Genomic DNA, 54,247 nt, shown 5'->3' on the forward strand with positions numbered 1-54,247 from the left:
CTGGCAATGCGAACAACCAGCGCCTTGCGGCTGCAGGCCTAGCGACTAACCAGCAGCCCCGACCAGCATGCTTGAATGCAGCGGACCCGATAACCATGTGCCTGCGCCAGACCTTTACAACAGCCACTTCCCTCCCCGACGGGGTATACGCGTCACGTCCTGGGGAGAGCACTTTTGCCGGCGGTATCTACGTAAAAGGCAACGTGGCAGATCTTAAAGTTACTCGCAGCGACAACCTTCAGACCATCGCCATTACTCAGGGGACGACGACAACCATGTTCCGCCAGGTGAACGCCACCAAATGGGAGGTGTACCGCGGGTCAACCCTAGTGAGTACCCTGAACAACAGTTTTAACGGCATGCTGTTTGTTGACGGGCAGGTAGGTACCGCCAACCCGAAAGGCACTGGCGGCCTGCGGGGTGACGGCACATCCGCAGGGGACTTGGCCGGCCAGACACAGCTCACCGTGGCAGCCAGTAGCGACATTTTTATCAAGGACAACCTAACCTACGCTGATAGCCCTTCAAGTCCAGAGGCAAAAAACGTCCTGGGAGTATACTCAGAGGCTGGAAACATTAAGGTCAACGGACCGGAAAATCAGGACCTCATTGTGGACGCCACGTTAATGGCAGCCGCTCCTGGGAAGGGTTTCGGCACAGTGGATTTTCAGACCAGTAGAGGCTCGCCCCAACCGAAGGTCCGGATCATGGGCGGCATCATCGAAGAGCAGTCGCAGGGGGTCGGAACAACCAGCCGACTGGTACCCGTTTACCGTACTGAGCGGGTCTGCGTTCGCGAGAATGCAAATGGTAGCTGCCGGGAGTACCGTAACTATCAGGTTCTTGATCGATATGAAGAACAGGCCGGTGCAGGGTACAGCCGCGATTTCAGATGGGACGCGCGGTTTAACAACCGTGGATTTGCTCCCCCTTTCTTTCCCACTCAGCAGAACTATGAGATTAGCTCCAGTGAGGGCCTGGGCAAGGCGCTCGTTCGTCCTGGAGGGTTCAAGGCGGAGGCTAGCCCATGACACTTCGTCCACCCGCCCAGGGCTTCACGCTGCTGGAGGTTCTCTTCGTGCTTGCCATACTCGGCCTTATCTTTGTAATTGCGATGGGTGGCGTCATTAATTGGGTCCATTCCACGCAGCTTCGGGAGGCGGCAATACAAGTGGAGAGCGACCTGGAACGGGTCCGTTCCTCCAGCCTGCGCTTTAACCGCGACACTCAGTTCCGGGTAGTGACCTCAACCTCTTATCAGATGACCGTGAATGGACAGAGCAGCGTCATCAACTTGGCCAATGCCACGCTGGGACCTGTCGGCGCAACCATCTCATATAGTGCGCCTCACAGCCTCCTGAGCACCCCCCCTCTCTCCCTTCGTCTCGCTGTAGGCCGAAAGAGCAGGACCGTACGCACGATCGGCTTGACCGGCAAGGTGGTCATTGATGCCAGCAACTAGTGCCGAATCAAGCACCCCGCTATCCGCAGCGCCGATGTCACGGATTTCGGCGGGCGCCGGATTCACCATTGTAGAGATTCTTGTCAGCTTGCTGCTGTTCTCCGTGATCATCGTGGCGATTCTGCCACCCCTTACCACGCATTTCGGCATGTCCCGAGCGTCAGAGGACACCCTCAGCGACAGTGCCATCCTACAACGTGTCGCGGAAGGACTCCAGCGCCAATGGTCAGACCGGACAGACGCCAATCCTGCAGACACCTCTAAAGAAACCCGCGGGCAGTTCCGGCTCCGGCATGCCTGCATAGACACTACAGCCATGGTAATTCCAGACGGTGTAACCGTGACCCTAGTCGACCTTACCCCAGGCGCTACCGGGAGCTTCACTGCGTCGACTGCCTACTCGCTCGCGGCTACATGCGGCGCCGAGCGCCCTACTGGTACTGTCCGCCAAGTCACCCTGGCTTTTGATAATCCTAGTGAAAAGCCGTCCAGAATTACTTTGGAGTTCTTTTGAACTCTAACGCTTCTCGATCCCAGGGTGTCACATTGGTTGAATTGCTGGTCGGTCTCGGGTTAATCGGCGTAGTCTTAACAGCTTTGAACAGCCTGACGATATCCTCGATGCAGGCAAGCGGCCTGCTCACCGCGCGCTCACGCCTGCAGTCCGACGCCGTAATTGCCAATCAGCTTATTGCCGCACGGTTGAAAGAAAGCTGCGCCGTGTATCCGCAAAACGCCAGTTTAACGTACCCAGCCATCGCTGGAACGGTGCACGGAGGCTCTAGGACGTGGCAGGTCGGCGCGGACCCTTTCGTCGCCTTCGTAATTCCAGAGGATAGCGGCACGCGATTTATCGCCTACCACCTCCTTACTGCCGCCGAATATAATGCTCAAATGCCTGCTGAACAGCAACTCCCCGCTGTTGAAGAGAGCAACCGAGTGCTAATGGAGTACAGCGTGTCTCTTCCAACGGGAACGTGCGCTGCCCCGCCGGCTGGTCCCCCTTCCGGGGGAAATGCCGCCCTTGTGACTGATCACGTTCGCCAGCCCACCGCTACCGAGCCACTGTTCGTGGTGCAAGATGATCTTTCTGTCACTGTTCGGCTACGGTATGCAACGGGAAACGGCGCCCAGGTGGTTTTACCTGCACTGAGTCGCGGACCCTACCTCCTTGAGCTTATGGGCCGCAATTTACCTCTCAGTGATTGAAGGACGTTTGCGTAGTGTGCAACGCCGCGTTTCGTTTACCTGCGCCAGCTGCTGTTTGCCCGGGACTACTGAAAATACACACCTCGGGTCCGCCTTTCGGCGGATGTGCAGCTCCTGCTCCGTCAGGCACACTGAATTTACTTCGGGCAGGGCTTTCTCCAGGGAACGCATCGACAACCTGCCCAAAGCAGCGTACCCCCACCGCTCATTGCGGTGGGGGTACGTGTTGGCAGGGCTCAGCGTTTGCCGGTCAAGGTCCAGGCCGCCGGCAGCAACAGCGCAGCCAGTCCCAGCTTGAGCAGGTCGCCGATAATAAACGGAATCAGGCCAGCATTCAGCAGGGCCTTCCCACTCAGACCGGTAACCATGCCGAGCCAGGGCAGGCCCAGGGCGTAGATCACTACACTGCCCGCCAGCATGGCCAGGGCCGTGCCCAGGAAGCGACGGTCCAGAGCAAAACGCTCTACCAGAAAGCCCACCAGCGCGGCGGCCAGCGGATAGCTCAGCAGGTACCCGCCGCTGGGTCCCAGAATGCGCGCCAGGCTGCCGCTTCCTCCGGCAAAGACCGGCAATCCGGCAGCACCCGCAGCGAGGTACAGCGCCAGCGCAGCGAAAGCACGTTTCCAGCCCAGGGCGGCACCGACCAGCAGCACGCCCAGAGTCTGCAGTGTCAGGGGCACCGGCTTGAGAGGCACCTCGACCTGGGCCAGCAGGCTGACCAGAGCGGCGCCTCCGGCGATCAGCAGCAGGTCACGTGTGAGGTTGTTGGCGGGAACGAGGGTGCGGGCCAGTGTAGGGTGAGTGATCTGGGTCATAGCAGTCCTTTTTTCAAGAATTGGGCGGAGAAGACAGAGGCAGGGAGCCGATCAACTGAACGTCACCTGCGCTGATGGTGTGCACCTGACCGTCAGGGTCCTGCACCTGGAGATTGCCGTGCGTGTCGAGGTCAATGGCTGTTCCCTGTACGGTTCCCCGTGGAGTGTTCACGTGGACCGCCTGGCCAAGCGTCAGACTCGCCGCACGCCACGCCGAGAGCACGTCCTCTGCCGGCTGAACCAGCCAGTGCTCCAGCGCACCCAGCAGGCGGCCCAGCAGCTCGGCCCGTGTCAGGCCAGGCTGGGTTTCATGCAGGTGCGCAGCTCCAGGCGGCGCACTGCCCACGTTCACCCCGATGCCCAGGACTGCCCGGCGGGCTTCCTCACCGCGCAGGTCTGCTTCAAGCAGAATGCCGGCAAGTTTGCGTCCATCGAGCGTCAGCAGATCATTGGGCCATTTGAGTCCACCGGTTCTGCAAGCCTCGTGCACGGCGACCCCGGCAGCCAGCGGCATCAGGGCCAGGTCCGGCAGGGTCAGCGGAGCACACAACAGCACACTGAAGACCAGGGTGTCCTGGGGTGTGTCCCAGGCGCGCCCACGACGACCACGACCTGCAGTCTGGCGCTCTGCAACGACCACAGCCCCATGCGGCGCGGGACTCGTGGGGTGTTCGGCCCAGAGCCGGAGATCATCCTGGGTACTGGTCGTGGTGCCGGTATAGCGGAGCGCACGCCCAAAAACGCCGTGTACCGGTACAAGCCCGGGGGCCGGCGTACCGGGTTCCAGTGCATAGCCCTGGCGTGAAACGATGATGGGCACACCCTGATCGGCCAACCGGCGCGCCAGGGTATGAACAGTCACGCGCCCGACGCCAAGCTGTTCGCCCAGTGCGTCGCCCGTCTGGGGCAGGGCACTCAGCAGGGGCAGCAGACGGTCAGACACGTTCAGTGTTTTACGTGGTTTTCTGAACGAAAGCAAACGAAAGCAATGAACCCGGTGCAACAATGTGCGAGACACACGCTCCTGTCTGAGGTCAGGGCGGGGTCAGCTGGTTTGCTAGACTGCTCACATGACGATGGTGCGGCAGACGCGGCAGCGGGCAGCAGTGATCGAGGTGCTGCAGGCCTCGCGCGCCCATCCCGACGCCGCCTGGATTCATGCGCAGGTGCGGGCAAAGCTGCCCAGCGTCAGCCTGGGGACCGTCTACCGGACACTCGACGCCCTGGTCCGTGACGGTGTCGTGGTAACCATCGAACGTGCTGGACAGGCCACTCGGTATGACTACCGCCATGACGGGCAGGACCATCACCACGCTGTATGTCGCTCGTGTGGGACGATTTTCGACGTCAAGGCTGAGGCCAAACCCCTGATTCCAGCGGCAGCCCTGCCAGCTGGCTTCCAGGTGACCGACGTGCGGCTGGAATTTATGGGCCTGTGCACAGGGTGTCAGCAGCCCAGCGTCAAACACTGAGAACAGTCTGACGAGGTCCCAGGAAACCCGGCCCTGGGGTGCCTCAGGGCTTATAGGTCCATTTGCCTTTCGGGCACACGCTAGCCTGCACTTCATGAGCCTGCCCCCCTCTTCTTCTGCAGCCGCACTCCCGCCTCGTTCCGGTGCGGGAGCACTGCAGAGCTTTGTCCTGGGCTGGGCTGCCGGAGCCGCCCTGACCCTGCTGGTGCGGGCGCTGGGGGGCGCCCTGCTCAGCGGACCCTGTGAAGGCTATACCTTGCTGGCGCTTCTCCCTCCCCTGTTGCTGGGACCAGGTGGGCTGGGCTTCACCGCGACCCAATGGCGCAGTCCACGCCGCGCTGCTCTGGGCCTGGGGTTGGTCACAGCTTCCCTGGTTCCTGCGCTGTTTGTAGGGGTACAGGACATCGGGCGTCTCCGGGGGAACGGGTGTGCGGGAGGATACATCGTGTTTACCGGCCAGAGTGCGGCAGAAGCGCAACAGGCGGTTCGCCAGCAGAAATCCGTGTCGACGCTGAGCCTTGTGTCTGGCAGCACCCAGAACCTGACAGGCCGCCTCGGCGGATACAGGACGCAGGAGTATCCAGAGCCTTTTTTCCTGAGTGCCCGCAGCAGTGCCCCGGGTGTACGTGTCACCCTGCCGCGCACGAGGGTCCGCGCCGGCGAGACATTTCCGGTTCGGGTCCAGGCCGTCCCGGGAACCGGGGCCAATACATACACTGTCGCGATCACCGCGCGGGGCACTCAGGGAGAACGCGAGGTTACCGCAACCGGAAACCTGGACATCACCGTGCGCCGGGCCACCCCCTGAGCTCGCCAGCCAGGAAACGTCCAACCGCCCTTTCAACACCTCCTGTGGAAAGAAAAGCAGCGGGTTAAGGTCCGGTTCCTGTTCAAAACAGATCCATCTGCGGCTCGTCCGGTGCGGCTTGCCAACAAGACCTTCATACTTCAACAGTTCGTGGGCATCAGTTTAATGCCAGTACCCTGACTTCTGAAGCTCAAGGTCATCTTCCCAGGCAAGAGCAGGTTCACACTGAGGCATGGAAATTGTCCTGTTACTGGCCGCCATGACCCTCCTGGTCCTGATGCTGACCTTCCTGTCACTCACCGCCGATGACCGTGCGCTGGCCCAGGACTCTGAAGTCCTCTCGCCAGTGACGGTCTCAAGTGGCAATGAGCGCATGACCACGGGGCACGATTGAATCCTCCGCTTCTTTTCTCGCCGCCGGGGCGCCCTGTATAACGGGCGCCCCGGTTGCGTTTTCAGGGCAACAACGCCAGGTATGCGGTGTTAGGCTGACCGGGTGCCGGAGTGGAGCCAGTTCCTGACGACCATCAACAAGACCTTCCTGACGATGCTGGTTGTCATGGACCCTATTGGTCTGGCTCCTATTTTTATTGGTCTGGCCAGCAACCGTCCCCGCTTTGAACGGCAGCGGGTGGCATTCAAGGCAACCCTGGTAGCGGGGATCATTATCCTGATGTTCGGTCTTTTTGGCCGTGACCTGCTGAAGCACCTGGGAATCAGCCTGAGTGCCTTTCGCATTGCAGGTGGAGTGCTGCTTTTTATGATTGCGCTGGACATGGTGTTTGCACGTCCCAGTGGAAGTAAGGAAACGCCCGAAGAGGAACAGGAGGCCCATGAGCGCCAGGACATCAGCGTGTTTCCCCTGGCTATTCCCCTGATTGCCGGCCCCGGCACCCTGGCAAGCATCATGATCCTGGCGGGCGACGCCCACGGAGAACCGCTCCTGCTGGGCGGCGTGTTCTCAGTGACCTTCCTGGTGCTGCTGCTGTGCTACCTGGCACTACGCCTTTCAGGCCAGATCGCGCGGGTGATTGGCCTGACGGGAGTCCACGTGGTGACCCGGGTTCTGGGCGTGCTGCTGGGAGCCTTGGCCGTGCAGTACATCGCAGACGGCACTCTGGAGTTATTGCGCGGCGGCCTGAAAATTACGATGCTGCCCCTCGCGGTGGCCTGAGGACCGCCAGCCGCTCTCCCCGAGAAAGACGTCCTGCAAGCCATTTCACGTACTGACAGTAAAGGTTTTGGTAGGTGAGGCGGCGCAACATCGCTCTGACCTGCCCACTTTAGAATGCGCGCATGATTTCCAGAAAGGACATGCCGGGAGGGGAGGAAACGCGAATAGGCCGGGTCGCGGCCGATTTGAATGCGCCGCGGGTGCTGGTGCTGAACGCGTCATACGAGCCGCTGCACGTGACCAGCGCCAAGCGCGCCATCACGCTGGTGCAGTACGGTGTGGCCGAGATCCTGGAAGACAGTGACGATATCGTCCGCTCCCCCAGCATGTACATGCAGGTGCCCAGCGTGATTCGCCTGCGACGTTATGTCCGCCGTCCGAAAGTACATCCGGTTCCGTTCAACCGCCGGAATGTGCTGCGGCGTGACACCTTTGCCTGCCAGTACTGCGGCTCCCGCGATGAGCTGACCATGGACCACGTCATGCCCCGCTCGCGCGGAGGAAGGCATCATTGGGAAAATGTGGTCACGGCCTGCCGGAGCTGCAACCAGCGCAAGGGCAGCCAGACACCAGACGAGGCCGGGATGCCGCTGCGGACCCGGCCTCGCGCTCCCAGCTTCGGGGTGTATGCCCACGGGCAGTACGCCCACTGGCAGCCCGGCTGGGCGGCTTATCTGAACGGCCACTGACCACGGGCTGCAGCGCTCCGTCCTGGTTGTCCTGAGGTCTCCCCTCCGGACTCAGCCCGGCCTTACCACGCAGCGCAAGATCACCTGACCAGTACTTCCTCCTCGCCGCCGGGACGTCATTTTCCCGGCGGTCTGTGTTGGGCAGCTGCTCTAGACTCAGGTATGGACCGTGAACAGGCCTACGCCCTTATGCTGGAACACACTCCCAGCGAGTCACTTCGCCGGCACATGCTGAATGTGGAGGCCGCTATGCGCTGGTATGCCCGGCACTGGGGCGAGGACGAAGAACTGTACGCGGTCACCGGGCTGCTTCACGACTTTGACTACGAGGCGCATCCTGACGAACATCCAAGCTGGGGCGTAGCCTTCCTGCGCGAGCACACCGACACGCCGGATGTCGTCCTCAATGCCATCCTGGGACACGCTACGTTTACCGGTGTGGCGCGTGAAACGCGTCTGGCACGCACCCTATTCGCCGTGGACGAGCTGACCGGACTGGTGCAGGCTGCCGCTCTGATACGTCCTGACCGGGATGTGCGTCAGGTCGAATTGAGCAGCCTGAAAAAACGCTTTCGCAACAAGGCCTTTGCCGCGGGCGTAAACCGTGAGGAGGTACAACAGGGTGCTCAGGAACTGGGTGTTGACCTTGAGACACATATGGCCAACGTCCTGGAGGCTCTACAGACTGTTGGTCAGGTCCCGACCTCATGAGAGACGACATTTTCAGGAGCAGAGTCTATTCAACGACGGAAACCCACGCACTGAAGCTCACGTTGGTTCGGCAGTTGTCTGAGGAGCCTGACTGCGCCTCATAAAGGTCTCCTATGGAAGTTCTCAGCGTCCGGGATGAAACGCGCGTCACAATCACGATTGTTTATCCCCCATCCAGGCGGAACTCAATTCATTCCAGGAGAATTCACATGAACAAGACCCTGCTGACGCTGGCCCTGATATTTGCTGCCCCTGCTACCCTTGCTGTTGCTCCCTCATCCAGCTACGTTCAGGTTCAGGACACCGAAACCACGGAAACGACTGAAACCACGGAGACCACCGAGACCACCGAAGCGACGGACGGCGCCGCCGAAGAAACCGGCGAAGCGGTTGACAACGCTGCTGCCGAAACTGGCGAGGCGGTTGATGACGCCGCAGCTGCCACCGACGAAGCTGTGGACGATGCGGCCACAGCCACCGATCCTAACGGTGATGGCGTGGTCGACACCAACAACGATGGAACCGCCGACACCCGTCAGTTCCCCTGGGGTCTGCTGGGTCTGCTGGGTCTGGCCGGTCTGATGGGCCGCAACCGCCCCACTCCTGTCGTGCACTCCACCACCACGACCACGGGCACCCATTCCAACACCGGCCGCTAAAGCCGCGAGTAGTTCTTCTGATAGAGCCGCCGAAGTAATGTTCGGCGGCTCCATTTTCTGTGCTTTTGTCCTTGTGTTCCGTCCCAGCTGAATACCAGCTTTTGGCTGAGGATAACCAACTGTCTTGTTCTGCTGGCTCTGGCGTTCAGCGTTGAAGAAACACAACGGCAGAGGTTCAAAGAGATCCTCAGCCTAGCAATAGTTCTACGTTTGATGTCCAGAAATACAACGATCAAACCCATAATCAGCAGTGCCCCTTTAAAAGAGGGGCACTGTTATTGCATGACTCTATGATCACGCGCGTGGTGGAAAGCGCACGAAAGTCAGCCAGAAATTCTCGAAAGCCCTCATAGCGCTCAGGAAGTTTTCAAATCCAACAGGCTTGACCACATAGCCGCTGGCATGACGCAAATAGGAGTTGCGCACATCTTCCTCTGCCTGCGAGGTCGTCAGCATAACTACTGGAATGCTGCTCAGCTTCGGATCTGCCTTGATTTCTTCAAGCACTTCCAGGCCGTTTTTGCGTGGCATGTTGATATCCATCAGGATTACATCGGGGCGGGGCGCAGCTGCATATTCTCCCTCACGCCGCAGGAAACGCAGGGCTTCTACCCCGTCTCGCGCGACGTGCATATGGTTCGGGACGCTGGCGTCCTCAAAGGCTTCCAGCGTCAAAAGCACGTCGGGCTCGTTGTCCTCGACAAGCAGGATTTCAATGTGTGGCTGCAGTTCAGTCATGCGGAGTAGGAGGGCTGTGCCGCCGGACGTGTGAAGCAGCACGCGCTTCAGACTTCAGGCGCGGAGTCGAGCCACAAACGATCTCCGTTATGCCCCACGATATTACGGCACATCGTCGGTTCAATACCATCACCGCAGAACATATCAAGCTGAAGCAGACCATGGAGCAAGCTAAAGGCACTTTTATGGTGCCTAAGCACTCTAAAGCTGTGAGTGTCTACAGAGGAGCTTGGATTTTCGGCCCAGGAATCGTAGCCCATCTATGCAGGTGCTTTCGATCAGTGACCGAATAGCTGGGCCTCTGACGGCCAGGGGCCAGGTGGTCCTGAGAAACGCCTTACAGACTCTGCTTAACCACGCAGGGCGTAGCCCACACCACGAACGGTGCGCAGCAGACCATAACCGTCGAGGTCGCGGAGCTTGGCCCGGAGGTTGGCCATGTGGACATCCACCACGTTGCTGCCTTCTGGCAGGCGGCCCTGCCAGATTTCCTGGCCGATCTCCTGGCGGGAGTACACCCGGCCTGGCTGGCGAATCAGAAGGGCAAGGATGTCAAATTCCTTGGGTGACAGACGCAGTTCCTCTGCCTTGTAGGTCACCAGCCGCTTTTGCGGGTCCAGGGTCAGGTCACCCATGCTGAGGCTCTCAGTGATGCGCTGACGCAGCTGAACCTTCACGCGGGCCAGCAGCTCGTCGGGATGGAAGGGCTTGATCAGGTAATCATCGGCACCCAGCCCAAGCAGCCGCACCTTCTCGTCCACAGTGTCACGGGCAGTCAGGACGATAATCGGCACCGCGCTGTTCTTGCGCAGACGCTGGACAACATCACCCCCATCAAAGTCAGGCAGACCCAGGTCGAGCAGAATCAGATCAGGGTGCTCCTCACGGGCTTTGATCAGGCCATTCATGGCGGAGTCGGCGTGTTCGACGGTGTACCCGGCATCTCCTAGGTCCATCTTCAGGACATTGGCAATATCGAGGTCATCCTCAATGACAAGAATGCGTTGGGAAGTCACCCCTGCATCATAAGCGTTCATGAAGGCAGCATGACCACGAAAAGGTCTCTGTAGACACAGTCCACGCTTCTGCCACTGGCAATAAAGGGAAAAAATGCTGTGCAGGCGGTCTGTTATACGCCTGCGCAAACAGATCCGGGCCCACTGGCCTCAACTACACAAGCCAGCAAAAACCACTCCAAAGCTGACGTAAAAGGCTTCACGGGGGGCGAGGGGCGTGTGCTAGCCTGAGGCTACCGCGTTCAGGTTCCGCCGTCTGTACCCCAGGCTGGCCGCGCCGGACGACAAAACCGCACGCATGGCCGCCCAATGCGGGGGCCGAACGCCTCTCATCACAACGCATGGCCCCCGAATTGGGCCCCCGCGAAACGGAGTTCCAGATGACCAAAGCGACGAACGACGCGCCCGCCGACCAGAGCGCCACGCCCTATTTGGAAGTGATGCCGCTGGGCGGCATGGGCGAGATCGGCAAGAACATCACCGTCTACCGCTACGGCGACGAAATCATGGTGGTGGACGGTGGCCTGGCCTTCCCGGATTCCTATCAGGTGGGGATTGACCTGATCGTGCCGCGCATTGACTATCTGCAGCAGAACGCCGAGCTGATCAAGGGCTGGATTCTGACCCACGGCCACGAGGACCACATCGGTGGCCTGCCGTACATCCTGCCCCGCCTTCCAAGGGTGCCGGTCTACGGCGCGCCGCTGACCCTGGGGCTGGTCCGCGAAAAGCTGGCCGAGTTCGGCCTGAAAGACGGGGACATTGACCTGCGCGAAGCCGATACCAACGCCAAGGTCCAGATCGGCACGCATTTCGGCGTGGAGTTCATCCGCATGACCCACTCCATCCCGGACAATACCGGCTACATCCTGACCACCCCGGTCGGCCAGGTGCTGCACACCGGTGACTTCAAGCTTGACGAGGAGCCCAGCGACGGTCAGCTGTCGGATCTGGGACGCATCGAGCAGGCTGGCAAGGAAGGCGTTCTGCTGCTGATCAGCGACTCGACCAACGCCGAGCGCCCCGGACGCACCGCCAGTGAGGCCGAAGTCGCCCGTAACCTGGAAAGCCTGATTGCCAGCTGCAAGGGCCGGGTGTTCATGACCACCTTCGCCTCGAACGTGCACCGGATCCAGAACGTCATCAACATTGCGCACCGCCAGAGCCGCCGTGTGGTCATGGAAGGCCGCAGCATGCTGAAGTACGCCCAGGTGTCCCAAAGCCTGGGGTACATGGAACTGCCTGAGCCGTTCCTGACCAACGACGAGGTCGGCACCCTGCAGGACCAGCAGGTGCTGTATGTCTGTACCGGCTCCCAGGGCCAGCCGATGAGCGTGCTTTCGCGCCTGGCCTTCGGCAATCACGCCAAGATCGCCCTGCGGCGCGGTGACAGCGTGATTCTGTCCAGCAACCCCATTCCTGGCAACGAAGAAGCGGTCAATCTGGTGATCAACCGCCTGTACGAACTGGGCGTGGACGTGTACTACCCGCCCACCTACCGCGTACACGCCTCCGGGCACGGGTCCCAGGAGGAACTGGCCACGGTGCTGAATCTGGCACGGCCCAAGTTCTTCCTGCCCTGGCACGGTGAACCCCGTCACCAGATCAACCATGCCAAGCTGGCCCAGACCCTCCCCCGCCCGCCCAAGCGCACGCTGATTGCCCGCAACGGAGACGTGGTGCGGCTCGGCCCCGATGAATTCAAGGTGACAGGCACGGTGCCTGCCGGCGCCGTCTATGTGGACGGCCTGGGCGTAGGCGACGTGAGTGACGACGTACTGCTCGACCGCGTGAACATGAGTCAGGAGGGCCTGATCATCATGACGGCGGTGCTGCATCCCACCCCCCACGTGGAGATTGTCTCGCGCGGCTTCGTGCGCCCCAACCGCGAACTGGACGCCCAGATCCGCCGGGTGGCCCTGGAAGCGGTAGAGACGGGCATGCGCGAGAAAAAACGCCTGGAAGACGTGCGGGACGATATGTACGGAGCCGTAAGACGGTTCGTGCGCAAGGTGACTGGCCGCAACCCCGTGCTGATTCCCATGATTGTGGACTGACACGTACTGCTGGGAAAGTCAGAAGCAGGGCCAGGAGCGATTGCTCCTGGCCCTGCCCTGTTGCCGGACTCAGTCCTCGACGATGGTGGTCGTCGTGGTGGTCTGGGTCACTTCAGGGGCCGGCTGGACCGCCACTTCCCTGTGAACCTCGTGGTGCTCGGTATGGGTGTGGGTCTCGCTGCCGCTGACGGCGCCGGACGAATGGGACTCCTTGACCTCGGTATGTTCGGACCGTGTAACAGTGCTGTCGTCTCTTCCTGTCATGTCAAACCTCCTGTGATTGAAATGGACCTTCAGGGTAGACGAGCTGGGCGCGGAAAACGGGCCGCATTAATTTTTCGGCAAGTGCCGCAATCTCCTCTACACCTGAGGGCAGTCTTGCCCACCTTCCTCCCACTGACCCATGCGATAATGCCGCCCATGAGCGTTATTCCCTACGTGATCGAGCAGACCGGACGCGGTGAGCGGATGTATGACATCTACTCGCGGCTGCTGAAAGACCGGATTATTTTCGTGGGGACTCCCATTGAATCCCAGATGGCCAATACCATCGTCGCGCAGCTGCTGCTGCTTGACTCCCAGAACCCCGAGCAGGAAATCCAGATGTACATCAACTGTCCCGGCGGTGAGGTTTATGCCGGGCTGGCCATCTACGACACCATGCGTTACATCAAGGCACCCGTGTCGACCATTTGTGTGGGCATCGCCATGAGCATGGGCAGTGTCCTCCTGATGGCTGGCGACAAGGGCAAGCGCATGGCCCTGCCCAACAGCCGGATCATGATTCACCAGGGCTCGGCGGGCTTCCGCGGCAACACCCCTGACCTGGAAGTGCAGGCCAAGGAAGTGCTTCACCTGCGTGACAAGCTCGTGGAGATCTACCACAGACACACGGATATTCCGCACGAGAAACTGATGCGTGATATGGAGCGTGACTACTTCATGTCGCCAGAAGAGGCCATGCGCTATGGGCTGATCGACAGCGTCATCGAGAACACCCGGGACCTGGGAGGCGTGCAATGACCAAGGGAGGGGACCGCTGCTCGTTTTGCGGGCGGCAACATCCACAGATCGCGCAGCTGATCGAGGCTCCGGGACGTGCGGCGTTTATCTGCAACGAATGCACCGAGCGCGCCAGCGAACTGGTCAAGCAGAACAAGAAGAGTGGCGGCGACTTCCGTATTGAAGAACTGCCGACTCCCAAGGAAATCAAGGCCTACCTGGACGACTTCGTGATTGGTCAGGACGAGGCGAAAAAAGCTCTGGCCGTTGCTGTGGTCAGTCACTACCAGCGCCTGGCGCATCCCGACGTCAACCTGCAGAAAAGCAACATCCTTCTGATCGGCCCGACCGGCACCGGCAAGACCCTGCTGGCCCAGAGTCTCGCCGAGATGCTGGAAGTACCCTTTGCAATTGCCGACGCCACCACCCTGACCGAAGCCGGGTATGTGGGCGACGACGTGGAGAACGTCATCGTGCGCCTGCTCCAGGCCGCCGAGTACGATGTCGGTGCTGCCGAGCGCGGAATTATCTACATCGACGAGATCGACAAGATTGCCCGTAAGTCCGAAGGCACCAGCATCACCCGTGACGTGTCTGGCGAAGGTGTGCAGCAGGCGCTGCTGAAAATCATCGAAGGCACTGTCGCGCAGGTCCCGCCGCAGGGAGGCCGCAAGCACCCGCAGCAGGAACTGGTGCAGGTCAACACGAAAAACATTCTGTTTATCGTGGGCGGGGCCTTCGAGAGCATGGGCGAGATCGCCCGCGCCCGCACCAATGTCCGCGCTGTGGGCTTCGGCGCCGAGCACAAGGGCGACGAGAAGGAAGAGCTGCGTTTTCTCCCCGAGGATCTGGTCAAGTTCGGTCTGATTCCGGAGTTCGTGGGCCGCCTGCCCCTGGTGGTGCAGTTGCAGGATCTCGATGAGGAAGCGCTGGTACGTATCCTGACCGAGCCGCAGGGCGCGATCATCAAGCAGTATCAGGCCCTGTTCGGCTTCCAGAACGTGAACCTGGAATTTACCGACGCCGCCCTGCGTGAAGTGGCCCACCGCGCCCGTGAGCGCAAGACCGGCGCCCGTGGGCTGCGTGCCGTGCTGGAAAAGGCCATGACCGACCTGCTGTTCGAGCTGCCCATGGAGGGCCTCACCGAACTGCGCTTTGACGCCGAGAACATTGACCGGCCTATGAGCGTGCTTGAGTCTAAGGGACTCAAGAAGTCTGCCTGATAGCAACGTAAATTACAGCACCCTGCGCCCCAGGTCCGTAGAATCTCTGGACACTTCGGGCGGGGGTGTTGTCTTTTATATCCTCGCGGTACACTCAAACATTCCCGCCTAAGCGCGGTCTCAAGGAGCAAGCATGATCTGGGAACTTCCCGTAGTTGCACTGAGAAACATCGTGATCCTGCCCGGCGTCACCATGAATGTGGACGTGGGGCGGCCCAAAAGCAAGCGCGCGGTCGACGAAGCCCAGGCTTCTGACCGCCGGGTGTTGCTGCTGACCCAGCGTGACGCCCGCACCGACGACCCCGCCCTGGGCGAACTGTACGACATGGGCGTGCTGGCTGTGGTCAAGCAGGTCGTTCGTATGCCCGACAACACCTACCAGGTGCTGGTCGAAGCCCAGGAGCGTGCCAGGGTTGAAGGAGAGGTGCCCAGCGCCTACCTGCGCGTGCGCGCCGAGACGCAGCCCACGCCTGCCGACGAGAGCCGCGAAGTTGTCGTGCTGGCCAACGAGGTCAAGTCGGCCTTCGAGGAATACCAGCGCCAGAACAAGAACCTACGTCTGGACAACTATCAGCTTGAAGGCCTCAAGGCCCTGACCGACACCGGAGCCCTGGCTGATCAGGTCGCTCACCATGCCACCTGGACCCCGGAAGAGAAACAGGAAGTGCTGGCAGCCACCGACCTGCGCGGACGTCTGGAAGCGGTCCTGAAGTTCCTGACCCGCGACACCGAGCGCTTCAACATGGACAAGAAGATCGCCGGTCGCGTCAAGGAACAGATGGACGCCAACCAGCGCGAGTACTACCTGCGCGAGCAGATGAAGGCCATCGGCAAGGAACTGGGCGGCGGCGAGGACGGCCCCGCCGAGGTCGAGGCCCTGCGCGAGAAGATCGAGGCCGCCGGCATGCCCGAGTCGGTCAAGGACAAGGCCCTCAAGGAGTTGCAGCGCCTGGAGCGCACGCCCGGTGGCAGCCCCGAGAGCACCGTGGTGCGGAATTACATCGACTGGCTGGTGGACGTGCCCTGGAGCAAGCGTGACGAGGAGATCCTGGATATCACCCGCACGCGCGACATCCTGGACAGCGACCACTACGCGCTGAGCGACGTCAAGGACCGCATCCTGGAATTCCTGGCGGTGCGCCAGCTGACCCATCAGCCCGGTGAGACCGAGGAGCAGCGCCGTGAGCGCAGCGCCGAGGAACGCACCGACGACGCCGAACTGCGCGCCCCCATCCTGTGCCTCGTGGGCCCTCCTGGTGTGGGCAAGACCTCGCTGGGCAAGAGCGTGGCCCGCAGCCTGAACCGCAAGTTCGTACGTATGGCCCTGGGCGGCGTGCGCGACGAGAGCGAGATCCGTGGCCACCGCCGCACCTACATCGGCTCGATGCCTGGGCGCATCATCCAGGGCATGAAGACTGCCGGTGTGATCAACCCGGTCATGCTGCTCGACGAGATCGACAAGATGAGCAGCGACTGGCGCGGCGACCCCAGCAGCGCCATGCTGGAAGTGCTGGACCCCGAGCAGAACCACACCTTCCAGGACCACTACCTGGAAGTGCCCTATGACCTGTCGCAGGTCATGTTCATCACGACCGCAAACAGCCTGCAGACCATCCCCCGCCCTCTGCTTGACCGCATGGAAGTCATCCAGATCCCCGGCTACACCCAGCCGGAGAAGGTCGAGATTGCCCGGCGTTACCGCGTTCCCCGTCAGATCAAGTCACACGGCCTGACCGGCCGGGTCGAGATCACGGACGCGGCGCTTAACCGCATTGTCGAGGAGTACACCGCCGAGAGCGGCGTACGGAACCTGGACCGTCAGATCAGCAAGCTGGCCCGCAAGGCTGCCCGCGAACTGCTGGAAAAGCCCTGGGAAGGCGTGAAGGTCATTGACGCAGCGCAGATCCCTGACTTCCTGGGGGTGCCGCTGCACCGCCCCGACCGCATGGAGAAAGAACCCCAGGTGGGCGTGGCGCAGGGTCTGGCCTGGACCAGCGTGGGCGGCACCATGCTGCTGGTCGAGGCCCTGGCCACTCCCGGCACCGGCAAGATCAGCATGACCGGCAGTCTGGGCGACGTGATGAAAGAAAGCGTGGGCGCGGCTGTCGCCTACCTGCGGGCGCACGCCCACAAGTACGGTGCCGACCCCGATTTCCACAAGAACCTGGACCTGCACGTGCACTTCCCTGACGGCGCTACCCCCAAGGACGGCCCCAGCGCGGGCATCACGATCGCGACTGCAGTCATCAGCGCGGTGACGGGACGCCCGGTGCGAATGGACGTGGCCATGACCGGCGAGATCAGCCTGCGCGGCCGGGTACTGCCGATCGGCGGCGTCAAGGAGAAACTGCTGGCGGCCCACCAAGGCGGTATCCGCGAAGTCATCATTCCCAAGGACAACGAGCCGCACCTGCAGGAAGTGCCCGAGAGCATCCGCGGCGAACTGAAGATCCACGCTGTAGAGCGGGTAGGCGAGGTGCTGGACCTGCTGCTGCTGCCCAAGTCTGAGCAGCCCAGCATTCCGCCGGTGCAAGGCAAGATCAATCAGCCCGGCGCCTGAGCTCCACCAAGAGAAGTCGCTCCCGTAACAACGGGAGCGACTTTGTTCATATCCGCCGTCTCTAGCCTCTCCGGTAAGAGAAATTGCGGTACGCCACGACTGTCTCGTCAAGCCGGAACCTGTGCCAGGCTTCCGGCCCACTGTCTCAGCTCAGCGGCGGCCAAATGGGTTGCTGCTGCCAGCAGGGGTGGCTGGTGCACTACCCCTCCCCGTCTCTGCGCCCCGGCCAGCAGCCGCTCCCGAAGTCGCTGCGGGCGCTGCTGGTGCAAACGCGCCGGGTCCGGTGCCGCCAGGGACACCGAGGCTGGCAGCCGCTCCGGTGCCAGCATTAGGGTCGTTGGCCATTCGGGCAAACTCCTTGGCATCCACGGCACGCTCACTGCCCACGTCGAAGCTGATCATTCGGCGCCGGTACAGGTTGGCCAGGAAGGCGTCCATGGTCACCATGCCCTCACGCGCCCCGGTCTGCATCACGCTGGTGATCTGGTAGGTCTTGCCTTCGCGGATCAGCGCCCGCACGGCCGGGTTGGCAATCAGCAGTTCATAGGCCAGGATGCGCCCAGCACCGTCCAGGCGTGGCAGCAGCTGCTGGGTCATGACTGCGACGAGGTTGTTGGCCAGCTGCACCCGGATCTGCTCCTGCTGCTCTTCGGGGAACACGTCCACGATACGGTCAATGGACTCAGGTGCCGAGTTGGTGTGCAGCGTGCCCATCACCAGGTGTCCGGTTTCGGCGGCGGTAACGGCTGCCTTGATGGTCTCGTAGTCACGCATTTCGCCCACCAGAATCACATCGGGGGCCTGACGCAGCACCGCGCGCAGCGCTGCCTCGAAGTCCATGGTGTCGCTCCCTACTTCACGCTGGTTGATGATGCTCTGCTTGTGCGTGTGCATGAACTCGATGGGATCCTCGATGGTCATGATGTGCATTTTCTTGGTGGCGTTGATGTAGTCGATCATAGCCGCGAGCGTGGTGCTTTTGCCCGAACCCGTGGGCCCGGTGACCAGCACCAGACCACGCGGCGAGTTGGCGATGTCGATCACCTGCTGGGGCAGTCCCATTTCCTGGGCACTCTTGATCTTGGTGGGAATCAGACGCATTACACCGCCCACATTGCCGCGCTGCATAAAGGCGTTCACACGAAAGCGCGCCTTCTCGCCCAGGGCGAACGAAAAGTCCAGCTCGCGCTTCTCCTCGAAGATTCGCTGCTGCTTCTCATTCATCATCGAGTACATCAGCTTGCGGGTCTCGGTGGGGGGTAATACCTCAAAGCCTTGAGAATCGTACACCCCGTGCAGCTTGAACTGTGGTGGCAGGCCGACGGTCAGGATCACGTCGGACGCGCCCTTTTCAGCGGCAAAACGCAGGATATCGGTGATGTCTACAGACGCATGTGTCATAGGCGAACCTCTTCAGTAGGGCGGGAGGGGGCGGAGGGCTTAGCTGCTGGTGACGGCCAGAACTTCTTCTAAGGTGGTAATCCCGTAGAGGGCTTTGTCGATCCCGTCCTGACGAAGGGTTTTCATGCCGCTGAATTTGGTGGCCACGTCGCGGATCTCGGAAGCGTTCTTGCCTCCACCGATCGCGCGGCGGATTGGGTCGTCAATCACCATCAGTTCGTGAATCCCGGTCCGGCCTTTGTAGCCTGTCCCACCACAGCGGTTGCAGCCGGCTCCACGCATAAGTTGCGCGCCCAGAATGTCGTCCTCGGTGATGCCCAGGCGCCGCAAAACGTCCGGATCAGCGTTGGTGGGAGCCTTGCATTCCGGGCATACTCGGCGCACCAGACGCTGGGCAAGCACCCCGACCACAGACGCACCGATGTTGAAGTGCTCCACCCCCATCTCCTCCAGGCGGGTAATCGCGCCAGGAGCGTCGTTGGTGTGCAGCGTGGCCAAGACCAGGTGGCCGGTCAGCGCCGCTTCCACAGCAATCTTGGCCGTCTCGCCGTCACGGATTTCCCCCACGAAGATGATGTCGGGGTCCTGACGCAGGAAGGCGCGCAGCGCGCGGGCGAAGGTCAGGCCCGCCACCGGGTTGACCTGTGACTGCACGATGCCCGGAATCTCGTATTCGACCGGATCCTCGATGGTGGTGGTGTTTTTCTCGGGGCGGGCAATGCGTTTCAGGGTGCTGAAGCTGGTAAAGGACTTGCCCGAGCCGGTCGGACCAGTCACCAGGAAGATGCCGTTGGGCTTCTCGATCACGTCCAGGTAGCGCTGCATGTTGTACGCGGAAAACCCCAGGTTCTCGACCTCGGGAATGTTGCTGGCCTTCTGCAGCAGACGCATCACAGCTTTCTCCCCGTACACCGTGGGCAGGGTGGACAGACGCAGATCGATATCGATGCTGCCTTTCTTGAACCGCACGCGGCCGTCCTGCGGCACCCGCCGTTCGGAGATGTCAAGGTTGCCCATGATTTTGATACGCGCCAGGATGCTCTGTGAGCTGCCTTTGGGCAGTTCCGGCTGCTCACGCAGCACTCCATCTACCCGGTAGCGTACACGCAGCGAGGTCTCGGTGGGCTCGATGTGAATGTCGCTGGCTTCCTGTAGCGCCGCTTCACGGATCAGGTTGTCCACGACGCGGACCACGGCGTTGTCGTCCAGGCCAGCCGATAGGTCCATATCATCATTGCGCTTGGCTTCCCGTTCGCGCTTGTTGGATTCCTGCACCAGTTTCTGGTTCAGGTCGGCCATGTCGCGGTTGCCGTAGTACCGCTCGATCAGGCGGGTGATGTCCTTTTCGGCCATGACCGCTGGAATCACGTCACGACCCGTAATGAGCTTCAGGTCGTCGAGCGCAAACACGTTGCGGGGGTCCTTCATGGCCACGACCAGCGATTCGCCCTGGAAACGCACCGGGATCACGCCATAGCGCCGCGCGGTAGGTTCAGGAATCAGAGAAGCCACGCCGGCGTCCGGTGGGTTCTGGACCGGGTCGAGAAACTCGTAGCCGAGCTGCGCAGCCAGTGAGCGCGCCAGCATTTCCGGACTGAGTTTGCCCGACTGCACCAGGGTATCTTCCAGACGCCCGCCCCCGGAATTCTGTTTCTGCAGAGCACTATGAATTTCATCAGTACTGGCAAACCCAAGCTCCAGGATCACCTCCCCCAGCGGCTTGACCTTGCCCTCGCGCGACTGCACGTTGAGCGCCTCACGCAGCTGCGCACGCGAGAGCAGGCCCTGCTGGACCATCTGCTCGCCCAGCCGCCCACGCTGTGGGTAGAAACGCTCGATCAGCGCGTCCACGTCGGCGGGGCGGGCCAGAACCAGTTGAACACTGCGGCCCACCAGGGCCTCGATGTCCTCGCGCTTGCGGGAGTCGCTGGTTACGATCGTCACACCCTGCGCGGTTTCATCCACCGGCACGGCATTCAGGCGCAGGGCGTCTGCCCGCAGCATGCTGCCCAGCACATCCTCTGTCGGACTGAAGGCACTGGTGTCATTGATAAACGGCACCCCAATCTGATCAGCCAGGGTCTCATACAGCTGCTTTTCTGTGATGGCCTTCTGGGCCACCAGGGTGATTCCGAGTGGCTCGCCGGTCTGCTGCTGGGCGTCCAGCGCCTGCTGCAACTGCAGGTCCGTGATCAGCCCACGTGCAACCAGGCGCTGGCCCAGCATGCCTCCACCGCTGTTGCCTGACTCGGGCAGATCATCCGGCGAAACCGCTGTCAGGTTCAGCTCGGGATAGTAGGTGGCAATGGCCCACAGAATCTGGTCACGCATGGCCTGGTAGGGCTCGATGTTGAGGTTGCTGTCGTCTTCCAGTGACTCGATGGCCAGGCTTGACAGCGGGTCCACGAGGGCCACCCGCAACGTGCCGCCCTCCACAGCAAATGGAAACGCCTGATGCGTCAGGGACGTCTGCGCCCGAATCATGCGCAGGGCTTCGGGATCAGGCGTGACGACCAGCAGGTTGACCAGCGGCAGACCCAGAGCTTCCTCAAGGGCGCGTGCGATACGTTTTTCGCCTACTACACCTGTGTCGATCAGAACGTCCGCGAGACGGCCACCAACCTCGGAATGCCGCACCAGAACTTTTTGCAGGTCGGTATCGTTGACGTACCCCTGTTCGAGCAGAATGGCACCGAGGCGACGGTCACCAATTGAAAGAGCCATGCTGTTCCTCCATGTGAATGAGCGGTAAGAGTACGGGATACGTCATCGTGAAGCCCAGCGGGCCGAAGGCGGAGTCAGGGATTCCAGTCATGGCCATACCGTCTCAGGACGGCGCGCTCCAGGGTGCGGGCCGCGCGGGTGTGCGGAAGGGCGTTGCTGATCAGGGGACGCACCAGCACGGTATGCAGGCCGCAGAGGTTTCCGCCCAGCACGTCGGTGAAGAGCTGGTCGCCCACCATGCCGACCTCGGTGGGCGGCAGTTGCAGCTCTGCCACCGCCCGCCGGTAAGCACGGGGGCTGGGTTTGCCAGCCATGCCGACTCCTGCAAATCCCAGCTTGTCCAGCCAGAAGGCCGCACGCCGGCCCGTGGCATTGCTGAGCAGGTACAGGCGGATACCAGCCTGACGCAGTTCGCTGGCCCAGCGCATCATGTCGTGAACCTCGTCGTAGCTGCCGTAAGGCACCAGAGTGTTGTCCAGGTCCAGCAGCAGCCCCCGCAGCCCGCGCACCTCCAGGAATTCAGGGGTGATCTGCGTGATGTGGTCAATCACGTCGTCGGGGCGGAGCAGGCTCATGCCTGCACCTCTGCGGGCAGCCTGCGCCCGATCACGGCCCACATTCGCCCGGTGCGGCCTGCGTCGCGGCGGTAGGAGTAGAAGTCCTCTTCAGTCGAGCAGCGTCCGCTGAGCCATACGTTGCCTTCGGGGACGCCCGCCTCACGCAGTACGCTGAGGTTGGCCGCGGCGAGATCAAGGTGCACCCTCCCATTGTTCAGCACGACTGCGTGGCCCAGACCAGCCTTCTGAAATTGCCCTGCCAGTTCCGGGCTGACCTCGTACCGTGCTCCGCAGATGCCGGGGCCTACGGCGACCTTCAGGCGTTCCGGGACAGCGCCCAGCCGTGTCATGGCCTGCACGGTATACGCGGCAATGCGCCCCAGCGTGCCCTTCCAGCCGGCATGGGCCGCCCCAATAACTCCGGCGTGCGGGTCTTCAAACAGAATCGGGTAGCAGTCTGCGGTACCGATGGTCAGCAGCACACCGCTTCTGTCCGTGACCAGCGCGTCGCCGGTCCACAGACCCGGACCCTGGGCGGTGATCACGTCGGTGCCGTGTACCTGGGTCAGGCGGGCGTAGGACTCCGGGGAAAAGCCCAGGGCCGCCCCAAGGCGCCGCCGGTTTTCCATGACAGCCTGAGCATCGTCTTCACGGTCGTCGAGATTCAGGCCACCTTGGCTCAGATTGCGGTGTGAGGCACCAAAAACACCAGTCGACACCCCGCCTGCGCGCGTGGTAAAAGCGTGCGGCGCCAGAAGATGAGGAGCGCGGAGCAGCATCAGGATTTCAGTATCGGCGCTCATGTCTTCCCCGATTCTGACTGTTCGGCATGAGGGGCGCAGTGAAGGGATACAGAATGCGGCCCGGCAGCTTGCACCGGCTTCAGCCATCCGGCGGCTCACGCTGCTAGAGTCACGGTCATGAGTGTGAGCGTTGACCTTTCCAGCAAGACGGCCCTGGTGATGGGCGTGGCCAATTCCCGCAGCCTGGGTTGGGCCATTGCCGAGCAGCTGCTGAAGGCCGGAGCCCGCGTGGGCTTTTCTTACCAGGGCGAGCGGCTGCAGGGCGAACTGCAGAAGCTGACGGCGGGGTACGAAAACACCTGGATCCAGCAGGCTGACGCCACCAACGAGGACGAGATGACGGCCCTCTTCGCCCGCGTGAAAGAGGAATTCGGGCAACTGGACATCCTGGTGCACTCGATTGCTTTTGCTCCGCGCAGCGCTATGGAGGGCCGCTTCCTCGACACCACACCAGAAGACTGGAACACCGCCCTGACCGTCAGTGCCTACACGCTGGTGTCGGCGGCACGTCATGCAGAGCCTCTGCTGCGCGACGGATCGAGCATCGTAAGCCTGACCTACCACGCCTCGCAGCAGGTCGTACCCAAGTACAACGTGATGGGCGTGGCCAAAGCGGCGCTGGAAGCGGCCACACGCTACCTGGCCGCCGACTTCGGCGAGCGCGAGATCCGCGTCAACACCATCAGCGCCGGCCCCATGCGCACCATCGCGGCCCGCAGCATCCCGGGCTTCGGCGGGCTGTACGACAAAGGCGCGCGCAACGCAGCGTTTGGCCGCAACGCCACCCCTGAAGAGGTCGGCAAACTGGCTCTGTTCCTGCTTTCGGACCTGGGCACCGGCGTGACCGGGCAGACGGTCTATGTCGACGCGGGTCTGAGCATCATGACGGTCAAGGAGTAAGGCCAAGTCTCTCTGCAGGCGGCCCGGGTGGAGCTCCACCCGGGCCGCCTGCTCGTGCGGCGCACCATCGCCCAGCCCGGCTATCATCGGGGCCATGAACCGGAAGGCCACAGCACTCGTGCTCCTGAACGCGCAGCGACATTATCTGGAAGAGCAGCCGGACGAGCCAGTACTGTCGCGGGTCTGGCAGACCCAGCTCCAGGCCGCGCGTGAAGCCGGTCATCTGATTGTGTTCGTCCAGTGGGACGGCCCCCCGGGCAGCTCGGGCGAAACCTTCTCCCGTGGCTGGGTCATCCATCCTGATCTGCGGGCCGAAGCCGGCGACCTGCGGGTACGCGCCACCTCGCCTGACGCCTTTAACAGCAGTGGCCTCGACATCCTGCTGCGCAGTCAAAGGGTAGAGACAGTGAATCTCCTGGCCCTGCCAGACAGTGAGGAAGGACAGGTCACTGCCCACACCGCACAGACGCTGGGCTACACGGTTCATGCGGTTCTGACGCAGGCCTGAACCTGAGATGGGTAGACGGGCGGTGTACTTTCCCTGCTCGTCTGGTTAAGCTGGACACGTGCTGTCCCTGCAAAAGGCCGCAAATATCCTTGGTGCCTTCAGTGCCGAACAACCCGAATGGGGTGTTCGGGCCCTGGCCGCCCATCTGCAGGTCCCCCGCGCCACTGCGCATGCGTATCTGGCTGGTCTGACCGAAGCGGGGTTTCTGCGGCGGACGCCAGCCGGAAAATACCGGCTCTCATGGCATCTGGCGGAAATGGGCGCGCAGCTGACAGCCGCACTGCCGTGGTTTCCCGAGGCCCGCGCGCTGATCACCCGGCTGGCGCTGGAAGTGCAGTCGGTGGCCTTCCTGTGCGTTCTGGAAGGCGAGAACATTGTCGCTGCCATCCGCGAACGTCATCCCGACGCCGACATTGACATGCCATTGGACATTTACCTGCCAGCCACGGCGACCTCCAGTGGCAAGATTCTGTATGCCCACCTGGACCTGCAGCCGCGCAGTTTCGTGGCCTGCACCCAGAGCAGCATTACGACCATGGATGAATGGCGCACCGAAGTTGCGCGGGTCAAGCGGCTGGGATACGCCTACAGCATCGAGGAATGGATTCCCGGGCAGTGCACGCTGGGTGTTCCCTATTACCATGCCGACGGCGTGGTGGCGGCCATCGGCGTACAGATGAGCGCCCAGCGCTACCTGCGCGAGGAAGCGAGCATCCGTCAGCGGGTACTGGATATCGTGCAGGAAGCTGAACTGATGGGTTGAGCCGGAAGCAGGCTCCCGGCGCTGCTTCAGCCCAGGGCCTTGACATCCGCCTGCAAGGACTCCAGCCGGGCGCGCAGTTCGGCGGCGCGGGTCTGGGCGGCGGCCAGACGCACCTGCTCCTGCTCGGTAAAGCGGGTGTAGGGGCTGATCGCATCCCGTAAGCGTGCGTCGGCGCGTTCCTGCTCGCGTTCGTATTCGCGCCGCACGATCTGTTCCAGGGCAGAGCGCAGGTCACTGACCTTCTGACGCAGCTGCCGGTGGGCCTGCAGGCGTTTGTTGGGCAGCACGAACAGCCCCAGGCTGCCCAGCGTCAGGCCAGCCAGGATGCCGCCGGTGAAGTCCAGCGCCGAGGCCCCGATCAATGCGCCGACTCCGGCCCCGATGCCAATTCCCCCGGCCAGGCCGCCTACTGCACCCTTCATGGCGTCCTCAGCGTCACGGGAAAGCTGTCGGCCGAGTTCCTGCTGGGTGGTGTTTTCCAGATGGTCGCGCGCCGAGCCGGCAATGCCCTCCAGCAGCGCACCCCGGTCATAGGAAAAGCGGGTGCGGGCCACCTCGTTGCTGGGCTGGCGGCGGATCAGGAACGCCTGGACATCCTCCCAGAAGTGCAGGTTGGCCTCCACGAAGCGGTCGATCATGTTGCCGAACTGCCGGTCAATGGCTTCCGGCAGGTCACCGACGGCCTCACGCCTGAACTCGTCTTCAATGACACGGCTGTTGATCAGGCCGCGCAGGTTGGAAAAACGCAGTTTGTCGTCGATAAAGCGGTCGGCCCGCACCTCGAATTCGCTCAGCAGCCGCCCTATCCGGTTGAGCTGCCCGTCCAGTTCCCCCAGCATGGTTTCGCGGTGATGTTCGCGCTGGGCTTCAAGGTCGCGCAACACCCCCAGGTCCTCGGTCAGGGTGCGCCGGGCGGCGTCTGCACGCGCTTCCTCGCCACTGAGCAGTTCGCCGGTCGTGGCGAGCGGATTGGCCAGCTTCAGCCGGGTGCGCTCGGTTTCCGAGAGCCGCATCTTCAGGATTTCACGCAAAGCGAGGAACCCCGGGTCGCCGCCGCGCTGCTCACCGCGCGCACTGATCAACAGCACCGGTGGGGTCAGCCCCAGTACGCCCCGCGCGCCATTTTCGACGAACTCACGGACCTGTGACTTCTGCTCGGTGGTCTCCAGGAGGTCGGCCTTGTTGACCACCATGATGACCTGCCGCCCCCAGCGTGCGGCCAGAGACAGGAACTGCCGCTCGGACTCGGTAAAGGGCCGGTCGGCGCTCGTCAGGAACAGCACCAGATCCGCCCGGGGCAGAAAACCTTCGGTGAGCGCCTGATGCTGGCGGATGATCGCATTGGTGCCGGGTGTGTCCACCAGCGCCACCCCTTCGAGGCTGGGCAGCGGATAGGTGAGGCGGCTGACAAAGGGATCACGCGTGGGCTCCATCTGTCCGGGCTGCTCGCCGTGCACCAGCACGTAGATACGGTCGGTGGTGGGCGTGACACCCTCGGGCAGCACCTGGGCTCCCAGCAGGGCGTTGACGAAGCTGCTCTTGCCGGCGTTGAACTCCCCGACCACGACCAGCAGGAAGGTTTCATCCAGGGCGCGCGCCGCCGTGCGGGCGTGCTCCAGCGCCTCGGGCGGAGCTCCATGCACCTCCAGGAAGGCCTGCACGTCGCTCAGCAACACCCGTTCACGGGAAAGAAGGTCCTGCACGCGGTCAGAGACGAGCATATGTCCTCCAGCCTACCCGCGCAGAGCGCGACGGACCTTAGCGTTTCGTGCACGGAAGGGACAGTCCGGCGCAGCACGTCCAATCATGTCGCTTTATTTTTTACAGTATTAGGCTAAAGTGGCACCTATGACGTGGCTCAAGCCTGTACACATTGACACGGGCGCGCAGGCGACCTTCAGCGAGTTCCTGCAGGACCTCGAGGCCCGGCTCCTCGATCCCGCCACGGACCGCCACGTGCTGACCCGCGACCTGCTGGCCCAGATCATGTATGCCCGCAGCTACCCCGACCTGCTGGCCGACGCGCCGCTGGCAGCCCTGAACCTCGACCCCCGCAACGTCACGTTTGAGGCCGAGTACTACATGGCCACCGACGCCGAGAAGTTTGCGGCTGTCAAGCCTCTGCTGTGGCTGTGGAAAAGCCTCGACATGACGCCTATGGGCCAGAATCCGGTGACCGGCATTCCGGTGCGCCGGTTGCTGGCCGAGCGGATCTTCAAGCGGGTGGGGCGCAACTTCAAGTGCTGGCAGAACGTGGAATTCAGCGTCGGGTACAACATGGAGGTCGGAGACGATGTCGTCGTGCACCGCCATGTCCTGCTGGACGATATCGGGGGCATCGAGCTGCACGACGGGGCGAGCATCAGCGACTACGTGAACGTGTACAGCCACACCCACAGCGTGCTCGACGGCCCGGACGTGACGCTGCGCCGGACCGTGATCGGGCGCGGCGCGCGCATCACGTACCACAGCACCATCCTGGCTGGCAGCGTGGTCAGTGATGACGCCATGCTGGCCACCCACGCCCTGCTGCGCGGAGACATTCCGCCGCACGGTATCGCCATGGGGATTCCGGCCCGCACGACCCGCTACAAGGTGCGTCCGAAACAGGAAATCCATGTCGATGCCCGGACCCACCCGCATGACGCCGGTCGAAAGGCCAACCCGCAGTTTCCTGATCCCACACCCAACCAGACCAGCACATCCGCAGAGACTGACCTGGTGACCAACGAACGCTGAAGCATCTGCCTCTTCGTATGGCAGCAAGAAATGGACCCGGGAGCTTTCCCTGGGTCCATTTCTTGCTGCTTACAGTTCGGTGGTGTCGCCTGGGTTGAGGACGCGCACATCGGCCCCAAAGGCCTGGCCCTCACGGGCGAAGACCTGGGGGTCCCCGGTCAGGGGCGGAAAGGTCGCGTAATGCATCGGAATGGCCACCCGGGGGCGCAGCAGTTCCAGGCAGCGGGCGGCTTCCTCCGGTCCCATGGTGTAGTGGTCGCCGATAGGCAGTATTGCGGCGTCCAGGCCCCGGTCACCGATCAGGCGCATGTCGCTGAACAGGCAGGTGTCGCCCGCGTGGTAGAGGCGCTTGCCGCCCATCTCGACCACCAGACCGGTGGGCATGCCGCCGTAGGTGCCGTCCGGAAACGAACTGCTGTGCCACGCCGGCGTCAGCGTCACGCTGCCCCACTCGGCGCGGTAGGTGCCGCCGATGTTCATGCCCACCGCCTGGGCCGCTCCGTGCTGCTGGGCATACCCACCGATTTCAGCTGTCCCGATGACCGGCACGCCGGCGCGGCCGAAGTCCAGGGCATTGCCCCAGTGGTCCCCATGCGCGTGGCTGATCAGCACGGCGTCCACCTTCCACGACAGCGCCTCTTCCAGGGTTACGGGGCACAGGGGGTTGCCCTGAAGAAAAGGGTCGATCAGCACGCGGTGATCACCGGCCTGCAGCAGGAAAGCACTCTGGCCCAGAAAACGAATCTGCATGTCATCCTCCTTATGCGCAGTGTAAGGAGGCAAGTTTAACGGTTGGTCAGCCTGCAGACCGTATAGTGGGCGCGCGTCAATCCGTTTTTCCGTCTTGCTGCACTGAAAGGAGTCGTTTCCGCCCCATGCTCACACCGTTCGGTCAGGTCAATGTCCAGGATGTTCTGGACATGATCCTGGTCGCGTTTCTGGTGTACCAGGGCTACCTGCTGGTGGTCGGTACCCGGGCGGTGAACGTGCTGCGCGGCATCCTGGTGTTTGCAGGGGTCTGGCTGATCGCCGAGGTCATGGGCCTGACCACCCTGAGTTATCTGCTCAGCCGGGCCGGCACGGTTGGTCTGTTTGCGCTGGTGGTGCTGTTTCAGCCCGAACTGCGCGCCGCCCTGGAACGGGTGGGGCGCCCACGCGGGCGGGATGTCGCCGAGGGCGGTGTGGTGCTGCAGGATCTGGCACGCGCCATGGAACGTCTCGCCGAACGCAAGACCGGGGCGCTGATTGCCATTGAGCGCAAGACCCCTCTGGGCGAATACGCCGCGACAGGAGTGAGGCTCGACGCAGTGGTCAGCGTGCCGTTTCTTGAGGCGCTGTTTGCCCGCAACGCTCCCCTGCATGACGGCGGCGTGATTCTGCAGAGCTCGCGCGTCGTGGCTGCCGGATGTCTCTTTCCGCTGCAGTCGAGTGACGGCACCTACCGCCGCTACGGCACGCGTCATCGTGCGGCCATCGGCCTGTCTGAACTGACCGACGCCGTGGTGCTGGTGGTCAGCGAGGAGCGCGGCAGCATGCGCATCGCACTGGCCGGACAGCTGGGACCCGACCTCAACGGCACAGAGCTGCGCGAGCAGCTGCGTACCCTGGTCTATGACCGTCAGGTTCCGGTGAACCGCCGCGTAGACCGGACACCGGACGACACCGCAGCGGCCACCGGACCAGAGTCGTCCAGCCCGGCTTCCACGGAAGCCCAGCCCCGGGAGCGCGCGTGAGGGGCCCCGCAGGACCCGAGGTGCGCTGGGCCCGGCTGCAGCGTTGGCTGGAACCCCGCTACTTCACAACCCGCGCCCTGCATAACCTGCCGCAAAAACTGCTGGCCATAGTGATCTCGGTGGCGCTGTGGCTGGTGGCCACCGCAGAACGGCGGGCCAATGTCGAGCAAGGCTACGACGTGCCTGTCACCGTCCGCGATACCACTGGCGGGCGCGGCACCCGCGCGACCAGTGCCCTGAATCCTGCCACTGTCCGCGTCACGCTGTCCGGGCGGCCAGAGCGGCTGCGGCAGTTGAATGCCAAGAACATTGAGGCAACCGTTGACGTGACAGGGGTCCCTGAAGGCAGCTTCACGCGGCCGGTAAAGATCTCGGCCCCCACCGGCACCTCAGTGACCCGCCAGGACCCGGACAAGGTCCAGGGCTTCGTGGATACCCAGCTGACCCGCACCCTGCCGGTGACCCTGGGTGTGGCCACCCCCCCGGAATCCAGCCTGCCCCGCTACACCGTCTCTCCAGCAGAGGCAAGTGTGAGTGGCCCCGGCCGGGTAGTGGGGATCGTCAGTAAGGTGGTGACCAGTCCCTGGGTGATTCCTGCCGGGACTGAACGGGAACTCCCCCTGATTGCCCTGGATGCTCAGGGACGACCGGTGCAGGGTCTGATGATGCAGCCGTCTACAGTCACGGTCCGCCGCCTGGACACTGGCGAAGTACCGGTCAAAAGTCTGCCCATTACGCTCAACCCACCACCGGCAGGCCTGAAAATTACGTCGTCAAGCATGCAGCCCAGTAGTGTCCGGCTGGTCGCGGCTCCAGAGTTGCTTTCACGCCTGCGCGAAGTGGCTGGAACGGTCACCTACCGCCCCGGCACCTACACTGCGCCGGTCACCCTGCGCCTGCCCGCCGGGGCTCAGGCCCTGGAAGAGGTCACAGTGCGCCTGACCGTCGTGGCGGTCAGCCCCCCTGCCGCACCGCCCGGGACGCCACAAGCCCCACCCGTGCGCGAGACTCCCACGGTCCCGGAATCGCCCCCTGCCCGCCCCACGACGCCCTGAAGCGAGACTGTCATTTCATAAGTGACGGATCAGACGGCCAGCCCAGGCATGAGCGTATACTCTGTTTATGATGTGGAGCAGCGGCCACATAAGCGCGTGATGACCGAGGTTCTGTCTCCTGAACAAGGCCTGCTGGACTGGCTGGTGTGGGAAGACAGGGTCCGTCTGATGGTTCGTCCACGTCGCTTTGAACATGTCCTGCGCGTGGCAGAACTCGCGCGCCATATTGCGCTGTCTAATGGGGCAGACCCTGAACGTGCCTACGCCGCGGGCATCCTGCATGACATTGCCCGGGACCTGCCGGACGCTGAGCTGCTGCGGCTGGCCCCACCTGAGTGCGACATCGATTCGGCACATCCACTGGCGCTGCACGGGCGCGCAGCCCGCACGTTGCTGACCCGGTGGGGCTATCACGATCCGGTGGTCCTGGAAGCGGTCGAGGATCACACCACCGGGCCACGCGGCGGCAACGACGTCGCGGCGTGTGTCTATATTGCCGACGTGTCAGAACCCGGACGCGGCGTCAACGCCGATATCCGAGAGCTGGCGGCACACGACCTGACTGGCGCCCTGGAGCGGGCCATTGTGTCCAAAGTCACCTATCTGCAGGGCAGGGGCATTCAGGTGCATCCAAGGACGCTACAGGCCTATTATGCACTGCCCTGCATTCAGCAGGAGAGCAAAACCTCCATCATGCCCAAGCCGTCTTCTGAACTTTCTTCTCAATCCAACACGCCCGAATCGTCTTCCGCACAGCCGGATGCCACGCCGCGTGGTCCGGCCCAACCGTGAGCCGGAGGGCTACGCCCACATCATCCCGATCCCCCTCACTGGCGCTGCTGCGCGCCGCACAGGCTTTCGGGCTGAGTGTCGCCGCCATGACCTTGGGGGGGCTGGCGCTGGTCAGTGGTGCGGGCGGCACGGTCACAAACGGTCCAAGTCGCGCTGCGCCGGAGTTCACGGTACTTCTTGCCGGACGTGACATCGTGTACTGCTATTACCGCCAGCCGTGCAAGGATCAGAACCAGCGCACTGGTCTCACTCAGCCGCCCAACACCGATACCCTGATGCTGGTCAAGGTCAACGGCACCCAGGTCAAGGTGCTGAGCATTCCCCGCGACACCAATGTGGGCCCCTACGATCCCTCACGCGGCAAAGGGCAGCAGAAGGTCAATATGCAGTATTACCTGCATGGTCCCGAAGGCCTCCTGCGCGCCGCCGAGACCATCACCGGGGAGCGGGTGGACTCTTACGTGATTGTTCGCACCGACTATGTCGAGCGAGTGATCAACGCGCTGGGTGGCCTGGATGTAACGGTGCCGGAAGGAGGCATCGAGTGGGTGGATCAGGCGGCTGGCGTAGATCTCAAGCTTTCTCCTGGCGAGCATCACCTGGACGGAAAGACCGGGGTACTGTTCCTGCGGGTCCGTAAGGGCTTCGGGGACGATTACGGCCGTATGGACCATCAGAAGCAGGCGTTGACCCAACTGGCGGCCCGGCTCCGCTCTCCCCAGGGACTTGCAGCCCTGCCGACCATCCTGGGCGGGATCGGGGACGGCGTTGAAACCAATCTGGACCCAGGCCTCCTGGCCACCTTGCAGCCCTACCTGGGGCAGATGAAGCTCTCGTTTGCCACGCTGCCCACCGAACCGATTCCTGGTACTTTCAACCTGGCCGTCGACCGTGAGCGGCTTTCGAAACTGTGGGGAGACACCCCCGTTCAGACCAGCACTCCCCGTCAGGCGCCCGACGTTACTCTTAAGGTGGTGGACGCCAGCGGAGCGACTCTGGGGCCGGCACTGGCCCGCGCCCTGCAGGCGCTGGGATACGAGAAGGTCGAAGTGGAATCTGCGCCAGCCAGCCGGGAGCCCAGCCAGGTGTTTACGACAGACGCCGTGGATGAAGCGAACCTCCTCGCCGACGCGCTGCAACTGCCAAGGCTGCAAGGTGAACGTTTTCCCGTTCGAAGTGGACAGGTGGGTATTCTGCTGGGCATGGACGCGCGCCAGTCTCTGGCAGCCTTAGGCAAACTGGCTGCTTCTCCCTCAGCGTCCGGGGCCCAGATCACGCCCGAAGCACCGCCCCAGACCACTCCTTCCCAGATCTCACCGGCACAGTTGCCGACAGCCCCCTCAGACGCCCCCTCTCAGACCCTGGAGACACCATGACCGATCAGACCATTCAGCAACAGTTGCGCGCCATCGTGGACGCCGCCCGTGAACGCCGCGCCGAGGACGTGACGGTGCTAGACCTGACCGACGTCAGCAGCACGCTGGAATACTTCGTGATCTGCACCGCCAGCGCCGGTCTGCAGCTCAACGCCGTGCAGGAAAATATCCGGGAAAAAGCCCAGGCCACTGGTCTGCCCCGTCCCAGTGTGGAAGGACCCAGCGAACGCTGGCTGCTGCTGGCATTCGGCGGTGGCATCGTGGTGCACATCATGACCAAGGACGCGCGCGAATACTACGACCTGGAAGGGCTGTGGAGCGACGCCAGGACGCTGGATTTCCCTGAAGAACTGACCAGCTGAGACAAATCGGGCAAATCAAAGTGCGCCGCAGGTAGAACTGGCGGCGCACAGTTTTGGTCCCTGAGGAAGAGCGCAGGGCCAGCAGTCAGGATTGGGGCCCATGATGTGAACTGAACGGACAGAGCTGTGCCCGAAAACCCATAAACACATTCAACCCATCTGCAGGCTGACTTCACATCGGTAGCCCCAGGCACGCCCCCAGACACGCTGCTGGAGTTCACACTGCCGGAATCGCCCGAGCGACACTGTCCGGCAGTTCACGGGCAACGCGTTCCAGCGTCCGCCCGGCGGCAGCACCCACCATCTTCTCGAAGGCTGCGCCTCCCCAGCCTTCTGCTTCTGGTACAGCCAGGTGGGCACGGAATTCAAAGTCGAAGTGTAGGGTGCCGTCTTCCCCGGCCCTGGCCTGGCCACTGACCTCTACCCAGGCGCGTTCGCCTGCAAGCTGCTGCGGGACCAGAGCCGCCCCGTCGGCAGTCAGCTGCAGCCGGCTGACAAAGGGGAGGTCCACCTCCCCCAGAATCGGCACGGTGACCACCAGTTCCCCCCGTACGCCCTGCGCGTCCGCCTGAAGGCCTCGCAGGAAACGCACCTGTGCCAGGGCTACGGCCGGGTCCTGGACAAAGGCGAGGGACTGGGCATAGGGCCCTGGATACGCCAGGGTAAAGCTCTGCCGGGCGTCAAGAATCACGCGGCTAGTCCACCCACTCGATTACCACACGTCCGCCCTCCAGGGCCGCCTGCAGTTCCTGGTCGCCGGCGCTGCGCAGCCGGGGCAGATGAGCAAAGCGTGGCGTGGCCGAAGCGAAGCCCAGGCGCACAATCACGTCTTCGCTGACTTCGTCCTTGCCGATCCGCCACACCAGCTGCCCTCCCAGCGCTTCAAGCTGGCGCGAGAGGTCCGGGGGCAGCGCCTGCTCATTGGCCGGGGGCTCCGGAGGCAGCGGATCGGTCATGAGGACATTGTAAGGCCCGGGGCCAGCGGAGGCGCGCTACAACTAAGGTCCATGACTGCCCCCGAGCTGAGCTGGCGAAGCCTGGAAACCCGGGTTGGCCTGGAGAACCTGCCGGCCTTTCACCGCGCCTTCCTGACCTGGCGGGGCGTCGAGGGCGCCGGGGCCATGCCGCTGCGCCGGGTGTCGCAGCGGGTCGAGGCCGAACTCAACCGCCTGGTTCAGGCCGGGCAGGCACACCGCGCAGGGGACGACTGGCTGCTGGCTCCTGGGGCCCTGACAGGCTTCGGGGCTGCCCGGCCTTTTGTATCTGCCGACGGAGCATTGTTACCCTGAAGGCGATGAGGTGCTTTTCTTGACTTGCCTTTCCTGGCCGCTGATCCCACAGAGGCCGACACCATGAGCCTGCGTATCCTGGGCGGCAGCGCCAAGGGCCGCACCCTGCAGGTTCCCGACAGCGCCCGGCCCAGCGGCGCCCGCATTCGCAAAAGCCTGTTTGATCTGCTCGCGGCGCGCGCGCCGGTAGGCCGCTTTCCGAACTTCCTGGACCTGCACGGTGGCAGCGGCGCCGTGGGGCTGGAGGCTGCCAGCCGGGGATACAGCGTGACCCTGGTGGAAAAGGACGCCCGCGCCGTGCGTGCCCTGGAGCACAACGCCCGGACGCTTGGCCTGCAGGCCCGGGTACTGCGCGCAGACGCGATGAGCCTGCTGCCCCGGTTGGGCAGTTTCGATCTGGTCTTCAGCGACCCGCCGTACGACGTGGACATTCCCGCAGTCACCCTCAAGCTCCTGGACAGCGGCGTGGTGCGTCCGGGCGGCCTCCTGATCTGCCAGCATCCCGACCGCCTGCGCCTGCCCGAGCACCCGGACTTTGACCTGGAGGTCCGCAAGTACGGCAGCAATGTCCTGAGCCTCTACCACCGGCCCACTGAGGCGCCCCACGCCCCAGAGGACGCCGGACACGATAAGGTGAACGACGAATGAACGTCGTTTTCCCCGGATCATTTGACCCGATCACCAGTGGACACATGGACGTGCTGACACGCGCCGCGAAGATGTTCGACCACGTGACGATGACGGTCATGCACAATGCCCGCAAACAGGGCCGCTACCTGTTTACCCTGGAGGAACGCCTGCAGATTCTGCGCGACGCGACCTCTCACCTGCCTAACGTCAGCGTGGACAGTTTCGGGGGCCTGCTGGTGGACTACATGGCCCAGGAGCACAAGGGGATCATCATCCGCGGCCTGCGTGCCGTATCGGACTACGAATACGAGCTGCAGATCGCGCACCTCAACCGGCAGATCGGTGAGGTCGAGACGGTGTTCATCATGGCAGCCACCCGCTGGAGCTTTGTCAGCAGCTCAATGGTGCGCGAGATCGCCAGCTACGGCGGGGACATCAGCGAGATGGTGCCGCGTGCCAGCGCCAGCGCCCTGAAGCTGAAATTTGCCGACGTGTATGCCGAACGCGAGGCCACCCGCAGCGTCTGATATGAACTGGCCTGCTTGAGTCCAGGGCAAGCCCGTCTGGCCCTGGGCTGATATTCAGGCTCACCCTTGGAACATTCAGGCAAGCGCCCGCATCAGGCAAAACACGAAGGGGCAGGGGCCAATCAGCCCCTGCCTCCTTCACAGAGACTCTTTAGCCTTGTGCGGCCTGCCGCAGCGCCTCGGCCCGGTCGGTCTGCTCCCAGGGGAACTCGGGGCGCCCGAAGTGTCCGTAGGCAGCAGTCTGCGCGTAGATGGGCCGTTGCAGGTCCAGCTGCGCAATGATCGCCTGAGGACGGGCGTCGAAATGGGCTTCCACCAGCTGGGCCAGTCGCTCGTCACTCACAGTGCCGGTGCCGTAGGTATCTACCCGCAGGCTCACCGGATGCGCCCGGCCGATGGCGTAGGCCACCTCAACCAGTGCGCGGCGCGCGAGCCCGGCTGCCACAATGTTTTTGGCAATGTAACGGGCGTAGTACGCTGCCGAGCGGTCCACCTTGGTCGGGTCCTTCCCGGAAAAAGCCCCGCCCCCGTGCGGCACTGCGCCGCCGTAGGTATCCACGATGATCTTGCGCCCGGTCAGGCCGGTGTCTCCGTGTGGCCCACCAATCACGAAACGGCCGCTGGGGTTGATGAAGTACTTGGTGTCGGGGGTCAGGTACTCGGCCGGAATGACCGCCTGGATCACGTGCTTGAGCATGTCCTGACGGATCTGCTCCTGGGTCACGTCCTCCCCGTGCTGGGTGCTGATCACGATGGTGTCCACGAGCGTCTCGCTGGCATCATGCACGTCGCCGTCACGTACTACGGTCACCTGAGCCTTGGCGTCGGGTCGCAGGTAGGGCAGCGTGCCGTTCTTGCGCAGTTCCGCCAGGCGGCGGGTGAGCTGATGCGCCAGCGAGATCGGCAGTGGCATCAGTTCCGGGGTCTCGTCGGTGGCGTACCCGAACATCAGGCCCTGGTCGCCCGCTCCCACCAGGCTGTAGGCATTCTCGGGCAGGGCACGCTCGGCCTCGCTCATGCCGCGCCATTCCTCGGAGTGGTCCACCCCTTCGGCAATTTCGGGGGACTGCTCGTGAATGCTGACCAGCACCGCGCTGTACTCGGCATCAAAGCCGTAGTTGGCGCGGGTGTAGCCGACTTTCATGACCGCGTCACGCACCGTCTTCTGCACGTCCACGTGCGCCGTGATGGCCCGGACCTCACCGGCCACCACCGCCATGCCGGTGGTCACCAGCGTCTCGACCGCCACCCGACTGGTGGGTTCCTGGCGCAGGAATTCATCCAGGATGGAATCCGAGATAAAGTCCGCGAGCTTGTCCGGGTGCCCTTCTGAGACCGACTCCGAGGTATAGAACTTCCGCATGTGTACTCCTGTCGGGTGGGGGTGCGTCTCACAGAACGGACCTGGAGAGGGATGTCGCCTGCCGTCCCCACCCGGCCACGCCGCCACGCTGGACGGCACGGACCCGCCCAGGGTAACGCACCGGGGCGCGCCGCTGGAAGATTGACAGGCCCGGCAGACTGGACAGTGGCAAGGCCAGCTGTTGTGTCCCCACCTGACATCCCCCTGACGCATCAGGTCAGAATGAGAGGCAATGAGCCACGTCGTTGTGATCGAGGACGAGGGAACCGTGCGGGACGTCCTGCGCTTTCACCTGGAGCGTGCGGGTCTGCGAGTCACCGCCCTGGACTCCACGCACGGGGCCCTGGAGCAGCTGGGCGGCGCCGACGCGCTGGTGCTGGACTGGATGCTGCCCGGCGAGAGCGGCCTGGGCTTCCTGCGCCGGCTGCGCGCCGACGCCGAGCTGCGCCGCATGCCGGTGCTGATGCTGACCGCGCGCGCCGCCGAGGCCGAACGGGTCGAGGGCCTGGAGTCCGGAGCAGACGATTACCTGACAAAACCCTTCAGCGCCGCCGAACTGGTCGCGCGGGTCCGGGCGCTGCTGCGCCGCTCGCAGCCCGACAGCCCGCCCACCCTGACCAACGGCCCGCTGATTGTGGATGTGAATGCCGCTGAGGCGCGTGTGAGTGGCAAGAGGCTCAACCTGACCCGGCGCGAGTTTGACCTGCTGGCCTTCCTGACCCAGAACACCGGTCGGGTGTATTCACGCACTGAGCTGCTCGACCGCGTCTGGGGCGCGGACTTTCTGGGCGGTGAACGCACTGTCGACCAGCATGTCACCCAGCTGCGGGCGCACCTGGGCGACGACCCCAGCAAGCCTGACTTCCTGGAAACGGTGCGCGGCAAGGGATACCGCATGCGGCCCCGGACGGACGCCTCATGACCACGGAGCTGACCGGCACGGCCGGACAGGCCCCCACCAACGACCCCTGGGTAGACGCGCTCCCGCAGGCGATCCTCCTCAGCGAAGGTGGACTGGTTACGCGGGTCAACGCGGCCGCCGTCCGGTTGTGGGGCGTGCCGCAGGACCGCGCCCTGGGCCGCCCGGTACTTGAAATCGTGCGACGGCACACCCTTGAAGCGCTGATCGACCGGGGCGGAGAACTGGAACTGGAAGCCGGCGGACGCACGCTGCGCTGCACCGCGGTCCGGCACGCCCAGAGCAGCTCCCTGATTGTGGAAGACATCACCGAGCACCGCCGCCGCGAAGCGGAACTGCGTGAAGCGACTGCCGTGCTGTCCCACGAGTTCCGCACGCCGGTCGCGGCCCTACGTGGTGTGCTTGAAGCCCTGGAATACGACATGCCGACCGATCTGGCCCAGAACTTCGTGAAGCAGGGCCTGCAGGAAACGGAGCGCCTCGCCCGGCTGGTCGAGGACCTGGCAGTCGGTTTCCGGCCGACACGCGCGCGTACCCTGCCACTGTCTGAAGCTTTCACACGCGCCGAGCGGCTGCTCAGCACTGAACTGGCCACCCGGCAGGCACAGCTGAGCTTCGGCCAGGATCACCTGGTCCGTGCTGATCCCGACAAGCTGTTGCAGGTGCTGCTGAACCTGATCGAAAATGCCCTGAAGTACGGCCCGCATGGCCAGCCCGTCGAGGTGCAGACCAGCCTGCGCGGCACCTGGGTCGAGGTGCGTGTGCTCGACCAGGGCGCTCCGATACCCGATACCGACAGCCTGTTCCGTGCCCATACCCGCGGCCAGCAGGCCACCGGACAGGGCAGCGGCATGGGCCTGTATATCGTGCGCTCCATCGTGCACGGCTGGGGCGGTCAGGCCTGGGCCGAGCGGCAGGAGAACGGAAACGCCTTCTGCTTTACGCTGCCTGGCGTGTCTGGCCTGGGCTAAAGCAAGCAGGCTGGATTCCAAACCCCCACACCGCACCCCACAGTGCTACGGTTCTTAGAGAAGGAGTAACTCATGCGTGAAGCCCTGGAAAACGATCTGCGCGCCGTGCTGAACGGCGCCCTGAATATGCTTGGCACGGTGGAGCGGATGCTGCCCGTAGCAGGAGAGGTGCTGCTGCACGAACGCCTGGACCGCCTGGAAGAGGTCCGCGCTCTGGACCGCGAGGTTGATGCCCAGGAAGCGCAGATTGAAGCCGAGTGCCTGCGGATCATCGCGCTGCACCAGCCGGTGGCCCGGGACCTGCGGCTGGTGGCCCTGGTGCTCAAAAGCCTGAGCGACATCGAGCGCATGGGTGACTATGTGGTTCATGTGGCCGAGGACGGCGCGGAACTGGCGCAGCAGCCGGCACTGAAGCGCTACGTGAACCTCGCTCGGATGCTCGAGCGTCTGGGAGAAATGAGCCAGAACCTGCGCACTGCCATTGCCGAGCGTGACGTGACCCGCGCCGAGGCCACCGTGCAGATGGACGACGAGGTCGATGACCTGTACGAGCAGATTCAGCGTGAACTCGTGACGTACATGCTCGAAGACCCCCGCAACATCAGCAAGGCGCTGATGCTGATGCGTGTGGGCCGCAGCCTGGAGCGCATCGGAGATCACATGGAGAACGTGGCCGAGCGCGTGCGCTACTGGGTCACCGGCCAGCGCGACGCCTGAGGGGCCGGTCCCTCAGGAATCCCTGGAATTCCCTTCATTCAGCTGCTTCTAAGCCACGCGGCGGATGCTCTGGCCTGAGCACCCGACTAGGCTGTGCGGATGACGGCGCCCGGCTCCTCCTCTGCTTCCCGGCCTGACGCCCGCGGGTCCATGCTGGGCGTGCTGCGGGTGTACCTGGGACCACTGAAATGGCAGGTCGCGCTGCTGGCGGCGCTGCTGCTGAGTGGTACAGGACTGAACCTGCTGCTTCCTCAGCTGCTGCGGCGGTTTGTGGACAACGCCAAGCTGATCGGCGGGGCGGACGTGGCCCTGCTCTCGCGTCTGGCCGTGATCTATATCGTGCTGGCCGTGGGGGTGCAGCTCATGACCGCCGGGGCCACCTACGTGGGCGCGCGGGTGGGCTGGACCGCCACCAACCGTCTGCGCGCCGACCTGATGGATCACCTGCTGTCACTGGACATGCATGAGCACAAGGAACGCACCCCGGGCGAGATGATCGAGCGCATCGACGGCGACGTCACGGCCCTGAGCAACTTCTTTTCGCAGTTCGCGGTGAGGGTGTTCGGGGCCGCGCTGCTGCTGACCGGCGCCGTGGTCATGTTCTGGCGCGAGGACTGGCGGGTGGGAGCAGGCATCACGCTCTTTACGGTCGTGACGCTGCTGAGCATGAACCGCGTGCGGCAACTGGGGGTCGAGCCTACCAAGGCTGAGCGCGAAGCCAGTGCCCGACTGTTTGGCTTTGTCGAGGAGCGCCTGACCGGCCTGGAAGATATCCGGTCGCTCGGTGCAGGCAATCACCATCTGAACAGCTTCCTGCGCACGCAGCGGGACTTCTTTACGCGCAGCACCTTCTCCTGGCGGCGGCGCAGCGTGGTGTGGCAGCTGAGCATGCTGCTGTTCGCGGTGGGCTACGTGGGCCTGCTTTCGGCCGCCGTGAACCTGTACACAGCCGGGGCCATCACGCTGGGCACAGCCTTCCTGCTCTACCAGTACATGAGCATGATCGAAGAACCCATCGACCAGCTCACCCAGCAGTTGCAGGACCTGCAGAAGGCGGGCGCCAGTCTGGGCCGCGTCAGCGAGATCCTGGCGCTGCGCAGCGAGATTCACGGGGGCAGCCGGACCCTGCCCGCCGGACCTCTGGCCCTGGATTTTGACGACGTCAGCTTCAGCTACAACCCCAAAGAGCCTGCCTCCCGTGGGGTGCTGCACCATGTGAGCTTTCATCTGCCCGCTGGCCAGACCCTGGGACTGCTGGGCCGCACCGGCAGTGGCAAGACGACCCTGACCCGGCTGATTTCGCGCCTGTATGACGCCACCAGCGGTGAGGTGCGCTTAGGCGGCGTCAATGTGCCCGACGTTCCGTTGCATGACCTGAGAACCCGCGTGGCCGTGGTCACCCAGGATGTGCAGCTGTTCCAGGCCAGCGTGCGCGACAACCTCAGCTTCTTTGACCCGGACATCACTGACTCGCAGGTGGAGGCGGCGCTGCTGGAAGTGGGCCTGGGAGCGTGGCTTGACCGGTTGCCGGACGGCGTGCGCACACCGCTGCCTGCGGGCAGCCTCTCGGCTGGTGAAGCGCAGCTTCTGGCCTTTGCGCGCGTGATGCTGCGCGACCCGGCCGTGATCATCCTGGACGAACCCAGCAGCCGCCTGGACCCCGCCACTGAGGCGCTGCTGACCGCAGCCATGACGCGGCTGCTGTCGGGGCGTACGGCCATCATCATCGCGCACCGCCTGGATACCGTATCCCGCGCCGACCGGATTCTGGTGCTGGGTGACGGCCAGGTGCTGGAAGAGGGTGCCCGCGAGATTCTGGCCCGCGATCCCCGCAGTCAGTACGCCGGGCTGCTTCTGGCAGGCGCCGCCAGCGAGGACACCGGGGTGCTGGTATGAGTTCCAGGCCGACCCGCGCTGTCCCTTCGGCCCCCTGTTCCCACTGGAGCCCTGCATGACCACCTCTGCCCCGACCCCCACCCGTGACCGGACCTTCACGCTGCAAAAGCGGCTGTTCGCCTACAACCCGGCCCTGTTTGCTTTCAACCTGCTGATGTGGGGCATGGTGCACTCCGCTCCGGCCCTGCTCACCCTGGCGGTAAGCGGCATCTTCGGCCGGCTGGAGGAGGCCGAGAAACTTCGCGGAGCGGGGCTGCCGATTGATCCGGTGATTGCGGCTGCCTGGGTCTCGGTGGGGTGGTTTGCCTTCGTGCGGGCCAGCCGCTTCGGCATCTTCTACGGTGCGTTCCGGGCGTGGATCGAGTTGTGGTACACCCTGGACGCCCTGGTGCGGCGCAATCTGCTGGGCTACCTGCTCACCGCCCGCCGGGCCCGGCGCCTGCCCGACACCCCGGCTGAGGCGGTCAGCCGCTTCCGGGACGATGTGGATGATGTCGCCGGATACACCGAAGTTTGGGTCGACGGTGCGGGCTTCGTGGTGTACTGCATCCTGGCCATCACGATGATGGCTCGGGTGGACCCCTGGATCACTCTGCTGGTCTGCGCGCCCTTGCTGCTGATGGTGCTGTTCGTGCAGCGCCTCTCCCCCACCATCCGCTCCTACCGACGCCGCATGCGTGAAGCCACTGCCCGGGTTACCGACTTTATCGGCGAGACGTTCGGAGCCGTCAGTGCCGTCAAGCTGGCCGCGCGCGAGGACGCCATGGTCACGCACCTGCGCAAACTAGGGGAAACCCGCCGGCACGCAGCCCTGCGGGACGTGCTGCTGACCGAGCTGATCCGGGGCGTCAACACCAACATGGTGAACATGGCCGTGGGCCTGGTGCTGCTGCTGGGCGCCAACAAGGTTCGCGGTGGCAACCTGGGCATCGGCGAATTCGTGCTGTTTATAGGCCTGCTGCCCCGCCTGACCGGCAGCATGGCCTTTTTCGGCGACGCGATCGCCCGTCACCGCCGTACAGGCGTGAGCTATGAACGCATGACCCGGCTCCTGCAGGACGCCCCCGACACCAAAATCGTGGAGCACCACCCGGCCTACCTGCACCGCGATCCACCCGCGCCACCTGCGGCTCCCCCGGCGTTGCCGCTGGAGGAACTGCGGGTCGAGGGCCTGACAGCCACACATGGCGAGGACGGCATTCTGGGCGTCCGGGATGCTAGCTTCACCATCCGCCACGGTGAGTTCGTGGTCGTGACTGGCCGGATCGGCAGTGGTAAAAGCACCCTGCTGCGCGCCCTGCTGGGGCTGATTCCGGTGCAGAGCGGCACAGTCAGCTGGAACGGCGTGCCTATCGAGGACCCTGCCTCTTTCCTGGTCCCCCCACGCAGCGCCTACACGGCGCAGCTGCCCAACCTGTTCTCCGACACCCTGGAGGAAAATGTTCTGTCGGGCAGCAACCCCGACCATCTGAACCGCGCCGTGCGCCTGGCAGTGCTGGAACCCGACCTTGAGCAGCTGCAACACGGCCTGGAGACCCAGGTCGGAGCGCGCGGTGTGAAGCTTTCTGGTGGTCAGGTGCAGCGCGCCGCCGTGGCCCGCATGCTGGCCCGTGACGCTGACCTGCTGGTTTTCGATGACGTGAGCAGCGCCCTGGACGCCCGCACCGAGGCTCAGCTGTGGGACGGACTGTTCCGTGAGCTGGACGCGACCTGTCTGGTCGTGTCGCACCGCCGCGCCGCACTGATCCGGGCGGACCGGATTCTGCTGATGCAGCACGGACGGATCGTGGAAGAGGGGACGCTCAATGAATTGCTGGAGCGGAGTGAGGAGATGCGGGCGCTTTGGGCGGAGGATGTGGGGGAGTAAAGGGATGGTTTCTTAGCTGGCTTTGCCCCGCCCCCCAGCCCCCTACCCCAGAGGGGCAGGGGGAGCTTACGTTGCACTAAGCAAAGTGAGAGGGAGGGTGGTGGGGCTGTTTGTTCCTTCCAGCATTCCGGCTTCGACGCCATGCTCCGAGGTCGCGCAATGGCCCGCGCGCTACGCGCACGAAGGCCTGGGTTGCTCTTACGGTATTGGGGCCGGGCTTCTTGATTCAGGCAGATAGGTTCTACTGAAAAGAAAGGGACAAGCGTTCGTCTTCTTCTGGTCTCCCACCTTATCTCCTTTACGGGCTCAGCGTCCGAAGCCGTCGTGCGCGTAGCGCGCGGGCTCTTCCAACGGGTGCCAAAGATGGCGTCGAAGCTGGATACGTCAACGAACAAAGCAGCGCCTCAGCTCCAGTCAAACCTCTTGCCCAGTGCCAACGAAAGCTCCCCCTGCCCCTCTGGGGTAGGGGGCTGGGGGGTGGGGTAACCGGGGTCGGGAAAATCCAGGAAAGCTCAGTCCTCAAATCTCCTGCAAAGGAATCTCCGCCAGCCACCCTGGAACCTCATCCGGCAGATACGTATCAAACACCAGCCGCGTCAACGACACCAGCCGATACCCTTCCAGCGGCCCTTCCTGCGCGCGCCGGTCCACGATGCAGGCAATCGCCACACACCGTCCGCCCGCCTGTTCGGCTGCCCGTACTGCCTTCAGGACGCTGCCGCCAGTGGTCAGCACATCCTCGACAGCCACGAAGGTCTCTCCGGGCGTAATCGTGAAGGCCTCGCGGATCTTCATGCCCCCCTGGCCGTCTTTCTCAGCAAAAATCGCACGCCGGCCGCTGGGGCCTTTGCCGTTGTCATAATGGCGGGCCGTTTCATAGGCCAGGGTGACGCCACCCATGGCCGGGCCAATCAGGAAATCGGCCTGAATACCCTCGCCCTGTAACCGGGCGGCCAGGGCCTGCCCAATCTGCTCGGTCAGGTGGGGGTACTGCAGCAGCGTGGTGCTTTGCAGGAACTTGGGACTGTGGCGGCCGGAGGCAAGCAGAAAATGCCCTTCGTGGTACGCGCCAGCCTGCTGATAGAGCTCGAGAACGTCCATGTTAAGGGCAGTATTGCATCATGTTCCGTCAGCCTGGGGCATGATGGTGCATGGATACCCGGCATGATGAACAGACTTTTGTTTCGGTGGTGGGGCTGCGGCGTCGGCTGCTGGGCATCGGGCTGGATACGCTGGCGCGGGAGGCGGCCATTACGCCGCATCTGCTCGCTGCGGTGGAACGCGGCGAGGTGGACCCCCGCGGGCTGCACCTGCTGGCCCGCCGGACCCTGTCGCGGGTGCTCGACCTTGACCTCTGAGGTGCGCGCTGGGCAGCACCGTTCTGGGCATCGTGTTCTTGGAAGTAAAGAGTGGGGAAATTTCTGCGCGGCGCCCCTGGAGCCGCCTGTTCAATGGAGTCAGGCATGAACCATGCATTTGTGGATGCCAGTTGGCACGAGCAGCCCGACGGCTCCGGTCTGGGTGGCTGGGGTCTGGTGCTGCTGACTCCCGGCGCACTTCCGGCGCGCTTTCAGGGACAGCTGAGCGTACCGGACAACAACGTGGCCGAACTGCGCGCAGTTCTTGAAGCAGTGCGGCTCGCCCCGGAGGATGAGTCTCTGAGCGTGCACACCGACAATCAGGCAGTTATCGCGGCTGTGGCCCACGGACGCGGCCCGACCATCCTGCATGAACTGGCCCGGGAAGTGATGGACGAAGCCGAGGCGCGCCGGGTGGCCCTGCGCGTGGGCTACGTGCCCAGAACCCGGCGGCACATGCTGGTGGCCCACTCGCTGGCCAACGATGCACGCCGGGGTGCCGTATCAACCGGCGGGTACGGTGACGTGGCTGAGGTCCTGATCGAACAGCGGGCTGGTCAGCCTGAAGCGCGGGTCAGCCTGCGCCGGCGTGCCGAGCGGGTCACGGCTCATGTGCCGTTCGACCCGCTGTCCGACGTGCCGCCCAGCGTTCAGGCCCTGCTGGCGGCTGTCAGTCTGGCGCAGCCGCAGGAAACCCTGGCGGTGCGCCGCGCCAGCAAGATCGCTCAGGCTCTGTGGCTCAAGCCGGAGCGGGCGCTGCGCAACTCCGCACAGCTTCAGATTGCCCTGGCCCGCCGGCATGCTGACGAACACGGCGTCCAGGTGCAGTTCCAGGGGTAGAGCGGGTCCAGGCTCCTGTGCCCTTGAATGAGATTCAGGCTCTTTCAGGCCTGCTGGAAACCATGGACGTAAGACAACGTCCTAAAACACAAACAGCCGAGCCTCCTGGTGGTTATTGAGGCTCAGCTGCTTTGTTATAAAACGGAAACTGATTGACTTCACTGTGCGTTGGAAGCATGATGGCGAAGACACCGCGTTGCTCCCGGTAACGATTCATGGCGACACTTGCGAGGTCATCAACACGGCCCCGGAAAGTCTGGCTACAGAGCTTTCCACCTCCCGCGTCTGCGGACCAATCAGGTCCGTTTCAGGTAAACGTCAACGCAAACTCTGTCCGCACTGCGCTCCTTCTCCCTGCCCGGAGGTGCTTTATGTACAGAACGTCTGTCCTGCCCGTCGCTCTGCTTCTGACGACCACGCTTGCCAGTTGCGCCTTGCTCGGCCCGACCATGGCCAGAGCTGACCTGATGAATCCCACGGGACAGTCCACCGGGCAGGCGACCTTTATGGCAGAAGGCAACGGCGCCCGTGTCCGGGTTTCGGTCAGCGGTCTGGCTCCTGGGATGCACGCCATGCACATTCACGTCAATCCAACCTGTACCAACACGGTAGGTGCCAATGGAGAAACCGTGGCCTTCGGCGGGGCCGGCGGGCATTTTGATCCCAGCGGCACCAACAACCATGACGCTCCTACGGCCGCCAATACCGTGGGCCATGCAGGCGACCTGCCCATGATCAGCGTCGGCGCGGACGGCACCGGAACCGCCGACTTCTTTACCAGCAAAGTCAGTTTGAGAGGCGAAAACAGTCTGATTGGCCGCAGCATCGTGATTCATGCTGGAGCCGACGACTATCAGACCGACCCGGCGGGCAACAGTGGTGCGCGCGTCCGCTGTGGCGTCATCTCCGCAAATTTGTAGGCGCTGCCTGATGGAGACCCTGCCCGGTCCAGCGGTGCGAGCCGCAGGCTGGAATGATAGATGAGCGGGCCCCAGACGTTCTGGAGCTGAAACCGCAGCCCCTGTCAGGTCAGTCCTGGCGAGGCTGCGGTTTCAGCTGACGACGGTCGAGCGGTGGCACGAGAGGAGCGCAGCCCAGACGTGAGGCCAGTTCAAAAAAAGCGCTGTCGTGAGCCGGACTTGTCCATGCGGGCGACTGGACCAGCAGGACAGAGCTGACCAGGGCCGGGTCGGGCAGTTCGCCGTGCCGGGTCAGAGTGACGCGCCCCAGGACTTCCTCTGGCAGCAGCGACAGCAGTTCCATGCGCGTGCGGTCCAGGTCGTAGCCTTCAGCCACCGGAAGGTCAGCATGCCACTGCGGGTACTGGCAGGTGTAGCGACTCACCAGCCCCGCACGCAGGCCCAGACCGGCCCAGTTTCCGGGACGCAGCCGCGCGCCGTCCCCACTGAAGCTGGACAGGTCATGGTGCGAGTCGACATTCAGGACTTCCTGGCCCGGGAACTGTTCCAGCCAGTTCCAGGCGTCCGCATGACTGAGGGTCACGAAAGCCGGCACGCCGATATACCGGACCAGAGCTTCCCAGCCGGAATACAGCGGGAAATCCGGCTCCAGGACGCTCCAGTCGGCTGCGCCACGTTTGTGCGCGCGTTCCTCCCAGGCCTTCAGGCGGTCGTGCGGCCGGTCACGGGTTCCCCAGACCGGTGCGTCAAAAACCAGTTCACGCGTGCCGGAGTAGGCGTCCCAATCCACACTGAGCAGCATCAGTAGCGCAGCATAAAGCTCACGCTGGCCGGATCACGCACGAAGCCCAGCCGGTCATTGACGGCCAGCATGGGCGCGTTGTCGCTGGCATTGTCGGTCCGGATCAGGGCAGCCCCCAGGGTGCGGGCCGCGCGGATCGCCGCGACCTTCAGCGCCGTGGCCACGCCCTTACCCCGCCAGTCGCGGCTCACTCCGGTCAGCCCTGTCAGCAGGTCCGGACTCGCCCCGCTGCGAAACAGCACAGTCTGGCCGATCAGGGTGTCGCCATGCCCGGCCACCAGATAGGCGTCGGGCAGCAGGCCAGGGTCACCCAGGACCGCTTCCTCGAACACCCGAAAGCTCAGTGGAGTGGCTGGTTCTGCCCGGGGCACGTCACCGCGCACGTCGCTCATCAGGGCGTGCAGGCGCCTGGACAGATCAGGCACCCTGGCCTCACGCAGATCCGCCAGGCTCAGGATGCGCACGCCAAGCAACGCCAGACGGTCGTCCAGGGCCTTGTAGGGCGCGTCATCAAAAGTGGTGACGTTCAACGAACTGGTGAAATACCGTTTGTCACCCACAAAGCCGCGCCGGGTCAGGAAGCCGGGGGCAACCGGGTGGTCCTCGCGGGCCAGAACGCGGACGGACTGGGCCCCTGCCTTGCAGAGACACAGGTCCAGAGCGTTCCACAGGGCGGCACCTGCGCCTTGGCCCTGTGCCTGCGGCACTACGGCGAATTCCAGAGTGAACCGCTGCGGATGGTAGGCCCCAGGGTCCTGAAAGTACGAGGCGCTTCCAACCACCTCGCCCCCAGCATCCACCGCCACCATCACGCCGGCCACGTATCCCCAGGCGCGCTGTTCCTCGTCGCGCTTGCGCAGTTCATGGCCGCTGATCGGGTCGTGCGGCAGGGCAGCGGTATAGGCGCGGGCAGCCGCGTCCCACTCGGTGTCGTGCACAGGGCGGACAGTGATGTTCATTCGCTCCTCCAGCGGAACTCAATGTAAGCGGGCCGTGGGCGGAAACCCAGGCGGGTGTTCAGCTCCAGCATGGGCGCGTTGGTCGTGGCATTGCCGGTCCACAGTTCCTGGACGCCGGCCGCGGACGCCCGGCGCATGGCCTCCAGCTTCAGCGCCAGCGCGAGACCCTTGCGCCGCCACGCGCGGCGTGTGCCGGTCAGACCGACATCCAGCCTGTGAGGCCCGGTAGGTGAGCGCCACAACTCCGACAGGGCCACGGCCTCGCCCGAGTCTGTGACGGCCAGCAGGACGCCGTCTGGAAAAAAGTTCGGGCTTTGTGCCCTTTTCCTGAAGTCGTCCATGGTCTGTTCGGTCGCGTCGCCACTGCGCGGCACATCCAGCCTCACTTCAGAAAAAGCACTGTGGTAGGCGCGCATGGCGGCGTCCTCTCCCCCCTCCTGGGTCAGTTCAGCCAACGTCCTGGCGCGCACGCCAGCCGGCAGCCGCGCCCCACTCTCCCAGGCTGAGAAGTCGAAGGTCTCCAGGTTCAGGACGTTGTCAAAAACGCGCATGACCTCCTTCAGGCCTCGGCGCTGCGCGAAGGCCACAGCGTGAGGATGGTCCTCGTAGGCCCCTCCGAGGACCTCCCGGGCACCACGCTCCTGAAGGTGTGTCTCGACCTCCTGCGCCAGCCTTGTGCCCACGCCGCGCTGCGCATGCGTGGGCACGACCATCAGTTCGACCTGGTAGCGGTCCGGATGGAACATGGACGGGTTCTGAAACACCACAGCCTGCCCGACGGCCTCGCCGTCCACCTCGGCCAGCCACTCGCGCACGTGCGGGCGCAGGGGATGGTCGAGGAGGGCCTGCAACTGGTGGTCGAGGATCTCAGCTGTCAACGGACGCTGCGGCATGACAGCACTGAAAATCCGGGCAATCTCAGGGGAATCGGCGCGGCCGGCCTCACGGATGCTGAGGCTCACTGCGGCTCCTCCTTCACCTCTGCATCCAGCCGCAGCTCGTAGCGGTAGCGGGTGGCGGTGCGTTTGAACCCCAGCTGGGAATTCATGCTCAGCATGGCCCGGTTGGGCGCGTCGTTGAAGGTCCGGATCAGCCCGCCTCCCGAAGCCTGTAAAGCGCGCATGGACGCCAGCTTCAGCGCCTTGGCCACGCCACGCCCGCGGTCCTCGCGGCGCACCCCGGTCATGCCGATGTAGTAGAAGCCGCCTGCATTCCAGCCCAGACTGGTGTACCCCACGTAAGGCCCGGTCAGCGGGTCATCTACGCCTTCACGCACGGCCACGAAGGACAGGTCCAGCCGCATGTCGGGGTCCTGCAATTCTTCCTTGACCCACGTCTCGAAGGAACGCCTGGTCAGCACGCTGCCCATCGGCACGTCCTGGAACAGCCGCCAGTCGAGCTCGTAGAGGCGCCGGTCACGCTGAGGATCACCCGCAAGTTCTGCGATGGACACCAGCCTCACACCGTCGGCCTCCATTCTGGCCAGCAGGGCATCAAAGGCGCCCAGGGGCGCCTCGGCCGTGTGTAGCCTGGATTCAAAACGCTCCCAGACCACGCGAAAACCGCGCCGTTCCAGAAATGCCCGCCCCGGCGCGTCGTGCGGCTGGTCGCTGAGCATGGTCCGCACCTCACGCGCGCCGCGTTCCTGCACCCGGCGCAGCAGTTCGGTGTACAGCGCCGAGCCGACGCCCTGGCCCCGTGCGTCGGGATGAACACCCAGCCCACCCCAGTAGCGCCACTCCTCGAACGAAAAGTCATCGTGGCCCACGCTGCCCACACCGACGATGCGCCCCTGCTGTTCGGCGACCAGCTCAGTAAAGTACAGCTTCGGGTCGCGGTTGGCGTGCTCGCGCCCGATCTGCTCGGCACTCACCGGCCAATCGGGGTTTGACGCCGAGCGCACTTCAGCTATCGCGGAAAAATCGTCCGGCGCACGCACCACGCGCAGCACAAAGGGCAGAGTAGTCAGAGCCATGTGGCTATGGTGACCTGCTCCTGTCAGGGAACGCATCCGCCAGCGCGCTTAGTCACCTTCCGTCCTGGAGGGCGGGAAGCGGGAACGCGCCGCCTTGAGTCCCCTACGGCACTTTCCTTCTGGGCTCCTGCCGAAATGGACCGCTGCATTCCAGCCCCGCGGACTGCGGACCTTCCCTGGCCACCCACCGTATGCTGGGCGGCATGTCCGCGCCCCACCCTGACGGCTTCCGCCTCAAACTGCTGCTGATCGTGCCTCATCCCGACGACGAGGTGTACGGCGCCTCAGGCACCCTGATGACCTATATGCAGGCCGGAGAGCCCTGCGGCCTGGTGACCCTGACCCGGGGCGAGGCTGGACGCACCCTGGGGCTGTGTGACACCCCTGAGGAACTGGCCCGCATGCGTGACGTGGAACTTGCCGCCTGTCTCGAAACCATCGGGCTGACCAGCCATCCCGGCAGCGTGCACGAGCAGCACACCTTTCCGGACAAGTACCTCCAGGACCAGCCCCTGGAAGTTCTGACCGAGGTCGCGCGCGAAGCCATGACGCGCCTGCGCCCCGAGACTGTGCTGACCTTTCCGCCCAACGGCAGCAATGGCCACCCGGATCATGTCACCACCCACCGTGCGGTGAAGGCTGCCTGGGACAGCCTGCCGGTCACTGATCGCCCCCGGCTGTGGTACTACGCCTCGGACACGCCCCCGGAGAACGAGGCGCTGCGGGCACAGTGGCTCTCCCCCACTGTCCGCCATGATGTCACCGCCCACGTCACCCGGAAATTGCAGGCGATCGGCTGCCACCGCTCGCAGGCACTGAGCACGGTGGACTTTATCCGGAAGTACCCCGAACGCATCACGCTGGAGACCTTTTACGAGGTTGGCGCGGAGCAGCTCAGTCCGGAGTCCACTCGCTGACAGGAATGAAATCCACTCCCTTGGCCTCAGTGCCGGTCACGCGGTACTGACGGTCGAAGCGGATCACCACTTCACCGCGGTCAAAGTGCTGCGGCGAAACAACGGGCTTGCGCAGGATGAAGCTGCCGTCGTCATCCACGCCGATGTGCGCACTTTTGGTAAAGCGCAGTTCGACCACCTCGCCGTGAAGCCGCGTGCGTACCCGCACGCGGAAGGTCTGGGAATCATCCTGGCGCAGAAAAGGACTGGGTTCGGGGCGGCGAAACAACTTGAACATGGTTCCTCCCCCGGCTTGGGCCGGGCTCCTTGCAGTGTAGGGCAGCGGCCCGTAACGCCCCACAACTAAAGAAAAGCCGTGCCCAGGGCCAATGTGCCTGAGTCTCCGTACACCTAGGATGAACAGCATCATGCCGGTGCTCCCAAGTGCGCACGACACCTTACCGGGAAGGCGCCGCCTGCTGCTGGCCAGTCTGCTGCTGACACTGGCCGGAACCCTTCTGGCGATGGTCCTGGCACGCAATGACCGCTGGGATCTCCAGGTTGACCGGCCGCTGTACGCGGCGCTGGCACTTGCCATAGCCCTGCTGTGGTGGAGCACCTGGCGCAGCCGGCTGCCACTGCACCGCAGCACCCAGGCATTGATCGGCTGCGCGGCTGTGTTTATGGCTCTCAAACTGTCGCTGCTGGGCGTCGTCACTGTGGACCAGAACGTGACCATGCAGGAACTGATGGAGTCATTGAGCTGGCTGTCCCCGGTCATGGCCTGGGCACTGGCCACGGCGTCCTCCCACCAGATGCGGCGCGTCCTGATGGGGCTGCTGGGGGTGGTGGGAGTGCTGAGCGCCGGGCTGGTGGCCCAGCGCTCAGCTGGCCTGGGGGAGCTGGACCGTGACCTGCTGCGGGTGGCGCTGCAGCTGAATCTGCCTGGGTGGTGTATTACGGCACCGGGTTCTATCTGTCGCGCACGTCCTCGCTCTCGCGGCTGCAGAGCGAACGCGAAGCCCTGCAACAGCTGGCCTACCATGACCTGCTGACGGGCCTGCCAGGACGGCTGAGTCTGGAGCGTCAGCTCGACGGGATGACCCGCCCCGAAGTCCAGCCTTTTGCCCTGCTGTTCGTGGATGTGGATTCCTTCAAGGTCATCAACGACACCCTGGGACACGCTGCGGGCGACCGGCTGCTCAAAACTCTGGGCGGCGAACTGAGGCGTGTGGCCGGTGAGGACGCACAGGTCTTCCGCCTCAGCGGCGATGAATTCGTGGTGTTGCTGCCCGGAGTAAGGAGCGCAGAAGCTGAGGCCGCCGCCCGCCGTATCCAGGAAGAAGCGCCGAGGCTTCCCAGCACCCGGGTCGGCGTGGAAACCACACTCAGCATCGGGCTGAGTCTGTGCCCGGACGACGCCCAGACTCCCAGCGAACTGCTGCGGCACGCTGACAGCGCCATGTACGCCGTCAAGCGCAGCGGCCGGCGGCATGTGCGCCGCTACCGCCCAGACCAGCACGCCGCCACCGAACGCTTTCAGCTGCTCGCGCGTGAGCTGGGGCACGCGCTGGCGCGCCAGGAGCTGCGCCTGGTCTATCAGCCGATCTTCTCCCTGACGGACGGTGAGATCGTGAAGATCGAGGCACTGGTCCGCTGGCAGCACCCGGTGCTGGGGCCAGTGGGCCCCGATGAATTCATTCCGGTCGCCGAACGTGTGGGTCTGATCACGCCTATTGGACTGTGGGTCCTCCAGGAGTCCTGCCAGCAGTTGACACACCTGCCGGGCCTGATGCTCAGCGTGAACGTCAGTGGCCTGCAGCTGATGCAGCGTGATTTCGTTCCCGGGGTTCTGGAGGTCCTGGACAATCTGAGCCTCAATCCACAGCAGCTGGAACTGGAACTGACCGAAACATCCCTGCTGCACGAAGACCAGCGGGCTGTTACGGCCCTGCGCGCGCTGCAGGCCCAGGGGGTCCGGGTGGCGCTGGATGATTTCGGGGCGGGCTATTCCAACCTGACACGCCTGCGGAATCTGCCTATCAGCGACGTCAAGCTGGACCGCTCGTTCGTGACCTGTTTCCTGGACGATGACGATCAGCAACGTCAGCAGGCAGAGCAACTGCTCCGCGGCGTACTGGATATTGCGCGCAGTCTGAATGTCACCGTCACTGCCGAGGGACTGGAAACTCCGGCCCTGGTGCGCCTGGCCATGGAGATGGGCTGTGATCTGGGTCAGGGGTACGCCCTGAGCCTGCCGCTGTCAGCCCCGGAAGTGCAGGATCTGGTTCGCCGCCAGCCCCTGAGCGCCGCTGACTGAATTTCCGGCCAGGGGTTACGAGGCAGGGCTGAGCTTAAAAGGCTTTCCCGCTCGAGCAGAGGGCAACGGAAGCCGGACCACCCCTGGCTTTCCGTGCGCACGCCCGCACGTAGCGAAGGTTATGTCTGAACAGACCCTGCCCTCACTCGTGTTGCGACGACGAAAACCACCGGGCGCCGAGAAGCATGAGCACAACGGGCTGCGTACCCCCACTCTCTGTCCCGGCTTCTTCTTCGGAAGCGAAACGAGATCTGGCTCAGGCTTCCCGCATCAGACGCTGAAGAAGCCGGACATGATCGGGCCAGCGGTTCAACCGGACATGTTCGTGGGCGGCGTGCGCACCGTCCCCTGGCGCGCCCAGACCGTCAAGGGTTGGAGCGAGGGGCGCGGTAAAGTTGCCATCACTGCCGCCGCCCACGAATTCTCCACCGACCTCGAAGTTCAGCTCGCGGGCAATCGCCTGTGCCTGCTGAAACAGGTCCAGGGCGCGGGGCGTCTGCTCGAAGGGCGGGCGGTTGAGGCCCCCAAACACTTCCAGCTGCACGCGTGGGTCGCTGGGCCGCAGGGCGCGGATGCCCTGGGTGACGCGCTCAGCCTCAGCCAGTGTGGACACACGGATGTCGATGTCCAATTGCGCCTCGGCCGGAATGACGTTCACGGCACTGCCCCCCTGGATCAGGCCCACACTGA

General features: G+C 63.8%; 58 protein-coding genes (2 of these 58 running past the window's edge). 37 read left to right on the top strand and 21 right to left on the bottom strand.

Annotated elements, in window-relative coordinates:
* From DEIDE_RS11155 to DEIDE_RS18495, 3 genes are all read left to right on the top strand, one after another.
* Positions 1-1,031, top strand: the 3' portion of a protein-coding gene (locus DEIDE_RS11155; RefSeq protein WP_162485456.1) for a hypothetical protein. 823 nt of this gene lie to the left of the window's left edge; 1,031 of the gene's 1,854 nt are visible here — the last part of the coding sequence; its start codon lies off the left edge, out of view; the stop codon is at positions 1,029-1,031.
* Positions 1,028-1,462 (top strand): pilus assembly FimT family protein, encoded by a 435-nt coding sequence (locus tag DEIDE_RS11160; protein ID WP_012694064.1) that lies wholly within the window; start codon positions 1,028-1,030, stop codon positions 1,460-1,462. Before DEIDE_RS11155 ends, DEIDE_RS11160 begins: the two co-directional genes overlap by 4 nt.
* 510 nt (positions 1,463-1,972) lie before the next feature.
* Positions 1,973-2,671 (top strand): prepilin-type N-terminal cleavage/methylation domain-containing protein, encoded by a 699-nt coding sequence (locus DEIDE_RS18495; protein ID WP_012694066.1) that lies wholly within the window; start codon positions 1,973-1,975, stop codon positions 2,669-2,671.
* Positions 2,672-2,907: 236 nt separating this feature from the next.
* Here DEIDE_RS18495 and DEIDE_RS11170 read toward each other — a convergent pair whose 3' ends face one another.
* Positions 2,908-3,486, bottom strand: a complete 579-nt coding sequence (locus DEIDE_RS11170; protein WP_012694067.1) for a biotin transporter BioY — start codon at positions 3,484-3,486, stop codon at positions 2,908-2,910.
* A 13-nt stretch (positions 3,487-3,499) separates the two neighbouring features.
* On the bottom strand, positions 3,500-4,429 hold the full coding sequence (locus DEIDE_RS11175; RefSeq protein ID WP_041227242.1) for a biotin--[acetyl-CoA-carboxylase] ligase: 930 nt from the start codon (positions 4,427-4,429) through the stop codon (positions 3,500-3,502).
* A 127-nt stretch (positions 4,430-4,556) separates the two neighbouring features.
* Between DEIDE_RS11175 and DEIDE_RS11180 the strand changes: the two genes are divergently transcribed.
* The 7 genes from DEIDE_RS11180 to DEIDE_RS11205 all read left to right on the top strand — a co-directional run bounded on the left by DEIDE_RS11180 (position 4,557) and on the right by DEIDE_RS11205 (position 8,999).
* Positions 4,557-4,958: a Fur family transcriptional regulator gene (locus DEIDE_RS11180; RefSeq protein WP_012694069.1), complete on the top strand. Its 402-nt coding sequence runs from the start codon at positions 4,557-4,559 to the stop codon at positions 4,956-4,958.
* 94 nt (positions 4,959-5,052) lie between these two features.
* Positions 5,053-5,766, top strand: a complete 714-nt coding sequence (locus DEIDE_RS11185; RefSeq protein WP_012694070.1) for a hypothetical protein — start codon at positions 5,053-5,055, stop codon at positions 5,764-5,766.
* A 232-nt stretch (positions 5,767-5,998) separates the two neighbouring features.
* Positions 5,999-6,160, top strand: a complete 162-nt coding sequence (locus DEIDE_RS19090) for a hypothetical protein (protein WP_012694071.1) — start codon at positions 5,999-6,001, stop codon at positions 6,158-6,160.
* 102 nt (positions 6,161-6,262) lie between these two features.
* Positions 6,263-6,940, top strand: a complete 678-nt coding sequence (locus DEIDE_RS11190; RefSeq protein ID WP_012694072.1) for a MarC family protein — start codon at positions 6,263-6,265, stop codon at positions 6,938-6,940.
* Between the two features lie 122 nt (positions 6,941-7,062).
* Complete coding sequence (locus tag DEIDE_RS11195; protein WP_012694073.1) at positions 7,063-7,629, top strand: HNH endonuclease; 567 nt, start codon at positions 7,063-7,065, stop codon at positions 7,627-7,629.
* A 162-nt stretch (positions 7,630-7,791) separates the two neighbouring features.
* Positions 7,792-8,340, top strand: a complete 549-nt coding sequence (locus tag DEIDE_RS11200; RefSeq protein WP_012694074.1) for an HD domain-containing protein — start codon at positions 7,792-7,794, stop codon at positions 8,338-8,340.
* A 209-nt stretch (positions 8,341-8,549) separates the two neighbouring features.
* Positions 8,550-8,999 (top strand): hypothetical protein, encoded by a 450-nt coding sequence (locus DEIDE_RS11205; RefSeq protein WP_012694075.1) that lies wholly within the window; start codon positions 8,550-8,552, stop codon positions 8,997-8,999.
* A 294-nt stretch (positions 9,000-9,293) separates the two neighbouring features.
* On the opposite strand, the gene DEIDE_RS11210 is transcribed toward DEIDE_RS11205, so the two are convergent.
* Positions 9,294-9,737 carry a response regulator gene (locus tag DEIDE_RS11210; RefSeq protein ID WP_012694076.1) on the bottom strand — a complete coding sequence of 148 codons (444 nt, stop codon included), beginning with the start codon at positions 9,735-9,737 and terminating at the stop codon, positions 9,294-9,296.
* A 350-nt stretch (positions 9,738-10,087) separates the two neighbouring features.
* Positions 10,088-10,774, bottom strand: coding sequence for a response regulator transcription factor (locus DEIDE_RS11215; protein WP_012694077.1), 687 nt, complete (start codon positions 10,772-10,774; stop codon positions 10,088-10,090).
* 359 nt (positions 10,775-11,133) lie between these two features.
* Between DEIDE_RS11215 and DEIDE_RS11220 the strand changes: the two genes are divergently transcribed.
* A complete protein-coding gene (locus DEIDE_RS11220; RefSeq protein ID WP_012694078.1) occupies positions 11,134-12,810 on the top strand; it encodes a ribonuclease J in 1,677 nt (558 codons plus the stop codon).
* A 69-nt stretch (positions 12,811-12,879) separates the two neighbouring features.
* On the opposite strand, the gene DEIDE_RS11225 is transcribed toward DEIDE_RS11220, so the two are convergent.
* Entirely contained in the window at positions 12,880-13,074 is a 195-nt protein-coding gene (locus DEIDE_RS11225) for a hypothetical protein (RefSeq protein ID WP_041227243.1), read from the bottom strand.
* Between the two features lie 147 nt (positions 13,075-13,221).
* On the opposite strand from DEIDE_RS11225, the gene clpP reads away from it, so the two are divergent.
* The 3 genes from clpP (at position 13,222) to lon (ending at position 17,595) form a co-directional block, all read left to right on the top strand.
* On the top strand, positions 13,222-13,833 hold the full coding sequence (gene clpP / locus DEIDE_RS11230) for an ATP-dependent Clp protease proteolytic subunit (protein WP_242402982.1): 612 nt from the start codon (positions 13,222-13,224) through the stop codon (positions 13,831-13,833).
* Entirely contained in the window at positions 13,830-15,035 is a 1,206-nt protein-coding gene (gene clpX, locus DEIDE_RS11235) for an ATP-dependent Clp protease ATP-binding subunit ClpX (RefSeq protein ID WP_012694080.1), read from the top strand. Before clpP ends, clpX begins: the two co-directional genes overlap by 4 nt.
* A 133-nt stretch (positions 15,036-15,168) precedes the next feature.
* On the top strand, positions 15,169-17,595 hold the full coding sequence (lon, locus tag DEIDE_RS11240) for an endopeptidase La (protein WP_012694081.1): 2,427 nt from the start codon (positions 15,169-15,171) through the stop codon (positions 17,593-17,595).
* Positions 17,596-17,745: 150 nt separating this feature from the next.
* On the opposite strand, the gene DEIDE_RS11245 is transcribed toward lon, so the two are convergent.
* From DEIDE_RS11245 to pgeF, 4 genes are all read right to left on the bottom strand, one after another.
* Positions 17,746-18,996, bottom strand: a complete 1,251-nt coding sequence (locus DEIDE_RS11245; RefSeq protein ID WP_012694082.1) for a type IV pilus twitching motility protein PilT — start codon at positions 18,994-18,996, stop codon at positions 17,746-17,748.
* Between the two features lie 39 nt (positions 18,997-19,035).
* Positions 19,036-21,720, bottom strand: a complete 2,685-nt coding sequence (locus DEIDE_RS11250; protein ID WP_012694083.1) for an ATPase, T2SS/T4P/T4SS family — start codon at positions 21,718-21,720, stop codon at positions 19,036-19,038.
* Between the two features lie 74 nt (positions 21,721-21,794).
* Positions 21,795-22,295, bottom strand: a complete 501-nt coding sequence (locus tag DEIDE_RS11255; protein WP_012694084.1) for a YqeG family HAD IIIA-type phosphatase — start codon at positions 22,293-22,295, stop codon at positions 21,795-21,797.
* Positions 22,292-23,080 (bottom strand): peptidoglycan editing factor PgeF, encoded by a 789-nt coding sequence (pgeF, locus tag DEIDE_RS11260; protein WP_012694085.1) that lies wholly within the window; start codon positions 23,078-23,080, stop codon positions 22,292-22,294. Before pgeF ends, DEIDE_RS11255 begins: the two co-directional genes overlap by 4 nt.
* A gap of 117 nt (positions 23,081-23,197) precedes the next feature.
* Here pgeF and DEIDE_RS11265 point away from each other — a divergent pair, with 117 nt between their 5' ends.
* The 3 genes from DEIDE_RS11265 (at position 23,198) to DEIDE_RS11275 (ending at position 25,251) form a co-directional block, all read left to right on the top strand.
* Positions 23,198-23,980 (top strand): enoyl-ACP reductase FabI, encoded by a 783-nt coding sequence (locus DEIDE_RS11265; RefSeq protein WP_012694086.1) that lies wholly within the window; start codon positions 23,198-23,200, stop codon positions 23,978-23,980.
* Between the two features lie 94 nt (positions 23,981-24,074).
* On the top strand, positions 24,075-24,488 hold the full coding sequence (locus DEIDE_RS11270; RefSeq protein WP_012694087.1) for an isochorismatase family protein: 414 nt from the start codon (positions 24,075-24,077) through the stop codon (positions 24,486-24,488).
* A 58-nt stretch (positions 24,489-24,546) separates the two neighbouring features.
* Positions 24,547-25,251 carry an IclR family transcriptional regulator gene (locus tag DEIDE_RS11275; protein ID WP_012694088.1) on the top strand — a complete coding sequence of 235 codons (705 nt, stop codon included), beginning with the start codon at positions 24,547-24,549 and terminating at the stop codon, positions 25,249-25,251.
* A gap of 26 nt (positions 25,252-25,277) precedes the next feature.
* Here the strand turns inward: DEIDE_RS11275 and DEIDE_RS11280 are convergent, their stop codons facing one another.
* Entirely contained in the window at positions 25,278-26,972 is a 1,695-nt protein-coding gene (locus DEIDE_RS11280; RefSeq protein WP_012694089.1) for a dynamin family protein, read from the bottom strand.
* A gap of 127 nt (positions 26,973-27,099) precedes the next feature.
* Here DEIDE_RS11280 and DEIDE_RS11285 point away from each other — a divergent pair, with 127 nt between their 5' ends.
* On the top strand, positions 27,100-27,990 hold the full coding sequence (locus DEIDE_RS11285; RefSeq protein ID WP_012694090.1) for an acyltransferase: 891 nt from the start codon (positions 27,100-27,102) through the stop codon (positions 27,988-27,990).
* Between the two features lie 69 nt (positions 27,991-28,059).
* Here the strand turns inward: DEIDE_RS11285 and DEIDE_RS11290 are convergent, their stop codons facing one another.
* The gene (locus DEIDE_RS11290) at positions 28,060-28,740 is read right to left on the bottom strand and encodes a metal-dependent hydrolase (protein WP_012694091.1); all 681 of its coding nucleotides are present in this window, start codon (positions 28,738-28,740) and stop codon (positions 28,060-28,062) included.
* 125 nt (positions 28,741-28,865) lie between these two features.
* Between DEIDE_RS11290 and cdaA the strand changes: the two genes are divergently transcribed.
* From cdaA to rsfS, 5 genes are all read left to right on the top strand, one after another.
* Positions 28,866-29,723, top strand: coding sequence for a diadenylate cyclase CdaA (cdaA, locus tag DEIDE_RS11295; protein ID WP_012694092.1), 858 nt, complete (start codon positions 28,866-28,868; stop codon positions 29,721-29,723).
* The gene (locus tag DEIDE_RS11300) at positions 29,720-30,778 is read left to right on the top strand and encodes a CdaR family protein (RefSeq protein ID WP_242402912.1); all 1,059 of its coding nucleotides are present in this window, start codon (positions 29,720-29,722) and stop codon (positions 30,776-30,778) included. The genes cdaA and DEIDE_RS11300 overlap by 4 nt, the downstream gene beginning before the upstream one ends.
* 168 nt (positions 30,779-30,946) lie before the next feature.
* Positions 30,947-31,570 (top strand): bis(5'-nucleosyl)-tetraphosphatase (symmetrical) YqeK, encoded by a 624-nt coding sequence (gene yqeK, locus DEIDE_RS11305; protein WP_041227598.1) that lies wholly within the window; start codon positions 30,947-30,949, stop codon positions 31,568-31,570.
* Entirely contained in the window at positions 31,567-32,946 is a 1,380-nt protein-coding gene (locus DEIDE_RS11310) for an LCP family protein (RefSeq protein WP_012694095.1), read from the top strand. The genes yqeK and DEIDE_RS11310 overlap by 4 nt, the downstream gene beginning before the upstream one ends.
* Complete coding sequence (gene rsfS, locus DEIDE_RS11315) at positions 32,943-33,308, top strand: ribosome silencing factor (protein ID WP_012694096.1); 366 nt, start codon at positions 32,943-32,945, stop codon at positions 33,306-33,308. The genes DEIDE_RS11310 and rsfS overlap by 4 nt, the downstream gene beginning before the upstream one ends.
* A 217-nt stretch (positions 33,309-33,525) precedes the next feature.
* Here rsfS and DEIDE_RS11320 read toward each other — a convergent pair whose 3' ends face one another.
* Both DEIDE_RS11320 and DEIDE_RS11325 read right to left on the bottom strand, forming a co-directional pair.
* Complete coding sequence (locus DEIDE_RS11320; protein ID WP_012694097.1) at positions 33,526-33,999, bottom strand: DUF3809 domain-containing protein; 474 nt, start codon at positions 33,997-33,999, stop codon at positions 33,526-33,528.
* Between the two features lie 4 nt (positions 34,000-34,003).
* Positions 34,004-34,264 (bottom strand): DUF3248 domain-containing protein, encoded by a 261-nt coding sequence (locus DEIDE_RS11325; protein ID WP_012694098.1) that lies wholly within the window; start codon positions 34,262-34,264, stop codon positions 34,004-34,006.
* A 51-nt stretch (positions 34,265-34,315) separates the two neighbouring features.
* Here DEIDE_RS11325 and DEIDE_RS11330 point away from each other — a divergent pair, with 51 nt between their 5' ends.
* The 3 genes from DEIDE_RS11330 (at position 34,316) to coaD (ending at position 35,754) form a co-directional block, all read left to right on the top strand.
* On the top strand, positions 34,316-34,597 hold the full coding sequence (locus tag DEIDE_RS11330) for a hypothetical protein (RefSeq protein WP_012694099.1): 282 nt from the start codon (positions 34,316-34,318) through the stop codon (positions 34,595-34,597).
* A gap of 63 nt (positions 34,598-34,660) precedes the next feature.
* Complete coding sequence (locus DEIDE_RS11335; RefSeq protein ID WP_041227599.1) at positions 34,661-35,245, top strand: RsmD family RNA methyltransferase; 585 nt, start codon at positions 34,661-34,663, stop codon at positions 35,243-35,245.
* A complete protein-coding gene (gene coaD / locus DEIDE_RS11340; protein WP_012694101.1) occupies positions 35,242-35,754 on the top strand; it encodes a pantetheine-phosphate adenylyltransferase in 513 nt (170 codons plus the stop codon). The genes DEIDE_RS11335 and coaD overlap by 4 nt, the downstream gene beginning before the upstream one ends.
* Positions 35,755-35,905: 151 nt before the next feature.
* On the opposite strand, the gene metK is transcribed toward coaD, so the two are convergent.
* Entirely contained in the window at positions 35,906-37,117 is a 1,212-nt protein-coding gene (metK, locus tag DEIDE_RS11345) for a methionine adenosyltransferase (protein ID WP_012694102.1), read from the bottom strand.
* 232 nt (positions 37,118-37,349) lie between these two features.
* Here metK and DEIDE_RS11350 point away from each other — a divergent pair, with 232 nt between their 5' ends.
* The 5 genes from DEIDE_RS11350 (at position 37,350) to DEIDE_RS11370 (ending at position 43,487) form a co-directional block, all read left to right on the top strand.
* Positions 37,350-38,039, top strand: coding sequence for a response regulator transcription factor (locus DEIDE_RS11350; protein ID WP_012694103.1), 690 nt, complete (start codon positions 37,350-37,352; stop codon positions 38,037-38,039).
* Entirely contained in the window at positions 38,036-39,007 is a 972-nt protein-coding gene (locus DEIDE_RS11355) for a sensor histidine kinase (protein WP_012694104.1), read from the top strand. The genes DEIDE_RS11350 and DEIDE_RS11355 overlap by 4 nt, the downstream gene beginning before the upstream one ends.
* A gap of 72 nt (positions 39,008-39,079) precedes the next feature.
* Positions 39,080-39,724: a phosphate signaling complex protein PhoU gene (gene phoU / locus DEIDE_RS11360; protein ID WP_012694105.1), complete on the top strand. Its 645-nt coding sequence runs from the start codon at positions 39,080-39,082 to the stop codon at positions 39,722-39,724.
* 99 nt (positions 39,725-39,823) lie between these two features.
* The gene (locus DEIDE_RS11365; RefSeq protein ID WP_162485457.1) at positions 39,824-41,620 is read left to right on the top strand and encodes an ABC transporter ATP-binding protein; all 1,797 of its coding nucleotides are present in this window, start codon (positions 39,824-39,826) and stop codon (positions 41,618-41,620) included.
* A gap of 55 nt (positions 41,621-41,675) precedes the next feature.
* A complete protein-coding gene (locus tag DEIDE_RS11370) occupies positions 41,676-43,487 on the top strand; it encodes an ABC transporter ATP-binding protein (protein ID WP_012694107.1) in 1,812 nt (603 codons plus the stop codon).
* Positions 43,488-44,006: 519 nt separating this feature from the next.
* Here DEIDE_RS11370 and pyrE read toward each other — a convergent pair.
* A complete protein-coding gene (pyrE, locus tag DEIDE_RS11375; protein ID WP_012694108.1) occupies positions 44,007-44,588 on the bottom strand; it encodes an orotate phosphoribosyltransferase in 582 nt (193 codons plus the stop codon).
* 50 nt (positions 44,589-44,638) lie between these two features.
* Between pyrE and DEIDE_RS11380 the strand changes: the two genes are divergently transcribed.
* From DEIDE_RS11380 to DEIDE_RS11390, 3 genes are all read left to right on the top strand, one after another.
* Complete coding sequence (locus DEIDE_RS11380) at positions 44,639-44,845, top strand: hypothetical protein (RefSeq protein ID WP_012694109.1); 207 nt, start codon at positions 44,639-44,641, stop codon at positions 44,843-44,845.
* Between the two features lie 105 nt (positions 44,846-44,950).
* Positions 44,951-45,685: an RNase H family protein gene (locus DEIDE_RS11385; RefSeq protein ID WP_041227244.1), complete on the top strand. Its 735-nt coding sequence runs from the start codon at positions 44,951-44,953 to the stop codon at positions 45,683-45,685.
* 371 nt (positions 45,686-46,056) lie between these two features.
* Entirely contained in the window at positions 46,057-46,605 is a 549-nt protein-coding gene (locus DEIDE_RS11390) for a superoxide dismutase family protein (protein ID WP_012694111.1), read from the top strand.
* Between the two features lie 109 nt (positions 46,606-46,714).
* Here DEIDE_RS11390 and DEIDE_RS11395 read toward each other — a convergent pair whose 3' ends face one another.
* The 4 genes from DEIDE_RS11395 to DEIDE_RS11410 are packed head-to-tail and all read right to left on the bottom strand — an operon-like array spanning position 46,715 to position 50,341.
* On the bottom strand, positions 46,715-47,407 hold the full coding sequence (locus tag DEIDE_RS11395; protein ID WP_012694112.1) for a hypothetical protein: 693 nt from the start codon (positions 47,405-47,407) through the stop codon (positions 46,715-46,717).
* Positions 47,407-48,366, bottom strand: coding sequence for a GNAT family N-acetyltransferase (locus DEIDE_RS11400; RefSeq protein WP_012694113.1), 960 nt, complete (start codon positions 48,364-48,366; stop codon positions 47,407-47,409). The genes DEIDE_RS11395 and DEIDE_RS11400 overlap by 1 nt, the downstream gene beginning before the upstream one ends.
* Entirely contained in the window at positions 48,363-49,328 is a 966-nt protein-coding gene (locus DEIDE_RS11405; RefSeq protein ID WP_012694114.1) for a GNAT family N-acetyltransferase, read from the bottom strand. Before DEIDE_RS11405 ends, DEIDE_RS11400 begins: the two co-directional genes overlap by 4 nt.
* Complete coding sequence (locus DEIDE_RS11410; protein ID WP_012694115.1) at positions 49,325-50,341, bottom strand: GNAT family N-acetyltransferase; 1,017 nt, start codon at positions 50,339-50,341, stop codon at positions 49,325-49,327. The genes DEIDE_RS11405 and DEIDE_RS11410 overlap by 4 nt, the downstream gene beginning before the upstream one ends.
* A 191-nt stretch (positions 50,342-50,532) precedes the next feature.
* Between DEIDE_RS11410 and DEIDE_RS11415 the strand changes: the two genes are divergently transcribed.
* Complete coding sequence (locus DEIDE_RS11415) at positions 50,533-51,258, top strand: PIG-L deacetylase family protein (protein WP_012694116.1); 726 nt, start codon at positions 50,533-50,535, stop codon at positions 51,256-51,258.
* Here the strand turns inward: DEIDE_RS11415 and DEIDE_RS11420 are convergent.
* Complete coding sequence (locus DEIDE_RS11420; protein WP_012694117.1) at positions 51,236-51,535, bottom strand: hypothetical protein; 300 nt, start codon at positions 51,533-51,535, stop codon at positions 51,236-51,238. The two genes, DEIDE_RS11415 and DEIDE_RS11420, sit on opposite strands and share 23 nt — an antisense overlap.
* Positions 51,536-51,665: 130 nt before the next feature.
* Here DEIDE_RS11420 and DEIDE_RS11425 point away from each other — a divergent pair, with 130 nt between their 5' ends.
* Both DEIDE_RS11425 and DEIDE_RS11430 read left to right on the top strand, forming a co-directional pair.
* On the top strand, positions 51,666-52,292 hold the full coding sequence (locus tag DEIDE_RS11425) for a hypothetical protein (RefSeq protein ID WP_012694118.1): 627 nt from the start codon (positions 51,666-51,668) through the stop codon (positions 52,290-52,292).
* Positions 52,190-53,557, top strand: coding sequence for a putative bifunctional diguanylate cyclase/phosphodiesterase (locus tag DEIDE_RS11430; RefSeq protein ID WP_162485458.1), 1,368 nt, complete (start codon positions 52,190-52,192; stop codon positions 53,555-53,557). Before DEIDE_RS11425 ends, DEIDE_RS11430 begins: the two co-directional genes overlap by 103 nt.
* A gap of 256 nt (positions 53,558-53,813) precedes the next feature.
* Here DEIDE_RS11430 and DEIDE_RS11435 read toward each other — a convergent pair whose 3' ends face one another.
* Positions 53,814-54,247: the end of a M20 family metallopeptidase gene (locus DEIDE_RS11435; protein ID WP_012694120.1), read on the bottom strand. Its footprint extends 661 nt past the window's final position; only the last 434 of its 1,095 coding nucleotides appear in the window; the start codon falls outside the window, past its right edge; its stop codon occupies positions 53,814-53,816.

The organism is Deinococcus deserti VCD115 (genome assembly GCF_000020685.1).
GTDB lineage: Bacteria > Deinococcota > Deinococci > Deinococcales > Deinococcaceae > Deinococcus > Deinococcus deserti.

What these genes read in the sequence shown, in the direction of transcription:
- DEIDE_RS11160 (WP_012694064.1), top strand. Translation starts at nt 1,028, where the DNA reads ATGACACTTCGTCCACCCGCCCAGGGCTTCACGCTGCTGGAGGTTCTC.
- DEIDE_RS11170 (WP_012694067.1), bottom strand. Translation starts at nt 3,486, where the DNA reads ATGACCCAGATCACTCACCCTACACTGGCCCGCACCCTCGTTCCCGCC.
- DEIDE_RS11180 (WP_012694069.1), top strand. Translation starts at nt 4,557, where the DNA reads ATGACGATGGTGCGGCAGACGCGGCAGCGGGCAGCAGTGATCGAGGTG.
- DEIDE_RS11185 (WP_012694070.1), top strand. Translation starts at nt 5,053, where the DNA reads ATGAGCCTGCCCCCCTCTTCTTCTGCAGCCGCACTCCCGCCTCGTTCC.
- DEIDE_RS19090 (WP_012694071.1), top strand. Translation starts at nt 5,999, where the DNA reads ATGGAAATTGTCCTGTTACTGGCCGCCATGACCCTCCTGGTCCTGATG.
- DEIDE_RS11195 (WP_012694073.1), top strand. Translation starts at nt 7,063, where the DNA reads ATGATTTCCAGAAAGGACATGCCGGGAGGGGAGGAAACGCGAATAGGC.
- DEIDE_RS11200 (WP_012694074.1), top strand. Translation starts at nt 7,792, where the DNA reads ATGGACCGTGAACAGGCCTACGCCCTTATGCTGGAACACACTCCCAGC.
- DEIDE_RS11205 (WP_012694075.1), top strand. Translation starts at nt 8,550, where the DNA reads ATGAACAAGACCCTGCTGACGCTGGCCCTGATATTTGCTGCCCCTGCT.
- DEIDE_RS11210 (WP_012694076.1), bottom strand. Translation starts at nt 9,737, where the DNA reads ATGACTGAACTGCAGCCACACATTGAAATCCTGCTTGTCGAGGACAAC.
- DEIDE_RS11215 (WP_012694077.1), bottom strand. Translation starts at nt 10,774, where the DNA reads ATGAACGCTTATGATGCAGGGGTGACTTCCCAACGCATTCTTGTCATT.
- DEIDE_RS11220 (WP_012694078.1), top strand. Translation starts at nt 11,134, where the DNA reads ATGACCAAAGCGACGAACGACGCGCCCGCCGACCAGAGCGCCACGCCC.
- DEIDE_RS11225 (WP_041227243.1), bottom strand. Translation starts at nt 13,074, where the DNA reads ATGACAGGAAGAGACGACAGCACTGTTACACGGTCCGAACATACCGAG.
- clpP (WP_242402982.1), top strand. Translation starts at nt 13,222, where the DNA reads ATGCCGCCCATGAGCGTTATTCCCTACGTGATCGAGCAGACCGGACGC.
- clpX (WP_012694080.1), top strand. Translation starts at nt 13,830, where the DNA reads ATGACCAAGGGAGGGGACCGCTGCTCGTTTTGCGGGCGGCAACATCCA.
- lon (WP_012694081.1), top strand. Translation starts at nt 15,169, where the DNA reads ATGATCTGGGAACTTCCCGTAGTTGCACTGAGAAACATCGTGATCCTG.
- DEIDE_RS11245 (WP_012694082.1), bottom strand. Translation starts at nt 18,996, where the DNA reads ATGACACATGCGTCTGTAGACATCACCGATATCCTGCGTTTTGCCGCT.
- DEIDE_RS11250 (WP_012694083.1), bottom strand. Translation starts at nt 21,720, where the DNA reads ATGGCTCTTTCAATTGGTGACCGTCGCCTCGGTGCCATTCTGCTCGAA.
- DEIDE_RS11255 (WP_012694084.1), bottom strand. Translation starts at nt 22,295, where the DNA reads ATGAGCCTGCTCCGCCCCGACGACGTGATTGACCACATCACGCAGATC.
- pgeF (WP_012694085.1), bottom strand. Translation starts at nt 23,080, where the DNA reads ATGAGCGCCGATACTGAAATCCTGATGCTGCTCCGCGCTCCTCATCTT.
- DEIDE_RS11265 (WP_012694086.1), top strand. Translation starts at nt 23,198, where the DNA reads ATGAGTGTGAGCGTTGACCTTTCCAGCAAGACGGCCCTGGTGATGGGC.
- DEIDE_RS11270 (WP_012694087.1), top strand. Translation starts at nt 24,075, where the DNA reads ATGAACCGGAAGGCCACAGCACTCGTGCTCCTGAACGCGCAGCGACAT.
- DEIDE_RS11280 (WP_012694089.1), bottom strand. Translation starts at nt 26,972, where the DNA reads ATGCTCGTCTCTGACCGCGTGCAGGACCTTCTTTCCCGTGAACGGGTG.
- DEIDE_RS11285 (WP_012694090.1), top strand. Translation starts at nt 27,100, where the DNA reads ATGACGTGGCTCAAGCCTGTACACATTGACACGGGCGCGCAGGCGACC.
- DEIDE_RS11290 (WP_012694091.1), bottom strand. Translation starts at nt 28,740, where the DNA reads ATGCAGATTCGTTTTCTGGGCCAGAGTGCTTTCCTGCTGCAGGCCGGT.
- cdaA (WP_012694092.1), top strand. Translation starts at nt 28,866, where the DNA reads ATGCTCACACCGTTCGGTCAGGTCAATGTCCAGGATGTTCTGGACATG.
- yqeK (WP_041227598.1), top strand. Translation starts at nt 30,947, where the DNA reads ATGGTTCGTCCACGTCGCTTTGAACATGTCCTGCGCGTGGCAGAACTC.
- rsfS (WP_012694096.1), top strand. Translation starts at nt 32,943, where the DNA reads ATGACCGATCAGACCATTCAGCAACAGTTGCGCGCCATCGTGGACGCC.
- DEIDE_RS11325 (WP_012694098.1), bottom strand. Translation starts at nt 34,264, where the DNA reads ATGACCGATCCGCTGCCTCCGGAGCCCCCGGCCAATGAGCAGGCGCTG.
- DEIDE_RS11330 (WP_012694099.1), top strand. Translation starts at nt 34,316, where the DNA reads ATGACTGCCCCCGAGCTGAGCTGGCGAAGCCTGGAAACCCGGGTTGGC.
- DEIDE_RS11335 (WP_041227599.1), top strand. Translation starts at nt 34,661, where the DNA reads ATGAGCCTGCGTATCCTGGGCGGCAGCGCCAAGGGCCGCACCCTGCAG.
- coaD (WP_012694101.1), top strand. Translation starts at nt 35,242, where the DNA reads ATGAACGTCGTTTTCCCCGGATCATTTGACCCGATCACCAGTGGACAC.
- metK (WP_012694102.1), bottom strand. Translation starts at nt 37,117, where the DNA reads ATGCGGAAGTTCTATACCTCGGAGTCGGTCTCAGAAGGGCACCCGGAC.
- DEIDE_RS11350 (WP_012694103.1), top strand. Translation starts at nt 37,350, where the DNA reads ATGAGCCACGTCGTTGTGATCGAGGACGAGGGAACCGTGCGGGACGTC.
- DEIDE_RS11355 (WP_012694104.1), top strand. Translation starts at nt 38,036, where the DNA reads ATGACCACGGAGCTGACCGGCACGGCCGGACAGGCCCCCACCAACGAC.
- phoU (WP_012694105.1), top strand. Translation starts at nt 39,080, where the DNA reads ATGCGTGAAGCCCTGGAAAACGATCTGCGCGCCGTGCTGAACGGCGCC.
- DEIDE_RS11365 (WP_162485457.1), top strand. Translation starts at nt 39,824, where the DNA reads ATGACGGCGCCCGGCTCCTCCTCTGCTTCCCGGCCTGACGCCCGCGGG.
- DEIDE_RS11370 (WP_012694107.1), top strand. Translation starts at nt 41,676, where the DNA reads ATGACCACCTCTGCCCCGACCCCCACCCGTGACCGGACCTTCACGCTG.
- pyrE (WP_012694108.1), bottom strand. Translation starts at nt 44,588, where the DNA reads ATGGACGTTCTCGAGCTCTATCAGCAGGCTGGCGCGTACCACGAAGGG.
- DEIDE_RS11380 (WP_012694109.1), top strand. Translation starts at nt 44,639, where the DNA reads ATGGATACCCGGCATGATGAACAGACTTTTGTTTCGGTGGTGGGGCTG.
- DEIDE_RS11385 (WP_041227244.1), top strand. Translation starts at nt 44,951, where the DNA reads ATGAACCATGCATTTGTGGATGCCAGTTGGCACGAGCAGCCCGACGGC.
- DEIDE_RS11390 (WP_012694111.1), top strand. Translation starts at nt 46,057, where the DNA reads ATGTACAGAACGTCTGTCCTGCCCGTCGCTCTGCTTCTGACGACCACG.
- DEIDE_RS11395 (WP_012694112.1), bottom strand. Translation starts at nt 47,407, where the DNA reads ATGCTGCTCAGTGTGGATTGGGACGCCTACTCCGGCACGCGTGAACTG.
- DEIDE_RS11400 (WP_012694113.1), bottom strand. Translation starts at nt 48,366, where the DNA reads ATGAACATCACTGTCCGCCCTGTGCACGACACCGAGTGGGACGCGGCT.
- DEIDE_RS11410 (WP_012694115.1), bottom strand. Translation starts at nt 50,341, where the DNA reads ATGGCTCTGACTACTCTGCCCTTTGTGCTGCGCGTGGTGCGTGCGCCG.
- DEIDE_RS11415 (WP_012694116.1), top strand. Translation starts at nt 50,533, where the DNA reads ATGCTGGGCGGCATGTCCGCGCCCCACCCTGACGGCTTCCGCCTCAAA.
- DEIDE_RS11420 (WP_012694117.1), bottom strand. Translation starts at nt 51,535, where the DNA reads ATGTTCAAGTTGTTTCGCCGCCCCGAACCCAGTCCTTTTCTGCGCCAG.
- DEIDE_RS11425 (WP_012694118.1), top strand. Translation starts at nt 51,666, where the DNA reads ATGCCGGTGCTCCCAAGTGCGCACGACACCTTACCGGGAAGGCGCCGC.